General features: G+C 75.0%; 46 protein-coding genes (1 of these 46 running past the window's edge). 24 read left to right on the top strand and 22 right to left on the bottom strand.

Annotated elements, in window-relative coordinates; all coding sequences use genetic code 11:
• Positions 1–280 precede the first annotated feature (280 nt).
• The 3 genes from ACI795_RS11575 to ACI795_RS11565 form a co-directional block, all read right to left on the bottom strand.
• Complete coding sequence (locus ACI795_RS11575) at positions 281–841, bottom strand: quercetin 2,3-dioxygenase (protein ID WP_457075648.1); 561 nt, start codon at positions 839–841, stop codon at positions 281–283.
• Positions 842–935: 94 nt separating this feature from the next.
• Entirely contained in the window at positions 936–2,159 is a 1,224-nt protein-coding gene (locus ACI795_RS11570) for a glycoside hydrolase family 1 protein (protein ID WP_457075647.1), read from the bottom strand.
• Between the two features lie 90 nt (positions 2,160–2,249).
• Positions 2,250–3,056 carry an IclR family transcriptional regulator gene (locus ACI795_RS11565; RefSeq protein WP_457075646.1) on the bottom strand — a complete coding sequence of 269 codons (807 nt, stop codon included), beginning with the start codon at positions 3,054–3,056 and terminating at the stop codon, positions 2,250–2,252.
• Positions 3,057–3,236: 180 nt separating this feature from the next.
• On the opposite strand from ACI795_RS11565, the gene ACI795_RS11560 reads away from it, so the two are divergent.
• The 11 genes from ACI795_RS11560 (at position 3,237) to ACI795_RS11510 (ending at position 20,948) form a co-directional block, all read left to right on the top strand.
• Positions 3,237–4,826, top strand: coding sequence for an ABC transporter substrate-binding protein (locus tag ACI795_RS11560; RefSeq protein WP_457075645.1), 1,590 nt, complete (start codon positions 3,237–3,239; stop codon positions 4,824–4,826).
• Positions 4,827–4,926: 100 nt separating this feature from the next.
• A complete protein-coding gene (locus ACI795_RS11555; RefSeq protein ID WP_457075644.1) occupies positions 4,927–5,868 on the top strand; it encodes an ABC transporter permease in 942 nt (313 codons plus the stop codon).
• Positions 5,865–7,871, top strand: coding sequence for a dipeptide/oligopeptide/nickel ABC transporter permease/ATP-binding protein (locus ACI795_RS11550; RefSeq protein WP_457075643.1), 2,007 nt, complete (start codon positions 5,865–5,867; stop codon positions 7,869–7,871). Before ACI795_RS11555 ends, ACI795_RS11550 begins: the two co-directional genes overlap by 4 nt.
• Positions 7,868–8,890 (top strand): oligopeptide/dipeptide ABC transporter ATP-binding protein, encoded by a 1,023-nt coding sequence (locus ACI795_RS11545; protein ID WP_457075642.1) that lies wholly within the window; start codon positions 7,868–7,870, stop codon positions 8,888–8,890. The genes ACI795_RS11550 and ACI795_RS11545 overlap by 4 nt, the downstream gene beginning before the upstream one ends.
• Complete coding sequence (locus ACI795_RS11540) at positions 8,887–11,610, top strand: family 78 glycoside hydrolase catalytic domain (RefSeq protein WP_457075641.1); 2,724 nt, start codon at positions 8,887–8,889, stop codon at positions 11,608–11,610. Before ACI795_RS11545 ends, ACI795_RS11540 begins: the two co-directional genes overlap by 4 nt.
• Positions 11,607–14,243 carry a glycoside hydrolase family 78 protein gene (locus ACI795_RS11535; RefSeq protein WP_457075640.1) on the top strand — a complete coding sequence of 879 codons (2,637 nt, stop codon included), beginning with the start codon at positions 11,607–11,609 and terminating at the stop codon, positions 14,241–14,243. Before ACI795_RS11540 ends, ACI795_RS11535 begins: the two co-directional genes overlap by 4 nt.
• A complete protein-coding gene (locus tag ACI795_RS11530; protein WP_457075639.1) occupies positions 14,240–15,745 on the top strand; it encodes a family 43 glycosylhydrolase in 1,506 nt (501 codons plus the stop codon). Before ACI795_RS11535 ends, ACI795_RS11530 begins: the two co-directional genes overlap by 4 nt.
• Positions 15,742–16,602 carry a nucleoside hydrolase gene (locus ACI795_RS11525; RefSeq protein WP_457075638.1) on the top strand — a complete coding sequence of 287 codons (861 nt, stop codon included), beginning with the start codon at positions 15,742–15,744 and terminating at the stop codon, positions 16,600–16,602. The genes ACI795_RS11530 and ACI795_RS11525 overlap by 4 nt, the downstream gene beginning before the upstream one ends.
• Positions 16,603–16,841: 239 nt before the next feature.
• Positions 16,842–19,070, top strand: coding sequence for a glycoside hydrolase family 3 C-terminal domain-containing protein (locus ACI795_RS11520; RefSeq protein ID WP_457075637.1), 2,229 nt, complete (start codon positions 16,842–16,844; stop codon positions 19,068–19,070).
• Positions 19,067–19,858, top strand: coding sequence for an SGNH/GDSL hydrolase family protein (locus ACI795_RS11515; protein ID WP_457075636.1), 792 nt, complete (start codon positions 19,067–19,069; stop codon positions 19,856–19,858). Before ACI795_RS11520 ends, ACI795_RS11515 begins: the two co-directional genes overlap by 4 nt.
• Before the next feature lie 73 nt (positions 19,859–19,931).
• A complete protein-coding gene (locus ACI795_RS11510) occupies positions 19,932–20,948 on the top strand; it encodes a zinc-dependent alcohol dehydrogenase family protein (RefSeq protein WP_457075635.1) in 1,017 nt (338 codons plus the stop codon).
• Positions 20,949–20,985: 37 nt separating this feature from the next.
• Here ACI795_RS11510 and ACI795_RS11505 read toward each other — a convergent pair whose 3' ends face one another.
• The 3 genes from ACI795_RS11505 to ACI795_RS11495 all read right to left on the bottom strand — a co-directional run bounded on the left by ACI795_RS11505 (position 20,986) and on the right by ACI795_RS11495 (position 24,775).
• A complete protein-coding gene (locus tag ACI795_RS11505) occupies positions 20,986–22,668 on the bottom strand; it encodes an MDR family MFS transporter (RefSeq protein ID WP_457075634.1) in 1,683 nt (560 codons plus the stop codon).
• A gap of 94 nt (positions 22,669–22,762) precedes the next feature.
• Positions 22,763–23,362: an acyl-CoA-like ligand-binding transcription factor gene (locus tag ACI795_RS11500; RefSeq protein WP_457075633.1), complete on the bottom strand. Its 600-nt coding sequence runs from the start codon at positions 23,360–23,362 to the stop codon at positions 22,763–22,765.
• A 93-nt stretch (positions 23,363–23,455) separates the two neighbouring features.
• Positions 23,456–24,775 carry a cytochrome P450 gene (locus tag ACI795_RS11495; protein WP_457075632.1) on the bottom strand — a complete coding sequence of 440 codons (1,320 nt, stop codon included), beginning with the start codon at positions 24,773–24,775 and terminating at the stop codon, positions 23,456–23,458.
• A 134-nt stretch (positions 24,776–24,909) separates the two neighbouring features.
• Here ACI795_RS11495 and ACI795_RS11490 point away from each other — a divergent pair, with 134 nt between their 5' ends.
• Positions 24,910–25,491, top strand: a complete 582-nt coding sequence (locus ACI795_RS11490; RefSeq protein ID WP_457075631.1) for a DUF1349 domain-containing protein — start codon at positions 24,910–24,912, stop codon at positions 25,489–25,491.
• Between the two features lie 26 nt (positions 25,492–25,517).
• Here the strand turns inward: ACI795_RS11490 and ACI795_RS11485 are convergent, their stop codons facing one another.
• Entirely contained in the window at positions 25,518–26,603 is a 1,086-nt protein-coding gene (locus ACI795_RS11485; RefSeq protein ID WP_457075630.1) for a Gfo/Idh/MocA family protein, read from the bottom strand.
• Positions 26,604–26,807: 204 nt separating this feature from the next.
• Between ACI795_RS11485 and ACI795_RS11480 the strand changes: the two genes are divergently transcribed.
• Positions 26,808–27,968: a cold-shock protein gene (locus tag ACI795_RS11480; RefSeq protein ID WP_457075629.1), complete on the top strand. Its 1,161-nt coding sequence runs from the start codon at positions 26,808–26,810 to the stop codon at positions 27,966–27,968.
• An 81-nt stretch (positions 27,969–28,049) separates the two neighbouring features.
• On the opposite strand, the gene ACI795_RS11475 is transcribed toward ACI795_RS11480, so the two are convergent.
• A complete protein-coding gene (locus ACI795_RS11475; RefSeq protein ID WP_457075628.1) occupies positions 28,050–28,709 on the bottom strand; it encodes a hypothetical protein in 660 nt (219 codons plus the stop codon).
• Between the two features lie 151 nt (positions 28,710–28,860).
• On the opposite strand from ACI795_RS11475, the gene ACI795_RS11470 reads away from it, so the two are divergent.
• Positions 28,861–30,543, top strand: coding sequence for a long-chain-fatty-acid--CoA ligase (locus tag ACI795_RS11470; RefSeq protein ID WP_457075627.1), 1,683 nt, complete (start codon positions 28,861–28,863; stop codon positions 30,541–30,543).
• 4 nt (positions 30,544–30,547) lie between these two features.
• On the opposite strand, the gene ACI795_RS11465 is transcribed toward ACI795_RS11470, so the two are convergent.
• Genes ACI795_RS11465 through ACI795_RS11455 form a run of 3 tightly spaced genes read right to left on the bottom strand, consistent with a single transcriptional unit; the run spans position 30,548 to position 32,861 of the window.
• The gene (locus ACI795_RS11465; RefSeq protein WP_457075626.1) at positions 30,548–31,735 is read right to left on the bottom strand and encodes an MFS transporter; all 1,188 of its coding nucleotides are present in this window, start codon (positions 31,733–31,735) and stop codon (positions 30,548–30,550) included.
• Positions 31,732–32,298: a TetR/AcrR family transcriptional regulator gene (locus ACI795_RS11460; RefSeq protein WP_457075625.1), complete on the bottom strand. Its 567-nt coding sequence runs from the start codon at positions 32,296–32,298 to the stop codon at positions 31,732–31,734. The genes ACI795_RS11465 and ACI795_RS11460 overlap by 4 nt, the downstream gene beginning before the upstream one ends.
• Positions 32,295–32,861: a sugar O-acetyltransferase gene (locus ACI795_RS11455; protein ID WP_457075624.1), complete on the bottom strand. Its 567-nt coding sequence runs from the start codon at positions 32,859–32,861 to the stop codon at positions 32,295–32,297. Before ACI795_RS11455 ends, ACI795_RS11460 begins: the two co-directional genes overlap by 4 nt.
• A 74-nt stretch (positions 32,862–32,935) precedes the next feature.
• On the opposite strand from ACI795_RS11455, the gene ACI795_RS11450 reads away from it, so the two are divergent.
• The 3 genes from ACI795_RS11450 to ACI795_RS11440 all read left to right on the top strand — a co-directional run bounded on the left by ACI795_RS11450 (position 32,936) and on the right by ACI795_RS11440 (position 36,181).
• Positions 32,936–33,787: an alpha/beta fold hydrolase gene (locus ACI795_RS11450; protein WP_457075623.1), complete on the top strand. Its 852-nt coding sequence runs from the start codon at positions 32,936–32,938 to the stop codon at positions 33,785–33,787.
• Complete coding sequence (locus ACI795_RS11445; RefSeq protein ID WP_457075622.1) at positions 33,784–34,566, top strand: alpha/beta hydrolase; 783 nt, start codon at positions 33,784–33,786, stop codon at positions 34,564–34,566. Before ACI795_RS11450 ends, ACI795_RS11445 begins: the two co-directional genes overlap by 4 nt.
• Positions 34,567–34,666: 100 nt before the next feature.
• Positions 34,667–36,181 carry a DUF222 domain-containing protein gene (locus tag ACI795_RS11440; protein WP_457075621.1) on the top strand — a complete coding sequence of 505 codons (1,515 nt, stop codon included), beginning with the start codon at positions 34,667–34,669 and terminating at the stop codon, positions 36,179–36,181.
• A 180-nt stretch (positions 36,182–36,361) separates the two neighbouring features.
• On the opposite strand, the gene nirD is transcribed toward ACI795_RS11440, so the two are convergent.
• The 5 genes from nirD to ACI795_RS11415 form a co-directional block, all read right to left on the bottom strand.
• The gene (nirD, locus tag ACI795_RS11435; RefSeq protein WP_457075620.1) at positions 36,362–36,748 is read right to left on the bottom strand and encodes a nitrite reductase small subunit NirD; all 387 of its coding nucleotides are present in this window, start codon (positions 36,746–36,748) and stop codon (positions 36,362–36,364) included.
• The gene (gene nirB / locus ACI795_RS11430) at positions 36,745–39,366 is read right to left on the bottom strand and encodes a nitrite reductase large subunit NirB (RefSeq protein WP_457075619.1); all 2,622 of its coding nucleotides are present in this window, start codon (positions 39,364–39,366) and stop codon (positions 36,745–36,747) included. Before nirB ends, nirD begins: the two co-directional genes overlap by 4 nt.
• A 109-nt stretch (positions 39,367–39,475) precedes the next feature.
• Positions 39,476–40,480, bottom strand: coding sequence for an NAD-dependent epimerase/dehydratase family protein (locus ACI795_RS11425; RefSeq protein ID WP_457075618.1), 1,005 nt, complete (start codon positions 40,478–40,480; stop codon positions 39,476–39,478).
• 7 nt (positions 40,481–40,487) lie between these two features.
• Positions 40,488–43,079: an alpha/beta fold hydrolase gene (locus ACI795_RS11420; protein WP_457075617.1), complete on the bottom strand. Its 2,592-nt coding sequence runs from the start codon at positions 43,077–43,079 to the stop codon at positions 40,488–40,490.
• Complete coding sequence (locus ACI795_RS11415; protein ID WP_457075616.1) at positions 43,076–44,101, bottom strand: 3-oxoacyl-ACP synthase III; 1,026 nt, start codon at positions 44,099–44,101, stop codon at positions 43,076–43,078. The genes ACI795_RS11420 and ACI795_RS11415 overlap by 4 nt, the downstream gene beginning before the upstream one ends.
• A gap of 168 nt (positions 44,102–44,269) precedes the next feature.
• On the opposite strand from ACI795_RS11415, the gene ACI795_RS11410 reads away from it, so the two are divergent.
• From ACI795_RS11410 to ACI795_RS11400, 3 genes are all read left to right on the top strand, one after another.
• Positions 44,270–44,887, top strand: a complete 618-nt coding sequence (locus tag ACI795_RS11410) for a hypothetical protein (protein WP_457075615.1) — start codon at positions 44,270–44,272, stop codon at positions 44,885–44,887.
• A 97-nt stretch (positions 44,888–44,984) separates the two neighbouring features.
• Positions 44,985–46,559, top strand: coding sequence for an MFS transporter (locus tag ACI795_RS11405; protein ID WP_457075614.1), 1,575 nt, complete (start codon positions 44,985–44,987; stop codon positions 46,557–46,559).
• A 210-nt stretch (positions 46,560–46,769) separates the two neighbouring features.
• A complete protein-coding gene (locus ACI795_RS11400) occupies positions 46,770–49,004 on the top strand; it encodes a PhoX family protein (protein WP_457075613.1) in 2,235 nt (744 codons plus the stop codon).
• 66 nt (positions 49,005–49,070) lie between these two features.
• Here ACI795_RS11400 and ACI795_RS11395 read toward each other — a convergent pair whose 3' ends face one another.
• From ACI795_RS11395 to ACI795_RS11385, 3 genes are read right to left on the bottom strand one after another with little or no spacing between them, the layout of a single operon-like run.
• Entirely contained in the window at positions 49,071–49,799 is a 729-nt protein-coding gene (locus ACI795_RS11395; RefSeq protein ID WP_457075612.1) for a DivIVA domain-containing protein, read from the bottom strand.
• Positions 49,796–50,935, bottom strand: a complete 1,140-nt coding sequence (locus ACI795_RS11390) for a globin domain-containing protein (protein WP_457075611.1) — start codon at positions 50,933–50,935, stop codon at positions 49,796–49,798. The genes ACI795_RS11395 and ACI795_RS11390 overlap by 4 nt, the downstream gene beginning before the upstream one ends.
• A gap of 23 nt (positions 50,936–50,958) precedes the next feature.
• Entirely contained in the window at positions 50,959–51,327 is a 369-nt protein-coding gene (locus ACI795_RS11385; protein WP_457075610.1) for a group I truncated hemoglobin, read from the bottom strand.
• Positions 51,328–51,597: 270 nt separating this feature from the next.
• Between ACI795_RS11385 and ACI795_RS11380 the strand changes: the two genes are divergently transcribed.
• Positions 51,598–52,737, top strand: coding sequence for a zinc-dependent alcohol dehydrogenase (locus ACI795_RS11380; protein WP_457075609.1), 1,140 nt, complete (start codon positions 51,598–51,600; stop codon positions 52,735–52,737).
• A 13-nt stretch (positions 52,738–52,750) separates the two neighbouring features.
• Entirely contained in the window at positions 52,751–53,365 is a 615-nt protein-coding gene (locus tag ACI795_RS11375; protein WP_457075608.1) for a hypothetical protein, read from the top strand.
• A gap of 6 nt (positions 53,366–53,371) precedes the next feature.
• On the opposite strand, the gene ACI795_RS11370 is transcribed toward ACI795_RS11375, so the two are convergent.
• The gene (locus ACI795_RS11370) at positions 53,372–54,208 is read right to left on the bottom strand and encodes a helix-turn-helix domain-containing protein (protein WP_457075607.1); all 837 of its coding nucleotides are present in this window, start codon (positions 54,206–54,208) and stop codon (positions 53,372–53,374) included.
• 37 nt (positions 54,209–54,245) lie between these two features.
• Between ACI795_RS11370 and ACI795_RS11365 the strand changes: the two genes are divergently transcribed.
• Positions 54,246–54,854 (top strand): TIGR03086 family metal-binding protein, encoded by a 609-nt coding sequence (locus tag ACI795_RS11365; protein WP_457075606.1) that lies wholly within the window; start codon positions 54,246–54,248, stop codon positions 54,852–54,854.
• A 21-nt stretch (positions 54,855–54,875) separates the two neighbouring features.
• Here ACI795_RS11365 and ACI795_RS11360 read toward each other — a convergent pair whose 3' ends face one another.
• A complete protein-coding gene (locus tag ACI795_RS11360; protein ID WP_457075605.1) occupies positions 54,876–55,343 on the bottom strand; it encodes a hypothetical protein in 468 nt (155 codons plus the stop codon).
• A 12-nt stretch (positions 55,344–55,355) separates the two neighbouring features.
• Positions 55,356–56,579, bottom strand: a complete 1,224-nt coding sequence (locus tag ACI795_RS11355) for a PucR family transcriptional regulator (protein WP_457075604.1) — start codon at positions 56,577–56,579, stop codon at positions 55,356–55,358.
• Positions 56,580–56,675: 96 nt separating this feature from the next.
• Between ACI795_RS11355 and ACI795_RS11350 the strand changes: the two genes are divergently transcribed.
• Positions 56,676–57,084: the start of a ferredoxin reductase gene (locus ACI795_RS11350; RefSeq protein ID WP_457075603.1), read on the top strand. The gene runs 695 nt beyond the window's last position; the window shows 409 of its 1,104 coding nt (coding positions 1–409); the start codon lies at positions 56,676–56,678; its stop codon lies beyond the right edge, outside the window.

Here is a 57,084-nt window from a genome sequence, read left to right as displayed (position 1 = left end):
GTCACCGGCTGGGTGTTCGGCGACCTGCTGGGCGGTGGGGTGGCGCCCTACCACCCGAACGAGGCCGGCATGGGCCCCGTCGCCCACCAGCAGGTCCCCCCCCTGTGGGGCCCCCCCGCGCCCGGAACCGCGGTTAGTCCCCGGGGGGGGGGGCGGGGGGGGGGGGGGGGGGGGGGGGGGGGGGGGGGGGGGGCCCCCCGCCCCCCCCCCCCCCCCCCCCCCCCCCCCCCCCCCCCCCCCCCCCCCCCCCCCGGAGCGGACGGCGGTGGGTGAGCGCAGGTCAGGCGGTGGGCTCAGGCCACTCGAAGTCGGGCATGAACTGCATGTTGTGCTGCTGCGCGGCGGCCTGCATGCGCGGGAAGTCCGGGATGAACGGCGGCTGGTCGGGGCTGGTGGAGTCGGTCGGAGCGCCCATGTGCTGGAAGAACCGCTCGAAGCCGCCGGAGAGGGTGCCCATCATCCGGGCGTGCTCGACGACCTGGTAGGCGTGCGCGAACCCGGCCGGCACGTAGCCGAAGTCGCCGGGGGTGAGCAGCTGGGACTGCTTGGCGCCCTCGCCGTCCTCGAAGAACAGCCGGACCTTGCCCTCGAGCACGTAGAAGGTCTCGTGGGTTCCGTTGTGCGAGTGGGTCGGGATGACGTCGCCGGCCGGCGAGTCCGCGGTGATGATGCCGAACTGACCCTGTGTCTCGTCACCGGACAGCAGCACGGTGAACACGTCGCCGAAGAGCTTGGCGTGCTCGCCCTCGCCCTTACGGAGGACGTAGGGCTGCGGCTTGCCGGGCAGCAGGCCCTGCCACTGCGGGCCCTTCGCGGGGTCGATCAGGTACTCGAAGCTCATGGGGTGCTCCCGGGTCGGTGTCGGCGTTGACGGTGCTGAGCCTCGGTGACCGGGGTCACCGGGCCCAGCGGGGTGCCATTGGACGGCAGGTGGATCAGGCGAGTCCGTTGCGCTTCGCGACCTGGCCCAGCCAGGCCAGGCTCGGCTTCGGCGTGCGCGCGAAGGTCTGCCGGTCGACGGCGACCAGCCCGAAGGTGGGCGCGAAGCCGAGCATCCACTCGAAGTTGTCCAGCAGGCTCCAGTGCACGTAGCCCCGGACGTCGGCGCCCGCGTCGATCGCCTCGGCCAGGCCGCGCAGCGCGTCGGTGGTGAAGGCGATCCGGTCTGCGTCGTCCGCGGTGGCGATGCCGTTCTCGGTGACCAGCAGCGGGGTCTCCGGCAGCACGGAGGCGGCGTGCCGGATCGCGGCGCCGAGGGCCTCCGGGCGGCGCTCCATGCCGTGGGCCAGCGTCTGCCGGTCGGCCGGCGGGGCGATCAGCCCGTCGGCCCCGAACCGCTGGGCGGTGTAGACCTGCAGCCCCAGGACGTCGTCACCGGCGGCGGCCCGCAGGAACTGGTCCATCATCGCCGCGCGCGCGGCCTGCAGGTGTTCCTGGCCACCGCCCTGGTCGATGTACTCGAGGCCGACCAGGGACATGCCGGACGGGGGAGCGCCGGCGCCCCGCAGCACCTGCGCGCTGCGGGCGTGCAGCCCGAGCAGCGCCTCGGCGACGCCCTGGTCGGGCACGGGCAGGCCGTGGATCGGCTCGCCCCGGCGCGCCATCGCGCCGATCACCGGCTGGACCGCCATCAGGTTCGGCTCGTTGAGCGTGAGCACGTACTCGGCGTGCTCGACCGCCGGCAGCGCCAGCTCGGTGAACCGGGCGATCCGGTCACCGGCCTTCGGCCCGGTCCAGCCGCCGTCGTGCATCATCCAGCGCGGCATCGTGAAGTGGACCAGGGTGACGATCGGGGTCAGCCCGCGGTCGCGGCAGCCGTCGACGATGCGCCGGTAGTGGTCCAGCGCGGCCCGGGAGACCTCGCCCTCCTCGGGCTCGATCCGGCTCCACTCCAGGCTGAACCGGTAGGTGTCCAGTCCCGCGCCGGCCACCAGGTCGAGGTCGGCCTCCCAGCGGTGCCAGGAGTCGCACGCGTCACCGCTGGGCTCGACGAAGGGGGAGTGCGGGGCGTGCTCCATCTCCCAGTGGTCGTTGTTGACGTTGCCGCCCTCGACCTGGTGCGCGGCGGTGGCGGTGCCCCACAGGAAGCCGTCCGGGAACTGGGTCATGCGGTGGGCCTCCAGCGTGTCCGGGAGGCCGTACCGCACGGGTACGGGCACGGCGCTCCTCGTTGATCGACGTCCTCCGAGCATGCGTGACGTCGCTCACCGTGAGCAGTGCCGCTGCCGGTCAATGGCAGAGGAGTGTGATCAGGCCGTATCCGGCGCTCGCCGGGCCCCGAGGCCGCGGGAGATCCCCCGTGCGGCCGTGCGCACCGCGGGGCCGAGCAGCCGGGGTTCGGCGTTCTCCGCCGGGACGACCACCGACAGCGCGGCGACCACCGCGCCCTGGGCATCGAGGACCGGCGCCGCCACCGACACGATCGGCCCGGGTGCGCCGCGGCGGAAGGTGGCGAGTCCGTCCCGGCGGATCTCGGCCAGCGTGCGCCGCAGCGCGGCGGAGGAGACCGGGACCTTCTCCGGCTGGTGCATCAGCGGCTGGGCGAGCACCTGCTCCTGGAACGAGGAGTCGGCGAAGGCCAGCAGCACCAGGCCGACCCCGGTCGAGTGCAGCGGCATCCGGCCGCCGGGCCGGTAGAGGGCGGCCACCGCGCCGTGCGAGGACAGGCGCTCGACCAGCAGCGCCTCTTCACCCTCCCGGACGGCGAGCAGCACGTGCTGCCGGGTGACCTCCTCCAGGTCGCCCATGAACGGCAGGGCGACCTGCCGCAGGCCGTGGCCGCGCGGGGTCAACGAGGCGACCTCCCAGAGCCGGAGGCCGATGGAGAATCGGCCGTCGGCGTCCCGCTCCAGCGCCCCCCACTCCAGCAGCCGGCCGGCCAGCCGCAGCGCCGAGCTCGGCGGGATTCCGGTGCGGCGGCTCAGTTCACTGAGGGTGAGCTGCACGTGACCGGCGTCGAAGGCCCCGAGCAGCGCGAGGGCCCGGTCGACCACGGGCTCGCCCTGCGGCGGGCGTCGGCCCCGCACCCGGGCCTGTGCTGGTCGTTCCTCGGTCACGCGCTGTTCTCCTGCTGGCAACGGGTGAGGCCCACACCACAGTTGTGTTCCATTGATCGGCATTGTGCCTGACGTCACCGAAGAGCCGCACGCATCGTTGCCGCCAACGCCGGACCCCCGGCGCGGCCGAGTCCCGGCCGACATGACCCCTCCGTAACGAAGCGAAGGAGCCAGACCGGAATGAAGCCGTTCAGGACTCGCGACCCCCTGGTGCCCCGCCGTCCCGCCCTGATGCGCACCGGGGTGGCCGTGCTGGCCGCCGGGACGCTCACCTCACTCGCCGCGTGCGGTGGTGGCAGCGGCGGCGGCACGAGCAGCCAGAGCCCCAGTGACACGCTGACCTTCGCCTACGACGCGGACGCCGCACCGACCGGCTACGACCCGCTCGAGTACTCGCAGGGGCAGTTCACCTTCTTCAGCACCCTCTACGATTCGCTGTTCGTCACCCAGCCCGACGGCACCGTGGCGCCGAGCCTGGTCACCGAGTTCAGCAACAACGAGGACGACACCCAGACGACGCTGACCCTCCGCGAGGGCGTGACCTTCGCCGACGGCTCGGAGCTGACCGCCGAGGTGGTCAAGGCCAACCTGGACCGGCGCAACGACCCCGACCTGGAGGCCTACGGGGCGCTCGCCACCGGCGGGGCCAGTGAGATCGTCGACGTGGCGGCGCCCGACCCGCAGACCGTCGTCATCACCTGGGCCCAGCCGCAGGCCAGCCCGGAGAACAACCTCACCGACACCGCAGGGGTCATCGTCGGGCCCGACGGCCTCGCCGATCCCGCCTCCCTGGAAACCACCCCGGACGGCTCCGGGGCCTACACCCTCAACGCGGGGGAGACGACACGGGCCAGCACCTACACGCTGGACAAGAACGAGTCGGCGTGGAACGCCGACGAGTGGGCCTACGACAGCGTCGTCTTCAACGTGATCACCGACCCGCAGGCGCTGGCCAACGCGGTCGTCTCCGGGCAGGCCGACATCGCCACGATCCTCGACCCGACCACCATCGACATGGTCGAGCAGCGCTCCAGCCTGGCCAAGGTCGGCGGCACGATCGTCGGCTTCCCGATCATCGACAAGACCGGTGCCAACAACCCGGCCTTCGCCGACGAGCGGGTCCGGCAGGCGATCAGCTACGCCATCGACCGCGAGTCGCTCGTCGAGCAGCTGCACCCGGGCGCCCAGGCGACGGCCCAGCTGTTCCCCGCCGAGGCGGAGGGCTACGACCCGGCGCTCAACGAGGAGTACGGCTACGACCCCGAGCGGGCCCGGGAGCTGCTCGCCGAGGCCGGGTACGCCGACGGCTTCGCCTTCGACATCACCGTGCTGGGGCAGCCGGACGAGGACCTGGTCGCGATCCAGCAGCAGTTGGCCGACATCGGCATCACGATGAACTTCGTGACCGCCACCTCGACCGACCAGGCGTTCGCCGCGGTCCGCACCGACCCGGTGATCTGGGGGCCGATGGCCATCGGGAACAACCCGGCCGGCTGGGTCGCCGGTGTCCTCTACGGCGGCTTCATGAACATGCAGGGTGCGCAGGAGCCGGAGATCCAGGAGGCGCTGGGCGCCGCCCTCGGCACGACCGGTGAGGCCAAGGAGCAGGCGCTGGCCGAGCTCAACCGGGCGATCACCGAGAACGGCTGGTACGTCCCGGTCTACGAGGACTACGCCTACACCGGCTACGACGCCGAGAAGGTGGCCGAGCCCTCCTACGCGGGGACGAACAACTACCTGGTCCTCTCCGAGGTCGAGCCGGCCACCTGAGCCACCCGGCGCAGACCGGTGGCCGCGGGACGTCCCGCGGCCACCGGCCACTGCCGCACCGTCCCCTCGCCCACGGACCCGTACGCCGAAGGACCCCGAGATGCTCCCTTTCCTCGCACGGCGGATGGCCATGGCCATCGGCACGGTGCTCGCCGCGGTGGTGATCAGCTTCCTGTTGGTGCACGCCACCGACACCTCCCCGGGCGCGGTCCGGCTGGGCACCAACGCGACCCCGGAGCGCATCGTTGCGGAGAACGAGGCACTGGGCTGGAACCGCCCCCTGCCCACCCAGTTCTTCGACTACCTAGGTGACCTGGTGCGCGGTGACCTGGGCACCTCGCTCATCGACGGCCGCTCGATCGCCGCGGACCTCGCCGACCGGGTGCCCGTGACGGCCTCGATCGCGCTGTTCGCCACGCTCCTCTCCGGTGTCCTCGGCATCGTCCTGGGGGTCACCGCGGCGGTCCGTGGCGGCCGGCTGGCCCGCCTGATCACCACCGGCAGCGGGGTGGCGCTGTCGCTGCCGGTCTTCTGGGTCGGCATCCTGCTGGTCTACGTGCTCGCGCTCCAGCTGGGCTGGCTGCCGGCCACCGGGTACGTCCCCTTCACCACTGACCCGGCCGGGTGGTTCACCAGCCTGCTCATCCCCGTGCTCACGCTGACCATCGGCGGGGCCGCGATCGTCGCGCGGACGGCGAACGCCGGCCTGCGGCAGGCGCTGGACCAGGAGCACGTCCGGACGCTGCGCGCGATGGGCACGCCGGAGTGGCGGATCCGCTACGTGCACGCGCTGCGCTTCGCCAGCCTCCCCGTGGTCTCGGTGCTCGGCATCCAGTTCATCGCGCTGTTCGGTGGCTCGGTGATCATCGAGAACCTCTTCGCGCTGCCCGGGCTGGGGCAGGCCGGCCAGGCGGCCGCGGCCTCCAGCGACTTCCCGGCCCTGGTCGGGGTCGTGGTGGTGGCCACCGTCGTCGTCGTGATCATCAACCTGCTGCTCGACCTGTTCGTGGCGGCACTGGACCCGAAGGTGCGTGCATCGTGAGCGTGCTCCCGCTGGACGCGGCCGACGAGGTCACCGCGCAGCCCGGCCCGCCGGCCCGCCGACGGGTGCCCGCCGTGCTCCGCCGGCCCGGTGGGCTGCTGGCCGCCGGCTGGCTGCTCTTCATCGTGGTGGCGTCGCTGACCGCACCGTGGTGGCGGCCCTACGGTGTCGCCGAGCAGGACCTCGCCAACCGGCTGGCGCTGCCGTCGGCCGAGCACTGGCTGGGCACCGACCCGCTCGGCCGGGACCTGCTCAGCCGGATCTTCACCGCCGGTACCGAGCCGCTGCTCTCCTCCGCGGTGACCGTGCTGGTCGCCTTCGGGGTCGGCCTGCCGCTGGCGCTGATCGCCGCCGAGCGCGGGCCACGCGTGGAGCGGGTCATCAGCCGGGTGACCGAGGTGTTCCTGGCGCTGCCCTCGACGATCCTGCTGCTGGCCGTCATCGGGGTGATCGGGGTCCGAACGTTCATCATCATGGCCGTCCTGGGCGTGCTGATCTCCGCCGCGGTCTACCGGGTGCTGCTCGGCGTGGCCCAGTCGGTCCGCACCCGGCTCTACGTCGACGCCGCCCGGGTCAACGGCCTCGGCTCACTGCGGGTGAACGTGGTGCACGTGCTGCCGTCGATGGCCACCGTCATCGCCGTCCAGGCCGCCCAGCTCTACGGCATCGGCCTGCTCATCGTCGCGGGCCTGGCCTTCCTCGGCTTCGGGCCGGCCGAGCCGGACCCCAGCTGGGGCTTCATGATCCAGGACGCGTCGTCCTACGTGTTCAACGCGCCGTGGCTCATGGTGCCCACCGGGCTGGTCCTCGCGCTCACCGTGATCGCCGCGAACGAGCTGGCCGACGCGATCGCCGGCAAGGCCGCGGGGGAGGCCGCACCGGTCCGCCGGCGGCGCCGGTCGCCGGCGCGGACCGCCCCGCTCGACGGCCCGGCGGAGCTCGTCCCGGCCGACCCGGCCGCCGCCCTGGAGGTCCGGGACCTCACCATCGCCGTCGACGACGGCGCGGACCTGGTCACCGGGGTCTCGTTCGCGTTGCGGCCGGGCCGCGTGCTCGGGCTGGTCGGGGAGTCCGGGTGCGGCAAGACGATGACCGCGCGGTCCCTCCTGGGCCTGCTGCCCGACGGGGTGTCGGTGCGCGGCGGGGCGATCCACTGGCGGGGCCGGGACCTGGTCGGGCTGTCGGAGAAGGAGCTGAGCACCGTCCGCGGGCGGGAGGTCGCGATGATCTCCCAGGAGCCGATGGTGGCGCTGGACCCGATGTTCTCCATCGCCTACCAGCTCACCCAGCCGATCCGCCGGTTCCGTGGCGTCGGCCGGGGCGAGGCCCGGCGGATCGCCGCGGAGCTGCTGCGCAACGTGGGCATCGTCGACGCCGAGCGGGTGCTGAAGAGCTACCCGCACCAGCTGTCCGGCGGGATGGCCCAGCGCGTCTGCATCGCCCTGGCGCTGACCGGGGAGCCGGAGCTGCTGGTCGCCGACGAGCCGACGACCGCGCTGGACGTGACCGTGCAGGCGGAGATCCTCACCCTGCTGCGGGCACTGGTCCGGGACACCGGGCTGTCGGTGGTGATCGTCAGCCACGACCTCGGGGTCGTCGCCGACATCTGCGACGACGTGGCCGTGATGTACGCCGGCACGGTGGTCGAGTCCGGCACCGCAGCCGCGGTCCTCGACGCGCCGACGCACCCGTACACCCAGGCGCTGCTGGCGGCCAACCCGCACGTGCCCGACGGCGTCGCGGTGCCGGTGCGGCTGGCGTCGATCCCCGGGACGGTGCCGCCGCCCGGCTCGTGGCCGACGGGCTGCCGGTTCGCCACCCGCTGCCAGTTCGCCCAGGACCAGTGCCGGTCACCGTTCCCGGCCCGGCCCGCCCACGACACCGGGTCGGTGCTCTGCGTCCGGGCCGACGAGCTCGCCGGCGCCCACCTCAGCTGGGACGCCGACCCCGTCGGCGCGGCGCAGGCCCCCGCCACCACCCCGACCGCAGGAGCGTCCCGATGACCGCGCTGGCCGACCCCACCCGCGAGGTCCACCCGGCGGAGCAGGCACCCGCGCTCCGGGTCCGCGACCTGGTGGTCCGCTACGGCTCGGGCCGCCGGGCGCGCAGCACCCCGCCGGCGGTGGACGGCGTCAGCTTCGACATCGCACCCGGGGAGACGCTCGGCCTGGTCGGGGAGTCCGGGTCGGGCAAGTCCACGATCGGCAAGGCGGTCCTGGGCCTGCAACGGCCGACCGCCGGCACGGTGGAGGTGGCCGGGCAGGACGTCACCGCGATGTCGCTCAAGCAGCGCAGCCGCCAGGTGGCCGACCTGCGGGTGGTCTTCCAGGACCCGTACTCCTCGCTGAACCCCGCCCGCACCATCGGCCAGACCTTGGTGGAGCCGCTGCGGCTGATGGGCGTGACCGGCGCCGAGGCGCTGGGCCGGGCGCGGTCCGGGCTGGAGTCCGTGGGTCTCCCCGGGGACGCCATCGACCGCCGCCCGGCGCAGTTCTCCGGCGGTCAGCGGCAGCGCATCGCCATCGCGCGGGCGCTGGTCTGCGACCCGAAGGTGGTCGTGCTGGACGAGCCGGTGTCCGCCCTCGACCTCTCCACCCAGGCGCAGGTGCTCAACCTGCTGGCCGACCTGCGGGACCAGCGCGGCCTGTCCTTCCTCTTCATCGCCCACGACCTGGGCGTGGTGCGCTTCCTGTCCCAGCGCACCGTCGTCCTCTACCGCGGCCAGGTCATGGAGACCGGACCGGCCGAGTCGGTCGCCCAGCGGCCCCGGCACCCCTACACCCTGGCGCTGACCGCGGCGGCCCCGGTGCCGCGCCCTGCCGAGCAGGCCGCGCGCCGCGCGGCCCGGGAGGCCGCCGGCTTCGGCACCGCGGGCGCCGCCTCGCCGTCGGCCACCGGCTGCCCCTTCGTGCCGCGCTGCCCGTTCTCCACCGACGTCTGCGTGGAGCAGCGGCCACCGCTCCGCTCGCTCGACGGCTCGCTCACCGCCTGCCATCACGCCGAGCGGGTCCCGGGACCGTGACGGAGGACCCCCCCCACCACTCGCAGGCCCGTGTCGGGCCCGTGCACCGGGGCCGGCAGGGCTCACCAGCAGCGGAGGACGCGCCGCACCATCTGCGGGTCGAGCACCTCGACGAGCCACTCGGCATCCGGAGCACCACGCCCCGGCTGTCCTGGCAGCTGCCGGCCGACGCCCGGGAGCAGCTGGCCGCCCGCATCACCACCGACACCGGCTGGGACACCGGCTGGGTGGAGAGCGACCGGAGCCTCCTGGTGCCCTACGCCGGCCCACCGCTGGCGTCGTCCCAGCGGGTGCAGTGGCGGGTGGCCGTCCGCACCGACCTGGGCGAGAGCGCCGTGTCGGGGCCGTCGTGGTTCGAGACGGGCCTGCTGTGGGCGGAGGACTGGCAGGCGTGGTGGGTGGAGCCCGGGCGGCTGCCGGTCGGACCGCCCGGGGAGCGGCCGGCCGCGCTGCTCCGGTACGAGTTCGACCTCGACCGGCCGGTCGTCGCCGCGCGGCTGCACGCCACGGCCCAGGGGCTGTACGAGGCCTTCCTCAACGGCGCGCGTGCCGGGACCGCGGAGCTGACGCCCGGCTTCACCCAGTACGACGTGCGGCTCCAGGTGCAGACCATCGACGTGACCGCCGCCGTCCGGCCCGGCCGCAACGCGCTGGCCGTGGTGCTCGCCGACGGCTGGTTCCGCGGCCAGATCGGCATCCTCCGCGCCGCCGACCAGTGGGGCGACCGGCTCGCGCTGCTCGCCCAGCTGCACCTGGTGCACGACGACGGCAGCGTCACGGTCATCGGCACCGGACCGGGCTGGCGCAGCGCCGAGGGCCACGTGGTGGCCGCCGACCTGATCGCGGGCGAGCGGGTCGACCTGCGGCGGCTGCCGCGGGGCTGGGACGCCCCTGGGTTCGACGACGCCGGCTGGTCGCCGGTGGGCGTCGTCCAGCACGGCTACGCCGGCCTCGTCGACTCACCGGCGCCGCCGGTGCGCCGGGTCGAGGAGCTCACCCCCGTGTCGGTCACCCGGCTGGCGAGCGGGGCGCACGTCGTCGACCTGGGCCAGAACGTCAACGGCTGGGTGCGGCTGACCGACCTGGGGCCGGCGAACACCACCCTCACGCTGACCCACGGCGAGGCGCTCGGCCCGGACGGCGACGTCACCACCGACCACCTCCGCCCGGCCGTGCCGTTCCTGCCCGAGCCGCTGCCGGCCGGCCAGGTCGACCAGGTTGTGTCGGCCGGCGTGCCGGGTGAGGTGTTCGAGCCGCGGCGGACGACGCACGGCTTCCGGTACGTGCGGATCGAGGGCCACCCCGGTGACCTGACCACCGAGGACGTCCGCGGCGTGGTCGTGCACACCGACTTGCGCCGCACCGGCTGGTTCTCCTGCAGCGACGAGCGGATCACCCGCCTCCACGAGGCGGCCGTGTGGAGCCTGCGGGGCAACGCCTGCGACATCCCCACCGACTGCCCGCACCGCGAGCGCGCCGGCTGGACCGGCGACTGGCAGCTCTTCGTGCCGACCGCCGCGTTCCTCTACGACGTGGCCGGCTTCTCTACCAAGTGGCTGCGCGACGTCGCCGCCGACCAGTGGCCCGACGGCACGATCGCCAACATCAGCCCCTCGTCCCGCAGCGAGGGGCGGGCGGGCCCGGTCGCCGCGATGAACGGCTCCGCCGGCTGGGGCGACGCCGCGGTCGTCGTCCCCTGGGAGCTGTACCGCGCCTACGGCGACGAGCAGGTGCTCGCGGAGCTCTGGCCGACGATGGTCGGCTGGCTGGACCGCGTGGAGCGAATGGCCCGGGACCAGCGACACCCGGCTCGGGCCGCCCGCCGGCCCGAGCCCGCCCCGCACGAGCGGTTCCTGTGGGACACCGGCTTCCACTGGGGCGAGTGGCTGGTGCCCGGGGAGGAGATCGACGACTTCGGCGCCTTCGCCGCAGCCGACAAGGGCCAGGTGGCCACGGCGTACTACGCGCACAGCGCCACACTGATGAGCCGGATCGCCAGGGTCCTGGGCCGGAGCGACGACGCCTTCCGGTACGCAGGCCTGGCCGCGGAGGTGCGCGCCGCCTGGCAGGCGGAGTACCTGGACGACGAGGGACGGCTGGTGCCGGACAGCCAGGCCGACCACGTGCGCGCGCTCGCCTTCGACCTGGTCCCCGCGGAGCTGCGGCCCGCGGTGGCCGAGCGGCTGGTCGAGCTGGTCCGCAAGGCGGACACCCACCTGGGCACCGGCTTCTTGTCCACCCCCTTCCTGCTGCCGGTGCTCGCCGACGCCGGGCACCTCGACGTCGCCTACGAACTGCTGTTCTCCGACACCGAGCCGTCCTGGTTGACCATGATCGACCGCGGCGCGACCACGGTGTGGGAGCGGTGGGACGGCGTGGACGCCGACGGCGTGCCGCACGAGTCGCTCAACCACTACAGCAAGGGCGCGGTCGTCTCCTTCCTGCACCGGTACACCGCCGGCATCGAGCCGCTGGAGCCTGCGTACCGGCGGTTCCGCGTCCAGCCCCGGCCCGGCGGGGGGATCACCGCGGCCGAGGCGGCGCACGAGTCGCCGTACGGCCGGATCGAGTCCGCGTGGGCGATCACGGACGGCGTCTTCTCCCTGCGCGTCGCCGTCCCCGCCGGCACCGAAGCAACGGTCGTCCTGCCGAACGGCACCACGTCATCCGCCGGACCCGGCGAGCACACGTTCACGACCACCCTGGAGCAGCCCGCATGAGCGACCTCACCGTCCTCCCCGTCACCGTCGAGCACCACCGCGAGCCGTTCGGCATCGGCGAGCCCGCGCCGCGGCTGTCCTGGGTCGCCCGCACCGAGCTGCCCGGCTGGCGTCAGGCGGCCTACGAGCTGGAGATCGAGCCGGCGGACGGCCCGACCTGGCGCTCCGGCCGGGTCGACTCCGCCGAGTCAGTGCTCGTGCGTTGGGGCGCGCCGGAGCTGACCAGCCGGGAGCGACGCTCGGTCCGCGTGCGGGTCTGGGGGGAGGGCGTGGACGAGCCGTCGGCATGGAGCGAGGACACCGTCGTCGAAGCCGGGCTCCTCGCGCCGGCCGACTGGACCGCCACGCTGGTCCACCCGGTGCTCCCGGCCGGGGCCGGCGACGAGCCCGCCGCGCTGCTGCGCCGGGAGTTCACCCTCGACCGGCCGGTCGCCCGGGCCCGGCTGTACGCCACCGCGCAGGGGGTCTACGAGGCCGAGCTGAACGGGACGGCCGTCGGCGACCACGTGCTCGCGCCCGGCTGGACCAGCTACCACCACCGGCTGCGCTACCAGACCCACGACGTGACGGCGCTGCTCACCGAGGGCGCCAACGCGCTCGGTGTGCACCTCGCGCAGGGCTGGTTCGCCGGCCCGCTGGGCTTCACCGGCAAGCGGGCCTTCTACGGCGACCGGACCGGCGCCTTCGTGCAGCTGGAGGTGGAGCACCCCGACGGCGGCCGCACCGTGCTGACCACCGACGGCTCCTGGCGGTCGGCGCCCAGCCCGCTCACCCGGGCCGGGCTCTACGCCGGCGAGACGTTCGATGCCCGTCGGGAGCTCCCCGGCTGGTCGCGGCCGGCCTTCGACGACCGCGGCTGGGCACCGGTGGAGACGGGCTCCCTCGACGTCGCCACCCTCGTCGCCCCGACCGGCCCGCCGGTGCGCCGCACAGAGGTCGTGCCCGTGCGGGAGATCAGCACCTCGCCGTCGGGGAGGACGCTGATCGACTTCGGCCAGAACCTGGTCGGCCGGCTGCGCCTCTCGCTGCCGGACGCCCCGGCCGGGACCGAGGTCACGGTGCGGCACGCGGAGGTCCTCGAGCACGGCGAGCTGGGCACCCGCCCGCTCCGCGCTGCCGACGCCACCGACGTCGTCGTGCTCGACGGGCAGGGCCCGCGCACCTGGGAGCCGCGGTTCACCTTCCACGGCTTCCGGTACGCCGAGGTGAGCGGCTGGCCGGGGGAGCTGACGCCGGCCGACCTCGAGGCCGTCGTGGTGCACACCGACCTGCGCCGGACCGGCACCTTCGCCTGCTCCGACCCGGACGTCAGCCGGTTGCACGAGAACGTCGTGTGGGGGATGCGCGGCAACTTCCTCGACGTCCCCACCGACTGCCCGCAGCGCGACGAGCGTCTGGGCTGGACCGGCGACCTGCAGGTCTTCGCCCCGACCGCCTCCTTCCTCTACGACACCGCCGGCATGCTGCGCTCCTGGCTGGCCGACCTCGCGGTCGAGCAGCTGGTCGACCACGACGGCATCGTCCCGATGTACGTGCCGTTCCTCCCGCTGCTGCCCTTCCCGCAGCAGGCGGAGGTGGGCTGGGGCGACGCCGCCGTCGTCGTCCCCTGGGTGCTCTACCAGCGCACCGGGGACGCCGGACTGCTCGCCGACCAGTGGCCGTCCATGACCGCCTGGATCGACGCCTTCGCTGCACGGGCCGGCGCCGAGCTGGACTTCCCCGAGGGCGGGTTCTCCTTCGGCGACTGGCTGGACACCGCGGCCCCGCCGGACAACCCCGCCGCGGCGCGGACCCCCTGGCAGTGCGTCGCCACCGCCTACCTCGCCCGGTCGGCCCGCACGGTCGCCCAGGCCGCCGAGGTGCTGGGCCGGGACGGCGCCCGGTTCGCCGACCTCGCCGAGCGGGCGGCCGAGCGGTTCCGCGCCGAGTACGTCTCCCCGAGCGGCCGGGTGGCCTACCCGTCGCAGACGGCCTACGCCCTCGCCCTGGAGTTCGACCTGCTCACCGCCGACCAGCGGGCGCACGCCGGCCGGCTGCTGGCCGAGCAGGTGTTCAAGGACGGGTTCCACATCGCCAGCGGGTTCCTCGGCACGCCGCTGGTGACCGACGCGCTGACCAACGCCGGCGAACTGGCCACGGCCTACGAGCTGCTGTTGCAGCGGGAGAACCCGTCGTGGCTGTACCCGGTGACCATGGGGGCGACGACGATCTGGGAGCGCTGGGACTCGATGCTCCCCGACGGGTCGATCAACCCCGGCGACATGACGTCGTTCAACCACTACGCCCTCGGTGCGGTGGCCGACTGGCTGCACCGCACCGTCGCCGGCCTGGCCCCGGCCGAGCCCGGCTACCGCCGGCTGCGGGTGGCCCCGCGGCCGGGTCCCGGCCTCACCTCCGCCGCGGCGACCCACGAGACGCCGTACGGGACGGCGGCGGTCTCGTGGACCCTGGACGGCGCGGAGCTGGCGCTGGAGCTGACCGTGCCGCCGGGCACGACCGCCGAGGTGTCGCTGCCCGACGGCAGCGCGCCGGTCGAGGTGGCCTCGGGCCGGCACTCGTTCACCCGCGCGGTCACCGTGCCGCCGCCGGTGGAGAAGCCCGCGCTCTTCTTCGACCCGGAGGCGCACCAGTGACGCCGGCGCCCGTGACCCCGGCACCCGTCGTCCCCGGCTTTCACCCCGACCCGAGCATCTGCCGGGTGGGCGACACGTACTGGATGGTCGTCTCCAGCTTCGAGTACGCCCCGGGCGTGCCGCTGTTCCGCTCGACCGACCTGGTCTCCTGGGAGCAGGTCGGGCACGTGCTGTCCCGGCCGGACCAGCTGGACGTCTCGGCGGCGCCCGGGTCCGGCGGCATCACCGCGCCGACGCTGCGCCACCACGACGGCCGGTTCTGGATGATCACCACGAACCTCGCCGACGGCGGCTGGCAGACCCTGGTCACCGCTGAGGACCCGCTGGGCGAGTGGTCGGCGCCGGTGCGGCTGACCGAGGTGCGCGGCATCGACCCCGACCTGGCCTGGGCCGACGACGGCACGCTGCTGGTCAGCTACGCGGGCTTCGGCGCGGGCGGCCCGGCCGGGCTGGTCCAGCAGGCGGTCGACCCGGTCACCGGCGCCGCGCTCACCGAGCGGCGGCTGCTGTGGCAGGGCACCGGCGGCCGGTTCCCGGAGGGCCCGCACCTGTACCGGGTCGGGGACCTCTGGTACCTGCTGATCGCCGAGGGCGGCACCGAGCGCGGGCACGCGGTGACCATCGCGCGTGGGCCGTCGCCGTCCGGGCCGTGGGAGGCGTGCCCGCACAACCCGCTGCTCACCCACCGGGGCGTCGAGCACCCGGTGCAGAACACCGGACACGCCGACCTGGTGCAGCGGCCCGACGGCAGCTGGGCGATCGTCTTCCACGGCGTCCGGCCGCGCGGCGCCAGCCCGCAGTTCCACGTGCTCGGCCGGGAGACCTACGCGGCCGACGTGGAGTGGGTCGACGGCTGGCCGACGCTGGGGGAGTGGCTGACGCCGCCCGCCGGCCCGGTCGAGGTCGAGGAGCTGGCCGGCGCCGAACTGCCGGTCTCCTGGGTGTCGCCGCGCCGCTTCCCCGGCGAGGTGCTCACCCGGGGCGAGGGCGGCTGGCGGCTGTCCGCCGGGGACGCCGACCTGGCGTCGGAGGACGTCGCCTTCGCCGGCCGGCGGCAGGAGCACCTGTACTGCCGCGTCCGTGCGGTCGTGACGGCGGACGGGGACGGCGTCGGCGGGCTGTCGGTGCGGATGGACGCCCGCCACCACCTCGACCTCCAGGTCGCCGGGGACGTGGTGCGGGCGGTGGTCCAGGTCGGTGCGCTCCGGCAGCTGCTGGGCGAGGTCGCCGTCCCGGCCGGGGACGTCGTGCTGGAGATCCGGGCCGTCCCGTCCGAGGGCCACTTCTCCTCCACGGCGCTGGGCCCGGACCAGCTGGTGGCCGGGATCCTGGACGCCGAGGGCGGGTTCACCGAGCTCGGCCGGATCGACGGCCGCTACGTCTCCACCGAGGTGGCCGGCGGGATGACCGGCCGGATGATCGGCGTCTGGTGCTCTTCCGCTCCGGTCGTCGTCCGCTCCTTCAGCTACGCCGGCAGCGACGAGCCGGCAGAGCTGCCATGACCGGTTCCCTGCGCATCGCCGAACGCTGCCGGGTCGTGGTCGACAACGACTGGAACGGTGACCCCGACGGCCTGGTCGCCCTGGCCCACCACCTGCTCAGCTCCGCCAACCGGGTGGTGGCGGTGACCAGCACGCACCTGAGCCCGATGTTCGGCCCGCCCGAGGGCACGGCCGCGGCCGGTGCCCGGCTCGCTCAGGAGCTGGTCGCGCTGGTGGGCACCCAGCGGCCGGTGGTGGCCGCCGGGTGCGACGTGCCGATGGGCGGCGGCGACACCTCCTCGGCGGCCGCGGACGTCATCGTCGCGGAGGCACGGCGCGAGGACCCGCTGCCGCTCTTCGTGGTCTGCGGGGGGCCGCTGACCAACGCGGCCCAGGCGCTGCGGCAGGCGCCGGACATCGCCGCCGGGCTGACCCTGGTCTGGGTCGGCGGCGGGCTGGACGCCGACGCGTACGAGTACAACCGGGACACCGACGCCGAGGCCGCCCGCGAGGTGCTCGGCCGCACCGAGCTCTCGGTCTGGCAGTTCCCGCTGGAGACCTACCGGCGCTGCACGTACTCGGTGGCGGAGCTGGAGCAGGACGTGGGCGGCGCCGGGCGGCTGGGTGCCTGGCTGTGGCGGAAGTACCTGGAGCTGCCGATCCCCGACTTCATCGAGCTCGGTGAGCTGTGGCCGCTCGGCGACAGCCCGCCGGTGCTGGTCACCGCCCTCGACGACGTGGCCTGCCCGTGGACGGAGTCCCCGGCCGGGCCGGGCGGCGCAGCCCGCCGGGTCTGCACCGACGTCGACTTCCGCCTGCTGGTCGCCGACCTCCTGGCCCGGCTCCGCCTGCACGAGCGCCGGACCCGGGTGGCCTGAGCCCGACTCGGAGCGTGGCATGCCTGCCTTCGATGACGCGTAGGCGGTGAAGTCCGCGCCCTCGCCGCGGACCGCGGTGGGGCTGCCGGTCAGCACGATCGAGCCGCCGCCGACGATCAGCATCCCCCGAACGGCGTGCTCGGACCGCAACGGGACCGCGCCGCACGGACGGAACGGCCGCGCTCCCGGTGAATGGCATCCGCGGCGACGCGGGGACCAGCCCGCGGCAGGATCGGGGAGTGACTGCCACCACCCCGTCCGACCCGACCGCGCTGCCGCTGGAGCAGAAGGCCCGGCTCCTCTCCGGCCAGGACTTCTGGTCCACCCCGCCGGTCGAGGCGGCCGGCCTGCCGTCGGTGGTGCTCACCGACGGCCCGCACGGCGTGCGCCGGCAGCAGGGCGACTTCGACCGGGCCGGTCTGCTGCAGAGCCTGCCCGCCACCTGCTTCCCGCCGGCGGTCGCCGTCGGGTCGAGCTGGGACCCCGACGTCGCCGAGCGGGTCGGTGCGGCGGTCGGTCGGGAGGCCCGTGCGCTCGGCGTGCCGGTAGTCCTCGGGCCGGGAGTGAACATCAAGCGGTCGCCGCTGTGCGGACGCAACTTCGAGTACTACTCCGAGGACCCGCTGCTGGCCGGGGTGCTCGGCGCCGCGCACGTCCGCGGCCAGCAGGGCGAGGGCGTGGGTGCCTCGGTCAAGCACTTCGCGGCCAACAACCAGGAGACGCAGCGCATGCAGGTCAGCGCCGACGTCGACGAGCGCACGCTGCGGGAGATCTACCTGCCGGCCTTCGAGCGGGTCGTCACCGAGGCGCAGCCGGCCACCGTCATGTGCGCCTACAACAAGGTGAACGGGGTCTACGCCTCCCAGCACCACTGGCTGCTCACCGAGGTGTTGCGCGAGGAGTGGGGCTTCGCCGGCGCCGTCGTCTCCGACTGGGGTGCGGTCGACGACCGGGTCGCCGCCCTGGAGGCCGGCCTGGACCTGCAGATGCCCGGTGACCACGGGGCCGGCAACGCCCTGGTGGTGGACGCCGTGCGCAGCGGCCGGCTGGACGAGGCCGTCGTAGACCGCAGCGTCCGCCGGGTGGCCGCGCTGGCCGGGTACGTCGGCGAGCCGACCGACGGCTTCGACGCCGACGCCCACCACGCGCTGGCCCGCGAGCTCGCGGCCGGCTGCGCGGTCCTGCTCAAGAACGACGGCGGTGCGCTGCCGCTGGCGTCCGGGCAGCGGCTCGCCGTGGTCGGCGAGTTCGCCCGCACGCCGCGCTTCCAGGGCGGCGGCAGCTCGCACGTCAACGCCACCCGGGTCGACGACGCGCTCACCGCGCTGCAGGCGACCCGCCCGGTCGTGTTCGCCCCCGGCTTCACCCTCGACGGCTCGGGGGACGCCGCCGAGTTGCGGGAGGAGGCCGTCGGCCTGGCCCGGGACGCCGACGTCGCCGTGGTGTTCGCCGGGCTGGCCGAGAGCGACGAGTCCGAGGGCTTCGACCGCACGCACATCGACCTGCCCGCCGCCCAGGTGGAGCTGATCCGCGCCGTCGCTGCGGTCAGCCCGCGGACGGTCGTCGTCCTCTCCTCGGGGGGCGTGGTCTCCCTGGAGGGCTGGCACGACGACGTCGACGCCGTGCTCGCCGGCTTCCTGCTCGGCCAGGCCGGCGGCAGCGCGCTGGCCGACCTGCTCACCGGCGCCGTCGACCCCTCGGGCCGGCTGGCCGAGACCATCCCGCTGCGGCTGGCGGACACCCCCAGCCATCTCAACTTCCCGGGGGAACAGGGCCACGTCCGGTACGGCGAGGGCGTGATGGTCGGCTACCGGCACTTCGTGACCGTCGACCGCCCGGTGCGGTACCCGTTCGGGCACGGGCTGAGCTACACGACGGTCGAGACCAGTGACCTACAGGTCACGACCACCGGGGCCGACAGCGCGGAGGCCGCCGTCACGGTCACCAACACCGGGAGCCGTGCCGGCCGGCACGTCGTCCAGGTGTACGTGGCGACCACCGCCGGGCCGGTCCGCCGGCCCGCCCGCGAGCTGCGCGCCTTCCGGAAGGTGGCGCTGGCGCCAGGGCAGTCGGAGACGGTGACCTTCGCGCTGGACCGTCGGGCGTTCGCCTACTGGGACGTCCGGGAGCACGCCTGGATCGTGGCACCGGGGGAGCACACCGTGCAGATCGGCCGCAGCGCCACCGACATCGTGGCCGAGGCGACCGTGACCCTGGCCGGCGACGAGATCGTCCCGGAGCTCACCCTGCAGTCCTCGGTCGCCGAGTGGTTCGAGCACCCGGTCGCCGGCCCGCAGCTGCTCGAAGGGTTCCTGGCGACGATGCCCGAGGGCGCCGCGGAGACGCACGCGGGGATGCTGCAGATGATCGGGTCCATGCCGATGCGCCGGTTCGTCGCGGACTTCGGCGCCGCCATCCCCGGCGAGGAGCTCGAGCGGCTCATGGCGGCGGCCCGGGCCGCCCGGTGACCAGCTACGTCGCCCTGGGCAGCTCCTTCGCCGCCGGCCCGGGCATCGAGCCGATCCTGGATCCCGGGTGCGCCCGGTCGGGCCGCAACTACGCGCACCTGGTCGCCGAGCGCCTCGGCCACGACCTGGTCGACGTCACCTCGGGCGGAGCGACGATCGACGACGTCCTCACCCGGCCGCAGGCGTTGCTGGCCGGCGGTACCGTCCCGCCGCAGATCGACGCGGTCGGTGCGGACGCCGACCTGGTGACCGTGACCGTCGGCGGCAACGACGTCGAGTACCTGCTCACCCTGCTGCGCTGCTCGTTCCAGGCCGACCCGGAGGGCACGCCGCTGCCCGCCCGGGCGTTCTTCGGCACCCCGATCGACCCCACTGCGGTGCACGCGGCGCTGGCGGTCCTGTCGGACCGGCTGGCCCAGCTGGTCGGCGAGGTCCGCCGGCGGGCGCCCCGGGCGAGGGTGGTGCTGGTCGACTACCTCACCGTGGTGCCGGAGCAGTCCACGCCTGCCTTCCCGATGAGCGAGGAGCACCGCCGGCTCTGCGCCGACGTCGGCCGGCGGCTCGAGGCGGCCACCGCGGCGGCCGCCCGCGACACCGGGGCGCAGCTGGTGGCGGCCTCGGCCGTCTCCCGGGACCACGCCGTCGGCTCAGCTGAGCCGTGGGTCACCGGCTGGGTGTTCGGCGACCTGCTGGGCGGTGGGGTGGCGCCCTACCACCCGAACGAGGCCGGCATGCGCGCCGTCGCCGACCTGCTGGTCGCCCAGCTGTCGGCCGACCGGGCGCGCTGACCGGCGGTTCGTCCCGGCGGGGGTGGGCAAGGAGGACGGGTCCGACCCGAATCCCCGAGAGGAACACCACCCCATGCGCGGAGCAGTCCTGCACGCCCCCGGCGACGTCCGCGTCGAGCAGCTCGACGACCCGCGGGTCGTCGAGCCCACCGACGCCGTGGTCCGGGCCTCCGCCACCTGCGTGTGCGGCTCGGACCTGTGGCCCTACCGAGGCATCAACGAGGTGACCGAGCCGTCCCCGATCGGCCACGAGTACTGCGGGATCGTCGAGGAGGTCGGCAGCGACGTCACGACGGTCCGGCCGGGCCAGTTCGTCATCGTGCCGTTCATCGCCTCCGACGGCACCTGCGCGCACTGCCGGGCCGGCTACCAGAGCGCCTGCGCGCACCGGGTGGGCATCACCGGCGCCCAGGCCGAACTGCTGCGGGTGCCGCACGCCGACGGCACCCTCGTCGCCACGCCCGAGGTCCCCGCCCCCGAGTTGCTGCCCAGCCTGCTCACCCTGTCCGACGTCATGGCCACCGGCTGGTTCGCCGCCGTCGCCGCCGGGGTGCAGCCGGGGATGACCGTCGCAGTGGTGGGCGACGGCGCCGTCGGCCTGCTCGGCGTGCTGTCGGCCGCTCAGCTGGGGGCCGAGCGGATCATCGCCATGAGCCGGCACGAACCGCGGCAGCGGCTGGCCACCGGGTTCGGCGCGACCGACATCGTGACCGAGCGCGGGGACGAGGGCGTCGCGCGGATCCGGGACCTCACGGACGGGGTCGGCGCGGACGCCGTCCTCGAGTGCGTGGGCACCGGGGAGTCGATGGACCAGGCCATCCGCTCCACCCGCCCCGGTGGCGGCGTCGGGTTCGTCGGCGTCCCGCACGGCGTGGAGATCACCGGGCGACAGCTGTTCTCCACGATGGTGCGGCTGCACGGCGGGCCGGCCCCGGTGCGCCGCTTCCTGCCCGACCTGATCGACCGCGTCTGGTCCGGGGCCATCGACCCCGGCCGGGTGTTCGACCTGACCCTGCCGCTGGACCAGGCCGCCGAGGGCTACCGCGCCATGGACGAGCGCCGGGCGGTCAAGGCGCTGCTGACGCCGTGACGGGGCGGCGCCCGGGAAGGGTCCCGGGCGCCGCCCGCTATGCGCGGACGTTCGCGTCGTCGTCCCGCTCGTCGCCGACCGGCTCGACCAGGACGGGCTCCTCGACGCCCGGGTCTGCGCGCAGCGCCGCGAGGTCTGCCTCGGACGCCACCGCCTCGCCGCGGGCGACCATCCCGGCGACGTCGGACAGTGGCACCTCGCGCAGCGCCAGGGCCAGCAGCAGCGCGACGACCAGGATCGGCACCAGGTACCAGAACACCGGCGCCAGGGCGTTCGCGTAGGCGTCGACGATCGCAGTCCGCAGTGGCTCGCCGGCGGCCTCGACCGCCGTGGGCACCAGGGTGTCCGGTGAGGTGATCCCCGCCTGCACCGCCTGCTCGGGGTTGCCGGTCAGGGCCTCGCCGAGCCGGTCGGCCAGCCGGCTGGTGAACAGCGTGCCGAAGACGGCGACGCCCAGCACCGCACCCACCTCGCGGAAGTAGTTGTTCGTCGAGGTGGCGGTGCCGATCTGCGCGGCCGGGACGGCGTTCTGCGCGGCGAGGACGACGTTCTGCATGATCAGCCCGAGGCCGGCGCCGAGCAGGAAGAACATCGCGCCGACGGTCCACAGCGCGGTGTCCCCGGCCAGCGTGGTCATCCAGACCATCGCCGCCAGGATCAGCGCGACCCCGGCGACGGTGAACACCTTGTAGCGCCCGGTGCGCATGATGACCGCGGCCGAGCTCTGGATGGTCAGGATGATCCCGGCGGTCATCGGCAGCATCAGCAGCCCCGAGTTCGCCGCCGACAGGCCCGAGCTCATCTGCAGGTAGGTGGGCATGAAGGCGATCGCGGAGAACATGCCCAGGCCCACGGCCATGCCCAGCGCGGTGGCCACCACGAAGGTGGGGTTGCCGAACAGCGACAACGGGACGATCGGCTCGACCGCCCGCCGCTCCACCAGCACGAACGCCCCGATCGAGCAGGCGAGCACGGCCAGCAGCGCCAGCACCTGCCAGGAGGCCCAGCCCTCGCTGCCGCCGATGTCGGTGGCCAGCACCAGCGACGTGGTGGCGACCGACAGGGTGAGGATGCCGGCCAGGTCCAGCGGCGTGGTGCTCCGCTTGCGCGGCAGGGTGAGGGCGGCCCAGCCGACGGCGAAGGCGGCCAGCCCGATCGGGACGTTGACCCAGAAGCACCAGCGCCAGCCCAGTGCCGCCGAGTCGGTGAAGAACCCGCCGACCAGCGGCCCGGCGACGGCGGAGAGCCCGAACAGCGCCCCGATCGGGCCCATGTACTTCGCCCGCTCCCGGGCCGGGACGATGTCGGCGATGATCGCCTGCGACAGGATCATCAGCCCGCCGCCGCCGAGGCCCTGCACGCCGCGCCAGATGACCAGCCAGGTGAAGTCCGGTGACAGCGCGGCGCCCAGGCTCGCGGCGGTGAACAGCCCGATGGCCACCAGGAACAGCGTGCGCCGGCCGAACAGGTCGCCGAACTTGCCGTAGACCGGCATGACCAGGGTGGTCGCCAGCAGGTAGGCGGTCGTCATCCAGGCCATGTGCGAGACGCCGCCGAGCTCACCGACGATCGTGGGCATCGCGGTCGACACGATGGTCTGGTCCAGGGCGGCCATCAGCATCCCCGCCAGCAGCGCGCCGAAGATGGTGTTGACCCGTCGCCGGGTGAGCACGATCGGCGGGGGTCCGCTCGGCTGGGCGTCGGTCGGTGCGGCGTGCACGGGTGCTCCTCGGTCGTTCGTCGGTGCCGCGGGCGCGCGGCACCGCGGGAGCGGACGGCGCCGGCCGCTCGGGTGGTGGAGTGGGGGGCGCGGGTCAGCGGGGCGGTGCCGGCAGCCCCGCGGTGAGCAGCTCCCAGGCCTCGTCGACGAGTGCGGGGAGCGAGGCGGTGAAGTCACTGGCCAGCCAACGGTGCAGCGAGGCCCGCATGACCGCGGCCTGCACCGCGGCCAGCAGCGTGGGGAGGACGTCGACGTCGACCGTGGTGCCGGTCCGCTCGGCGATGGCCTGGGCCAGCACCCGCTCGGACTCGGCGAAGGCAGCGGTGAGCCGGAGGGCCAGGGACGGGTTGCCGTCGACGACCTGGAGCCGCAGGGGCCACACCTGCGGTTCGGCGGCCATCTCCGTGGCCTCGGCGGCGAGCACGGCGCGCAGGGCCTGCACCGGGGACTCGCCGGTGGGACGGGCGGCCAGGGCGGTGGCGAGCCGCTGCGGGTGCAGGGGATCCAGCCCGATGACCGCGTCGTCCTTGGTCGGGAAGTAGTTGAAGAAGGTGCGCGGGGAGACGCCTGCGCGCTCGGCGATCTCGTCGACCGACACCCGGTCGAGCCCCCGCTCGGCGACCAGGCGCAGCGCCGCCTCGTGCAGCGCCGCCCGGGTGGCCAGCTTCTTCCGTTCCCGCAGGGTCGCCGTCACAGGGGCAGCGTGGCACACATCTTGCAGACAGTGCAAACATGCAGTCACTGCACATCCGGCTGTGTCGTCACCGCACCCGGACGTGCGCCGGTGTCAGAAGGTGACCGGGAGCTCCTCGACGCCGTGCACGAAGGAGAGCCGGCGCCAGCGGAGCTCGTCCTCCGGCACGGCGAGCGCCAGGTCGGGGAAGCGCCGGAACAGCGCCGGGAAGACCTTCCGCAGCTCCATCCGGGCCAGCTCGGCCCCGACGCACCGGTGGACCCCGTGCCCGAACGCCAGGTGGCTGCCGGTGACCGACCGCGCCGGGTCGAACCGGTCGGGGTCGCTGCCGGCCCAGGCCGGGTCGCGGTCGGCCCCGCTGAGCGAGACGGCGACGGCGTCGCCCTGGCGGACCGGGCAGCCGGCCACCTCCAGGTCCCGCTTGGCGAACCGCGGGAAGGCCACCTGGACCACCGACAGGTAGCGCAGCAGCTCCTCCACCAGCCGGTCGACGTCGGCGGGTGACCCGTCGCGGACGAGCGCAGCGTGGGCGGGGTCCCGCAGCAGCACCAGCGTGCCCAGGGAGATGGAGCTGGCGGTGGTCTCGTAGCCGCCGGTGACGATCCCGTCGACCAGCCCGGCGAGGTCGTCGTCGGAGAGGGCGTCGCCCTCCGCCTGGAGGATCCGGCCGATCAGGCCCGGTCCCGGCGCGCTGCGCTGCCGGGCCACGACGTCGAGGAGGATCTCCTTCTGCTCCGACACCGCGCCGAGCGCCACGGCCACGCCCCCCGTGGCGTCGAACCGCTGGGCGCCCAGCCGGAGGAAGGCCTCGTGGTCGGCGTCGTCGAGCCCGAGCAGCCCGCAGATCACGTCCATCGGCACCCGCCAGGACACCAGCTCGGCCAGGTCCGCGGGTGAGCCGGCGGCCGCCAGCTCGTCGAGCCGGGAGGCCACGATCGCGTCGATCTCGGGCTCCAGCCGAGCCAGCCGCTGCCGGGTGAACTCCGGAGCCACCAGCTTGCGCAGCCGGGTGTGCAGCGGCGGGTCGCTGAAGCCCAGGCCACCGACGTCCGCGGTCGACCCGGGGCCCTCGTCGGAGAACAGGTGCCGGATGTCGTTGCTGTAGGAGTCCCGGTCGGCCAGCACCGTGCGGGCCTGCTCGTACCCGGTCACGAGGTGGACGGCGAACCCCAGGGGCAGGTCGAGCCGCTCCACCGGGCACCGGGCACGCAGCTCGGCGAGCTCGGGCACCGGGTCGGTGCCCTGCCGCAGCAGGGGCAGCTGCGCGGCCTCCGGGAGGAACGTCAGCTCGGCGAGGTCGATGCCCTTCGTCCGGATCCGCCGGGCCACCAGGCGGCCCAGCCACGACTGGACCAGTGCCCGTGGACCACGGCGACGCCGGGGCCGGTCTGCGGACTCGTCGATCGTGCGCATGCTCCCTCGTCCAACTCGACCGTGCCCGTCCGGGCGCCCCCCGGGAGGGGAGGTCGTACCCGACCATCCCACGCCCGCGAGCGCAGGTGGTCGACGGCCCGCCCGGGTGCGGGTCGACGTGGTCCACTGACCCGGTGACCACCACACAGTCCTGGTCGGCCGGCAGCTGGAGCACCGCGCCGGCGGCCGTGACCACCGACGGCCCGGACCTGCTGGTGACCGCCGTCGAGGGCAGCGACGCCTGGCGGCACACCGCCTACGGCTTCGTGCACGACGACGCCCACGCCCTGCTCGCCCCGCTGGACGACCCGGGCGCGGTGGAGGTGACCGTCGACGTCGACTACGACCAGCAGTTCGACCAGGCCGGCCTGGTGCTCCGTGCCGACGCCGAGACCTGGCTGAAGACCGGCGTGGAGTTCTCCGACGGGGCGCCGCAGCTGGGTGCCGTGGTCACCCTGGGCCGCTCCGACTGGTCGGTGGCGCCGGTGCCGGAGTGGGCCGGCCGCCGGGTGACCGTGCGCGCCAGCCGGGACGGCGACGCGGTGACCGTCCGCGCCCGGGTCGACGACGAGCCGTTCCGGCTGGTCCGGGTGGCCGCCTTCCCGTCGGGCGTGCCGGTGACCGCGGGCCCCTACTGCTGCGCGCCGACCCGTGCGGGGCTGGTCGTCCGGTTCCGTCGCTGGGCCACCGGCCCGGCAGACGCCGGGCTGCACTGACTGCGACGCCGGTCGGGCCGCGGGGCTCAGGCGCGGTCGTCGGCGAGGTCGTTGGGGTAGACGACGCCGAGCTGACGGCGCACGTCGTCGAGCAGGTCCATCGTCGCCAGGGTGTCGGCGACCGGCATGGTCGGGCTCTCGGTCAGCCCGGCCTGGATGCAGCGGGTGGCCTCGCGGAGCTCCCACACGTACCCCGCGCCGATGAGCGGGAACTCCTCGGTGCGCAGCGGGCCCGCGCCGGCCTGCACGTCCAGCCGGGTGGGCCGGTAGACCGCGTGCTCACCGGTGGTGCGGATCCAGCCGTCGCTGCCGCAGACCAGCGCGGTGTGCGGGGAGCGGGCCAGCAGCGAGGTGGTCAGCTGGGCCTGCGCGCCGGAGGACCACTGCAGCGACAGCGCGCTCTGCGCGTCGACCCCCTCGGCGTTGAGCGTGCCCACGGCGGTCACCGAGTCGGGCCGGCCGAGCGTGCCCCAGGCCCACAGCAGCGGGTAGACGGCGAGGTCCAGCAGCGACCCGCCGCCGTCGGCCCGCGCCCAGATCCGGGCGGTGGGGTCGGCCGGTGCCGGGAAGCCGACCTCGGCGGCCACCCACTGCACGGTGCCGATCTCGCCGGAGGCGGCGATCGCCATCGCCCGCTGGAAGGCCGGGAGGTAGCGGGTCCACACCGCCTCCATCAAGAACAGCCCGCGGTCACGTGCCAGCTCGGCGACCTCGGCGGCCTCTCGGGCGTTGATCGTCAGCGGCTTCTCGCAGAGCACGGACTTGCCCGCGGCGAGCGCGGCGCGCACCACCGCGGCGTGCTGGGCGTGCGGGGTGGCCACGTAGACCGCCTCCACCTCCGGGTCGGCCAGCAGCTGGTCCAGGCCCGTGCGGCCGTCGGTGTCGCCGTACCAGGAGGCGAAGCCGAACTGCTCGGCGAACGCCCGCGCGCGCCCGGCCTCCCGGGAGCTGACCGCCTGCAGCACTGCGTCGGGCAGCAGCGCGAGGTCCGCGGTCACGGTGGCCGCGATCGAGCCGGTGGCGACCACTCCCCACCGCACCGGACGGCCGGTGGGCTCCTGCGGGTCGGCGTCGGCGGGCAGTGCGGGCAGGGCGATGAACGGCGAGGTCACGCCGGGAACGCTAGAGCAGCGCTCGCGGGCGGGGCGGGCGTCCCTGCGGGTGCCCCGTCCCGGTCCGTGCCGCCGTCCGCGCTCCCACCTGTCACAGTGGAGGGGGACCGGTGCCGCCCCTCGACCACGAGCGGGCGAGGTGCACCGGTGGATGGACCGGCCCGGAGACGGGGCCGGGGGATGTCGAGAGCAGGGAAGAGACGGATGCCCCAGGGCACGGTGAAGTGGTTCAACGCGGAGAAGGGATTCGGTTTCATCGAGTCCGACGAGGGCGGCGAGGACGTCTTCGTGCACTTCTCCGCCATCGCGGACGACGGTGGCTTCCGCAGCCTGGACGAGGGGCAGCGGGTCGAGTTCTCCGCCAGCCCGGGCCAGCGCGGCCTGCAGGCCGACGCGGTGCAGCCGCTCGGCGGCGGTGCGCCCCGGCGCGGCCGTGAGCAGCAGCCGCGCGAGGAGCACGGCCGCCGGCCGGAGCGCGCGCCGCGTCGCAGCGGTGGCGGTGGCAGCGAGGGCACGGTCCGCTGGTTCAACGCGGAGAAGGGGTTCGGGTTCATCGAGCCCGACGACGGCGGCGAGGACGTGTTCGTGCACTTCTCGGCGATCGCCGACCACGGCGGGTACCGCAGCCTGGACGAGGGTCAGCGGGTCGCCTTCACCGCCAGCCCCGGACAGCGCGGGATGCAGGCCGACTCGGTCGAGCTGCTGGGCCGCGGCCCGGCCCGTGAGCAGTACGACCGGCGCGATGACCGGCGCGATGACCGACGGCGGGACGAGCGCCCCGCGCGCGGGCGCGCCGGCGCCGGCGCCGAGGGCACGGTGAAGTGGTTCAACGCCGAGAAGGGCTTCGGGTTCATCGAGCCCGACGACGGCGGCCAGGACGTCTTCGTGCACTTCTCCGTGATCGCCGACGACGGTGGTTACCGCAGCCTGGACGAGGGCCAGCGGGTCGCCTTCACCGCCAGCCCGGGCGACCGCGGCCCGCAGGCCGACTCGGTCGAGCCGCTCGGCGGCGGGCGTCCGCAGCGCGGCGGCCGGGACTCCTACGGCGGCGACTCCCGTGGCCGGGACTCCTACGGTGGCGACTCCCGTGGCCGGGACTCCTACGGGCGTGACGACCGCCAGCGGGAGTCCCGCCCGGCCCGCCGCGGTGGCGGGGGTGGCAGCCAGGGCACGGTGAAGTGGTTCAACGCCGAGAAGGGGTTCGGGTTCATCGAGCCCGACGACGGCGGCCAGGACGTCTTCGTGCACTTCTCGGCGATCGCCGACCAGGGTGGGTACCGCAGCCTGGACGAGGGCCAGCGCGTGGAGTTCTCCGCCAGCCCGGGTGACCGGGGCCTGCAGGCGGACGACGTCCAGCCGTTGTGACCCTGCCGCGGTGACCGGGCCGTGGCCCGCCGGAGCCCCGGTGGTCCACGGCCCGGCCCGCGGACGCCCTCGGGGGCCCGGTCAGACGGGCGTGCCGCCGTCCCGGTGGTGTCCGGTCGCCGGCGCACCCTCCTCGAGCCAGCGCGCAGTCGCCTCCGGCTCCCGGCGGAACAGCTCCTCCAGCAGGTCCGAGCGCAGTTCGGCCAGCTCCGCCCGGATCGCCGGCGACACCGGTCGGCGCAGGCGCTCGCCTGTGGTCGACCACACGGCGAACAGCTGCTCGGTGGTCAGCTGGTCCACCGGACGGCGCAGCGGATCGGGGAGCGCCCCGTCCGGTGACCGGTCGGCGCCGGAGCCGAGGTCGGCGCCGGTGTCCAGGTCGGCGAGCCAGCGGGCGGCCGACACGGCGCAGAGCACCAGCAGCAGCGGCACGACCAGCGCCCCCGCGTGGCCCAGCAGGCCGACCCCGGTCGCGAAGGGCAGCAGGAGCACCCCGACCCCGGCGGCGTAGAGCGCCCGGCGGCGGGCCTTCGTCGACTCCGGGAAGCCGGGGTCGGCCAGGGCGACCGTGACCCCGATGGCGGCGCCGGCCAGCAGCCCGATGAGCAGCAGCGACGACACCGGCGTGGCGGTGGCGCCCAACAGGGCGGTCGCCACGTAGATCGCGGGTGCGGCCAGCCGGCTGGCCCGGGTCACCCCGCGCCAGAGCCGCGCCGGCAGGCGGGACGAGGGGGTCGGCATCTCGGGCCTCCTGGGGTCGGCGGGGAGGGCTGACCTGGGTGTGCTCGCCCACGCGCGCGGCAGCACCTCCGCGGACCGATCGTCACGAGATCTCCACCTCCGGGTGGGGACTGACCTGCGGGCCGCGATCGCTGCGTGGTTCGCTGTCGGGGTGACGAGCGAGCCGGTGCCGCACTGGACCCGCAGCTATGCCCCCGGGGTGCCCGCCCACGTGGAGGTGCCCGAGCAGACCGTGGGCGACCTGCTGGCTGAGGCCGCAGCGCGCTTCCCCGACCGAACGGCGCTGGACTTCTCCGGTGCCGGCACCACCTACGCCGAGCTGCGCGACCAGGTGGCCACCGCCGCCGAGGCGCTGCGCCGGCTGGGCGTGGGCCCCGGCGACCGGGTCGCGCTCGTGCTGCCCAACTGCCCCCAGCACGTGGTCGCCTTCTACGCGGTCCTGCGGCTGGGCGCGGTCGTGGTGGAGCACAACCCGCTCTACACCGCCGAGGAGCTGAGGACCCAGTTCCGCGACCACGGGGCGACCGTCGCCGTCGTCTGGGACAAGGTGGCCCCGCTCGTGCAGGGGCTGGACCTCCCCGGCCGGCGCACCGTCGTCGCCGTCGACCTGACCCGGGCGCTGCCGTGGACCAAGCGGCTGGCGCTGCGTCTGCCGGTGCCGAAGGCGCGGGCCACCCGCTCGGCCATCACCGGACCGGCACCCGGCGCGCTCGGCTGGGAGCACCTCGTCGCCGAGGCGCCCGCGCTCGACCCGGGCCACCCGGGTCCGGCGCACACCGACGTCGCGCTGCTGCAGTACACCGGCGGCACCACCGGCACCCCCAAGGGCGCGGTGCTCACCCACCGCAACCTGCTCGCCAACGTCACCCAGTCCGTCGCCTGGGTGCCCGGCCTGCGGGAGGGGGAGGAGGTCTTCTACGGCGTCCTGCCGCTGTTCCACGCCTACGGGATGCTGCTGGGCCTGGTGGCCGCCGTCCGGCTGGGCGCGACCCTGGTGCTGTTCCCGCGCTTCGACGTCGACCAGGTGCTCAGCGCCGCCCGCCGGCTGCCGCCGACCTTCCTGCCGGCGGTGCCGCCGGTGTACGACCGGCTGGCCACCGCCGCCGCCGAGCGCGGCGCCGACCTGTCCAGCACCCGGTTCGCCCTCTCCGGGGCCATGCCGCTGCCGGCCGCGACGGCGCAGCGGTGGGAGGAGGTCACCGGCGGCCTGGTCGTGGAGGGCTACGGGATGACCGAGACCTCCCCGATCGTGCTGGGCAACCCGGTCGGCCCGACCCGCCGGCCGGGCACCGTCGGGCTGCCCTTCCCGTCGACCGAGATGCGGATCGTCGACCCCGAGGACCCGGCCGTGGAGCGGGCACCGGGGGAACGGGGCGAGCTGCTGGTCCGCGGCCCGCAGGTCTTCTCCGGTTACTGGAACCGGCCCGAGGAGACCGCCGAGGTGCTGCTGGCCGACGGCTGGCTGCGCACCGGCGACATCGTGGTGGCCGACGACGACGGGTTCGTCACCGTGGTCGACCGGATCAAGGAGCTGGTCATCACCGGCGGGTTCAACGTGCACCCGTCGGAGGTGGAGGAGGTGCTCAAGGCGGTGCCGGGGATCCAGGACGCCGCCGTGGTCGGGCTGCCCGGTGCGGACGGCGGGGAGGAGGTCGTGGCCGCCGTCGTGCTCGACGACCCGGACCTGGACCTGGACGCGGTGCGGGCCCGGGCCCGGGAGCAGCTGGCCGGCTACAAGGTGCCGCGGCGGCTGGTGCCGGTCGAGGACCTGCCCCGCTCGCAGATCGGCAAGGTGCTGCGCCGCCAGGTGCGCGACCAGCTGCTCGCCGACTGACCGGTCAGCGCCCGGGCTCCCGCAGCGCGCCGGCGATCGCGGTGGCGACGGCGAGCAGCACGGCCACCACGGTCAGCGCGCGCAGCACCGACAGCTCGTGCCCGAGGAAACCGATCAGCGGCGGGCCGGCCAGGAACGCGCAGTAGCCGATCGAGGCGACCACGCTGACCCGGGTTGCTGCGTGCGCCGGGTCGTCAGCGGCGGCGCTCATGCCGACCGGGAAGCCCAGCGAGGTGCCGGCGCCCCACAGCAGCGCCCCGGCGAAGGCGACGCCGGGGTTCGGGCCGAAGACGAACAGCAGCAGCCCGACCACCGCCAGCCCGGCCAGCGCCCGCACCAGCGGGACGCGGCCGAACCGGTCCAGCAGCGGCGGGCCCACCCAGCGGGCCGCGGTCATCGCGGTGAGGAACACCGCGAACCCCAGGGTCCCCAGCGCCGGGCTGAGGCCGTAGCCGTCGATGAGCGCGATGCTGATCCAGTCGTTCGCCGTCCCCTCGGCGAAGGCGAAGGCGAGCACGAAGAGGCCGATCAGCAGGGTCCGCGGCTCCCGCCACCGGGCGAGCGCCCCGCCGGCCTCGGTCGGCCGCTCCCCGTCCGGGGTGTCCTCGACGTCGGGCACGAACGCGCGCACCGCCGCCGGGACCACCGCGGCGACCAGGGCGGCGACGCCGAGCAGGTGCACGGTGACCGACACGTCCAGGGCGACCATCGCCGCCCCGCCCAGCGCGCCGACCACGGTGCCGAGGCTGAAGCCGGCGTGGAAGCGGCTCATCACCGCCTGGCCCAGGTGCCGCTCGACCACGGCGCCCTGCACGTTCATGCCGACGTCCCACGCGCCGTTCGCGAACCCCATGACGAACAGCCCGATCACCAGCGGGAGCACGCCGAACAGCGGCGCCACGGCGACGACGACCAGCGCGACGGTGAGCAGCCCGGCCATCAGCGCCACCGTGCGCCGGGAACCCAGCCGGGCGATGACCGGCCCGGACAGCGGCAGCGCGATCACCGACCCGGCGGCGATCGCCAGCAGCACCAGGCCGAGCGCGGCGGGGTCGAGGTCGAGCCGGGTGCGCACCTGCGGGATGCGGGCGGCCCAGCTGGCGAAGGCGAAGCCGGCCCCGATGAACGCGACGTAGGTGGCCCGGGTGGCGGCCCGCACCTGCGTGGCCGATGGCCCGGTGGTGGTGGTCATGCCTGCTCCTGGGGGGTGGTGCCCGGCCGCACGACGCGGGCGATGATCTCGGTGGTGTGGGCCCGGTCGACCGGGGTGGTGGCCAGCACCTTGTGCATGACCAGCCCCTCGATCAGGGCGTCGACCCCGCGGGCGGTGACCGGGTCGACGAACCGCTCCAGCACGCTGCGGCTGCGGCGCATCCACGATTCGGTGACCGCGCGCAGTGACGGGTCGCGCAGCGCCGCCAGGTAGAGCTCGTAGGCCACCGCCCAGTCCCGGTCGTCGGCGCCGGCGTCCCCGTGCACCAGGTCGGTGACCGCCGCGACGACGTCGGCCCGGCTGTGCACCTGGTGGAAGTGCGCCTCGTAGGTGGCCGCCATCCGCTCCGCGTGCCGGGCGAACGCCTGGGTGAGCAGGTCGTCGAGGCCGGTGAAGTGGTAGGTGAGCGACCCCAGCGGGACGTCGGCCGCCGCGGCGATGAGCCGGTGGGTGGTGTTCGCGACGCCGTGCTCGGCGATCACGTCGAGGGCCGCGTCGACGATCCGGTCGGCCCGCTGCGGGTCGTGCCGGCGGGTGCTCACCCGAGCTGGCGGACGACCCGGGCCGGGTTGCCGACCGCCACCACGTCCGCCGGCAGGTCGCGGGTGACCACGGCTCCGGCACCCACGACGGTGTTCTCCCCGATCGTCACCCCGGGGCAGACGATGACGCCGCCGCCGAGCCAGACGTTGTCGGCGATGGTGATGGGCGCCGACCCCTCCCACTTGTCGCGGCGGGGACCGGGCTCGACCGGGTGGGTGGCGGTCAGCAGCTGGACGTTCGGGCCCATCTGCACGTCGTCGCCGATGGTCACCCGGGCGACGTCGAGGACGACCAGGCCGAAGTTGGCGAAGGTCCGCGCGCCCACCGAGGTGCGGTACCCGTAGTCGCAGCGGAACGGCGGGCGCAGCTCGCTGCCCGGGCCGAACGCCGCCAGCAGCTGTTCGAGCACCTCGCGGCGGGCGGCGCCGTCGGTGGGGTCCATCGTGTTGTAGCGGTGGCTGAGCTGCTGGGCGCGGGTGCTCTCGGCGGCCAGCTCCGGGTCGTCGGCGATGTAGAGGTCACCGGCGAGCATCCGCTCGCGCATGGTGCGCGCGTCGTCCATGTGTACAAGCGTACACATCGGGCGTGACGACGGGAACGGTGTGGTCGCGGGATGCGCTGGGCACCCGACCGTGCATGGCTGAAGACGACATCGACCAGCTGCCGACGGGGCGGACCCGACTCGTCGACGTGGGCGGCGTGCGCCTCAACGTCTGGACGGCGGGGGAGTCCGGGCCGCCGGTGCTGCTGGTGCACGGCATCCCCACCAACCACCGGCTGTGGTGGGACGTCGTCCCGCCGGTCGCCGCCCGCGCGCGGGTGTTCGCCGTCGACATGCTGGGCTACGGCGAGTCCGTGGCCCCGGACGGGCACCCGGTCGACCTGGCCACCCAGGCCTCGCTGCTGCTCCGGCTGCTGGACGCCCTGGAGCTGGACCGGGTCGTCGTCGTCGGGCACGACCTCGGCGGCGGGGTGGCGCAGATCCTGACCACGATCGCGCCCGACCGGGTCGCCGGCCTGGGTGTGGTCGACGGGGTCAGCTACGACGGCTGGCCGGTGCCGTTGGTGCGCGCCATGAAGGCCGCCTGGCCGCTGGTGCGGCAGTTGCCTCCGCCGGCGGTGGCCACCGCACTGCGCCCGGCGCTGCGCACCCTCTTCGCCGACCAGGACCGCGCCGCACCCTTCATCGACCGCTTCGTGGCGCCATGGGCCCGCCCCGGTGGCCCGCACCTGCTGGCCCGGCACCTGCGGTCGCTGGACTCGGTGTACACCCAGACGGTGGCGCCGTTCCTGCCCCGGCTGACCATGCCCGCCGAGATCGTCTGGGGCCGGCTGGACCACCAGATGAAGCCCCGCTACGGGGAGCGGCTGGCCGAGGACCTGCCCGACGCCCGGTTCACCCTGGTCGACGGCGCCAGCCACTTCGTGCCCGCCGACCGGCCCGAGGTCGTCGCCGAGGCCATCGGGCGGCTGCTCGACCGCACATGACCCGCGCACTCCGTGAGGTGTCCCGCCGGCAGGTGCTCGCCCTGGCCGGCGGGCTCGCCCTGGCGGGCTGCGGCGGGCAGGTGCTCACCTCGCGGAACGGCTCCGGTGGGGACGACGACGCAGCGACCCTGACCGCCCGGCCGGGGGAGCCGTCGGCCGGCCCGGCGTCGGATGGCACCCGCCCACTCGGGGTGGCGGACGAGCGGGACGCGCTGCTGCACGTGCCAGCTGGCCTCGACCCGGGCCGGCCGGCGCCGCTGGTCGTCTCGCTGCACGGCGCCGGCGGCGACGCGGCGGCCGGCCTCGGGCTGCTCCAGTCCCTCGCCGACGAGCGCGGCCTGGTGCTGCTCGCCCCGGCATCGCGCGGCTCCACCTGGGACGCCGTCCGCGGCGGGTTCGGTGCCGACGTCGCCGTCATCGACCGGGCGCTCGGTGCGGTGTTCTCCCGGCTGACCGTCGACCCGGAGCGGGTGGCGGTGGCCGGCTTCTCCGACGGTGCGACGTACGCCCTGGGGCTGGGGCTGGCCAACGGTTCGCTCTTCCGCCGCGTGGTGGCGTTCTCGCCCGGCTTCGTGCCGCCCGGTCCGCGGGCCGGGCAGCCGGCGGTGTTCGTCTCGCACGGCACCGCCGACGACGTGCTGCCGATCGACCGGACCAGTCGGGTGCTCGTCCCGGAGCTGCAGGACGACGGGTACGACGTGAACTACCGCGAGTTCGACGGCCCGCACGTGGTGCCGCCGGAGATCGCGCAGGAGGCGGTCGACTGGCTCGGCTGGTGAGGGGCCGGCCGCTGTCTGCTCCTGGTGTGGATCGGCTGGGCCGCGAGGCTGCGACTCCGACCTGTCGGAACTGTCGTACCTCGTACGTATGTTCGAGGGCGTGACGGAGACCGCGGCCCTGCCCCCGCCGTCGGTCCCGTCTGCCCGGTCGGCCAACGTGGTGCTCGAGCTGCACTACCCGGAGTCCCGGGAGTCGTCGCCGGCGTCGGAGTGGCCCGATGAGCTGCTCGCGGCCCGGCTGCAGGGCATCCAGCGCCAGCGGGCGAGAGCCACCGCGGAGGAAGCCGAACTGATCCTGGCCCTCGCCGGTCAGCGGCCCTCCGCCGCCGATCCTGCGCCGGATCGTCCCGGTGCCCGGCGGCAGGGGTGGACCGCCCAGCCGGCCGACGGCGAGGTGAGTGAGTTCTTCACCGCCGAGCTGGCCACGGTGCTCAACGTCGGCCGGGGGACGGCGGCGATCCGGCTCACCAGGGCGCTGGTGTGGCGGGACAAGCTCCCGGCCACCTTCGCCGCGCTGCGGGCCGGGGACCTGGATGAGCGGCGGGCGCAGCAGTTGGCCGACGCGTTGAGGTCCGTTCCCGCGGAGGTTGCCGCCCGCGTGGAAGCGACGTTGCTGGGTGAGGCCGGTGATCTGTCGGTGACCGGGGTGGGCAAGCGGGCGACGGAGTTGGTGCTGCGGTTCGATGCCGACGCCGCGGAGGAAGCGCGGGTGGAGGCGGAGAAGGCCGCTGACGTGCACGTGTACCCGTCGGCTGGTGACGGTCGTGCCGTGCTGGCGGTGGACCTGCCCGCGGACGTGGCCGCCGAGGCCCACGACCTGATCGACCAGCTGGCCCGGATGCTCAAGGCCGACGGGGACCCCCGGCCGATCGGTCAGCTGCGCACCCTCGTGGCCGCGGCGCTGATCCTCCGCCCCGCCGACAACGGCCTGCCGCTGCTCACCGCGAACCTGACGGTCACCGCGGCGCTGGAGGCCCTGGAAGGCGGGGTCACGCCGGGTGAGGTGAACGGGCTGCCGATCACCGCCGCCCACCTGCGCGACCTGCTCGCCCGGGTCGGCGCGCTGGGCCTCACCGCTCCCGAGGGCGGGACGCTGAGCTTTGCGATCACCGGACCGGACGGGGAGCTGCTGGCCACCGTCACCCCCGCGGAGCTCACCCGCTCGGCGAAGCGTGGCTGCCCGCACCATCCAGGGGGTGAGTGCGGCTGCGCGCTGCTGGGACCGCCGCCCGCGACGGCGAACTACCGGCCCACCGAGCGCCAGCGCGCCTTCCTCACCACCCGGGATCGCCGCTGCCGCTTCCCCAACTGCGGCCAACGCGTCGGCTGGGCCGACCTCGACCACGTCATCCCGCACTCCTGCGGTGGCGTGACCGACTGCGCCAACCTCTGCTGCCTGTGCCGCTCCCACCACCGGCTCAAGACCCACGCCCCCGGCTGGCGGTTCGCGATGACCCCCGACGGCACCCTGCGGGTGACCACCCCCAGCGGTGTCACCCGCACCACCCGACCACCCGGCCGCCGACCACCCGATCCCGAACCACCCGAGTGCCGTTCAGCCGCCGGACCGGAACCGCCGCCCCCCGGGCCGGACCACGACCCCCCGCCGTTCTGAGTCGACACCCGGAGTGGCCCATGTCGCCGTGCCGACGTGTCGACGAGCGGGTTCCGTGTCGTGTCGACACGTCGTCTCGTCGACACGACACGGCATCAGCTGGGGCGCGAGGCTGGATCGGGCGGGGAGTGGGACGGGCGGAGAGTGGGACGGGCGGAGAGGGACCGGGCGGTTGGTGACTCAGCCGGTGGCGACCTCGACCCGGCCGTCCCGCAGCCGCACCGGGTACACCGGGACCGCCACCGCGGGGTCATCGAGACAGACCCCGGTGCGCAGGTCGAACACCTGCTTGTACATCGGCGAGGCCACCGTGGGGGCGTCGCCGCGGGTGCCGACGAGGCCCCGGGCCAGCACGAACGCGCCGCTGAACGGGTCGCGGTGGCCCACCGCGTGCAGGCTGCCGTCGAACAGCCGGAAGACGGCCACCTGCACCCCGTCCACCAGCGCCGCGACGCCGCGCTCCGGGAGCAGGTCGTCGAACGCGCAGATGGTCGTCCAACCGGGCGCGGTCCCAGTGGTGGTCGCAGTCGCAGTCGCCGGCGACGGGGTGTCGAGTGTTGCGGTCATCGGGGGAGCACCTCCAGGCGGGGGCCGGCCACCAGCACGGCGCCGGGGCGGTCGGTGTCGGCGTCGGTCGCCGGGCGCGGCTGCCCGCGCTCGACCACGTACGCCAGCGACGGGTCGGGGGAGTCGGGTGCGTTGACGAAGGCGGCGAACCGGCGCAGCTTCTCCGGGTCCTCCAGCGTCGCCCGCCACTCGTCGGTGTAGCCCTCGACGTGCGAGGCCATCGCGGCGTCCAGGTCGGCGGCGATGCCCAGCGAGTCCTCGAGCACGACGGCGCGCACGTGCTCCAGCCCGCCCTCGATCTCCTCCAGCCAGGGCGCGGTGCGCTGCAGCCGGTCGGCGGTGCGCACGTAGTAGACGAGGAACCGGTCGATGGTGCGCACCAGCGTCTCGGTGTCCAGGTCCTCGGCCAGCAGCTGCGCGTGCCGCGGGGTGAACCCGCCGTTGCCGCCGACGTAGACGTTCCACCCCTTGTCGGTGGCGATCACCCCGACGTCCTTGCCGCGCGCCTCCGCGCACTCCCGCGCGCAGCCGGAGACACCGAGCTTGATCTTGTGCGGTGACCGGAGGCCGCGGTAGCGCAGCTCCAGGGCGACGGCGAGCCCGACGGAGTCCTGCACCCCGTAGCGGCACCACGTCGACCCGACGCACGACTTCACCGTGCGCAGCGACTTGCCGTAGGCGTGCCCGGACTCGAACCCGGCGTCCACCAGCCGCTGCCAGATCGCCGGCAGCAGCTCCATCCGCGCACCGAACAGGTCGATCCGCTGGCCGCCGGTGATCTTCGTGTACAGCCCGAAGTCGCGGGCCACCTCGCCGATGGCGATCAGCCCCTCCGGGGTGATCTCCCCGCCGGGCACCCGCGGCACCACCGAGTAGGTGCCGTCCTTCTGGATGTTGGCCATCACGTGGTCGTTGGTGTCCTGCAGCGCGGCTCGCTCGCCGTCCAGGACGTGCCGGCCGTCCAGGCTCGCCAGGATCGAGGCGACCACCGGCCGGCAGATGTCGCACCCGCGGCCGCGGCCGTGCCGCTCGACCAGCTCGCTGAAGCTGGCGATCCCGGTGACCCGCACGATGTCGAACAGCTGCGCGCGGCTGACGTCGAAGTGCTCGCACAGCGCCCGGCTGACGCTGACCCCGGCGGCCTCCAGCTCGGTGGTCACCAGCTTCTTCACCAGCGGCAGGCACGACCCGCAGCTGGTGCCCGCCTTCGTGCACCCCTTCACCGCGCCCAGGTCGGTGCAGCCCTCGCAGCGGACCGCGTCCCGGATCGTCCCGGCCGTCACGTTGTTGCAGGAGCAGACCGCGGCGTCGTCGGGCAGCTCGGCCGACGCCGGCCCGCCCTCCGCGCCCTCGGGGAGCAGCCAGGCTGCCGGGTCACCGCCCAGCTCACGGCCCACCAGCGGGCGCAGCCCGGCGTAGGCGGTGGCGTCACCGACCAGGATCCCGCCGAGCAGCGTGCGCGCGTCGTCGGAGAGGACCAGCTTCTTGTAGACCCCGGCCACCGGGTCGCCGTAGACCACCGACAGCGCCCCGGGCGTGGTGCCGAACGCGTCGCCGAAGCTGGCCACGTCCACCCCGAGCAGCTTCAGCTTCGTCGACAGATCCGCGCCCGGGAACTCCGCGGCACCGCCGAGCAGCCGGTCGGCGACCACCTCGGCCATCGTGTAGCCCGGCGCGACCAGGCCGTAGGTGCGCCCGTCGACGGCGGCGACCTCGCCGATCGCGTACACCGCCGGGTCCTCGCTGCGGCAGCTCGCGTCGACCAGCACCCCGCCGCGCGGCCCCACCGGCAGCCCGGCGGCGCGGGCCAGCTCGTCGCGGGGGCGCACACCGGCGGCGAACACCACCACGTCGACGTCCAGCTGCTCGAGCCCGGTGGCCGAGCCCTCCGCGGCGTGCATCCGCCCGACCCGGCCGTCGCGCCCCGCGGTGAGCTTCGCCGTCGCCGTCCCGGCGTGGATCCGCACGCCCAGCGCGCCGACCAGCCGGGCCAGCGCCTCGCCGCCGCCGTCGTCGACCTGCAGCGGCATCAGCCGGGGCGCGAACTCGACCACGGAGGTGTCGACGCCGAGCGCGGTCAGCGCGCCGGCGGCCTCCAGGCCGAGCAGCCCGCCGCCGACGACCGCACCGGTGACCGGCCGGGGCAGCTCCCGCTGCCGGTCGGTCACGTACCGCCGCAGCGCGGCGACGTCGTCGATGGTCCGGTATACGAAGCAGCCGGTGAGGTCGCGCCCCTCCACCGGCGGCACGAACGCCGACGAGCCGGTGGCCAGCACCAGCGCGTCGTAGGGCAGCTCCCGGCCGGTGGCCGTCGTGACCCGCTGCGCCGCGCGGTCGACCGCGGTCACCTGCTCGCCGCGGCGCAGCGTCACCCCGGGTGTCTCCCACAGTTCGGGCTGGCCCAGGGACAGGTCCTCGGGGTCGCGCCCGGAGAAGTAGGAGGTCAGCGCCACCCGGTCGTAGGGAGCCCGGGGCTCCTCCGCGAGGACGGTGACCTGCCAGCCGCCCCCGTCCACGTCGCCCGTGTCGACCGCGCCCCGGTCGACGAGCGCCTCCACCAGCCGGTGGGCGACCATGCCGCCGCCGACGACGACCAGCTGCCTGGGGGAGAGAGGCATGGGGCGGGTGCTCCTTCGCGGCGGTGCGGGCGCCGGGAGGCGCCTCGGGGTGCCAGGCGAAGGTATGGACGGCGTGTTTCCCGGAGCCGCCGCGAGCGTTACGCGTCGGCTAGCTCGGCTGCACAGCCATGACGGCCGCGCTGTGAGATGCCGGCCGCATCGCCGCGGCGAGCCGGGTGAAGCCGTCCTCCAGCGACACCGCGGGCGCCCAGCGCAGCGCCTCGCGGGTGCGCCGCTGATCGAACCAGTGCGCGGTGGCCAGCTGCTCGGCGAGGAAGCGGGTGAGCGGGGGAGTGTCCCGGCGCCCGGTCGCCCGCCAGACGCCCTCGACGACGGCGCCGGCGGCCCAGGCCAGCGCGAAGGGGACGCGCCGGGAGGGGCCGGGCACCCCGGCGGCCCGGCACAGCCGGTCGAGCACCTCGGCGACCGGCCGGGGCTCGCCGTTGGAGACCACCAGCGCCTCGCCGTGCACCGGCCCGCAGGCGTCGACCGCGGCGACCAGCGCCGCTGCGGCGTTGTCCACGTAGGTCGTGTCGATCAGCCCGGCGCCCGTGCCGATCACCGGCAGCCGGCCGGCCCGCGCCCGGGCGACGATCCGCTCCACCAGCTGCGGGTCGCCCGGCCCCCACACCAGGTGCGGGCGGACGGCGAGCACGGCCAGCGACGCGGAGTCCGCCGCGAGCGCCTCCTGCTCGGCCAGCGCCTTGGAGCGGGCGTAGGCGCCGCGGGCCCGCACCGGGTCGGCCGGCCCGGCGCCCGCGCCGGCCAGCGCCGCACCCGCGTGCGCCACCGACGGCGAGGAGACGTGCACCAGCCGGGCGACCCCGCCGGCGCGGCAGGCGTCGACGACCGAGCGGGTGCCCTCGACGTTGGCCCGCCGGTACTCCGCCCAGGGGCCGACGACGTCGACCTTCGCGGCCAGGTGCACGACCGCGTCCTGCCCGGCGACCGCGCGCGCCACGGCATCCCGGTCAGCGACGTCGGCCAGCACCTCCGCGCACGGCAGCCCCGCCGGACGCCGCTGCAGCACGGTCACCTCGTCGCCGCGCTCGATCAGCGCGGTGGCGGTGGCCCGGCCGAGCATCCCGCTGGCCCCGGTGACCAGCACCCTCACGGGACCCTCACGCCCCGGGCCGGCGCACGCCCGTGCGGGAGCCGGCGAGCAGCCGGTCGGCCTGCCGGGCGACGGCGGCCCGGTCGACCTTGGACTGGTGGCGGATGTCGACCGGCAGCCGGTCGGCGGTGAGCACGGCCGCCACCGGCACCACCGCCCGCGCGCGGACGGCGTCGGCCAGCTCCGTGTCGGCGGGCTGCAGCCGCCCGCGCCGGGCGCCGCCGCCTTCGGGCACCACGACGACCACCAGGGCCTGGGTGCCGGCCGGGCCGACCCCGACGGCGGCGGCCGCGGCGATCCCGGGCAGCTGCTCCACCCGCTGCTCGACGCCGACCGGGGTGACCGGGCCGGCGGGCGTGGTGACCACGTGCGGCAGCCGGCCCTCCACCCACAGCCGGCCATCGGCGTCCAGGTGCCCGACGTCGCCGGTGCGGTGCCAGCCGGCATCGCGGGAGGAGAGCCGCTCGGTGATCCACAGCGCGTCGTAGCGGTCCTTGACGTGCGCGCCGCGCACGCAGACCTCGCCGGTCACGCCGGGTGCGGTGCTCAGCGGACCGGTGGCGGCGCCGGTGCCGTCCAGCGGGCTGACCCGCACCTCCACCCCGGGCAGCGGGCGCCCGACGCAGACGCCGTCCGGCGTCCCGCCCGCCTCCTGCTCGGCGGCCTCGATCTCGGCCAGCGAGACGTCGGTGACCGGCAGCGCCTCGGTCATCCCGTACGGGGTGTGCGCCTCGGCGGCGGGGAGCACCTCGCGCAGCGCGCGCAGCAGGGACGCCGGCACCGGCGCGCCGGCCGACATCACGAGCCGGACGCCGGCCAGCGCGGACCGCTGCGCGGCGGTGAGCTCGCCGGCAGTGGCCACCACCCGGCGCAGCGCCGCGGGCGCGGCGAACAGCACGGTGGCGTCGACGGCGGAGACGGCGTCGGCCAGCGCCGCGGCGGTCAGCGTCCCCGGGGCGGTGACGTCGATGTCGGGCACCGCGGAGCCAATGCCCAGCGCCGGGCCGAGGATGGCGAAGGGCGCGAAGGCGGCGACGAACCGGTCGTCCGCGGTCAGGCCGTAGGCCTCGCGGACCAGCGCGATCTGCGCGACCACCTGCGCCTGCGTGTAGACCACGCCCTTGGCGGGGCCGGTGGCGCCGGAGGTGAACAGCACCGCCCGGTCGTCGTCGGCGGTGGACTCGTCGGCGACGGGACCGCCCGCCCGGCCGAGCTGCTCGAGCTCGGCGAGGTCGTGCGCCACCCCGAGCGCGCGGCGGGCGGCGGTGGGCAGCCGGCCGGCGGCGAACCGCAGCCCCGGCAGCCCCATGGCGCGCGCGGCGGCCAGCCCCTGCGCGCTGCCGATGACCGCGTCGACCGACGCGCCGCGCAGCGCCCGGCGCATGCCGGCCAGGCCCAGCCCGCGGTCGACGACGACGATCGCGCCCCCGGCCCGCCACACCGCGTAGACCGACGCGGTCAGGTCGGCGGAGGGCTCCACCAGCAGCGCGACCCGCTGCCCCGGGCGCAGTCCGGCGGCGCGCAGCCCTGCGGCCAGCTCCTCGACCCGGCGGTGCAGCGCGGACCAGCTGACCGTGCCGCCGCCGACCTCGACCACGGCGGGGGAGTCGTCGCCGGCGCGCGCGGCCAGCGCCGACCACGGCCGTCGGTCGGCGGGGACGGCCGGACGCGGCGGCGCGGACGCCGGAGGAGCGTCGAGGTCGGCGACGAACTGGGCGACTGCGGCGGCGTACCGGGGGGCGTCCTCCGGCAGCAGGTGGGAGGCGCCCTCGAACCGGTGCACCTGCGCGTGTGGCAGCCGGGACCGCAGGTCGGTGAGGTAGCGCTCGCCGAAGACGGGGTCGCGCGGGCCCCACATGAGCAGGGCGGGCACGTCGAGCTCCCGGATGCCCTCGGCGATCGCCTCCTGGTCCGGGCGGGAGGGGTGCCCGTCGGCGAACGGGATGTCGGCCACGAAGTCACCGACCGAGCCGCGGCGCCGCGCGTCCCGGTAGGGGGCGGCGAAGGCGTTGCGGACGGCGGCGGGCAGCGGCGGCCAGGACAGCGCCGTCGTCGCCCGGACGAACAGCGGCGTCCCGACGGTGGCCGTGCCGCGCACCCCGGGCAGGTGCGCCAGCCGGATCAGCGCCGGCCCGGCGTCGCCCTCGGGCATCGCCACCGCCGTGTTGGTCAGCACCACACCGCGCAGCTGGTCGCGGTGGGCCAGCGCCCAGCCGAGGGAGAGGATGCCGCCCCAGTCGTGGCCGACGGTCACCACCGGGCCGGTGATGCCCAGCGCGGCGGTGAGGTCGCCCAGGTCGGCGACCCGCTCGGCCAGGGTCCGGGGCGAGGCGAGCCGCTCGGAGAACCCCATGCCCAGGTGATCGGGGGCGACCACCCGCCAGCCGGGTGGCGCGGCGGCCAGCAGCCGGCGCCAGAGGTAGGACCAGGTCGGGTTGCCGTGGACGCACAGCAGGGTGCCCACCGGCTCCCGGACGCCGTTGTCCAGCAGGTGCCACTCGCGCTTCACGCCGGCGGCGTCGGCGACGGTGACCCAGCGGGACCAGGCGGGGTCGAGCCCGGGCAGGCCGGGCGGCAGGCCCTCGGTGCGGTCGCTCACCAGGCGATCTCCATGCACGAGGCGTTCAGCCCCGAGCCGATGCCCATCAGCAGCACCCGGTCGCCGTCGACCAGCCCGTCCGCGTCCGAGGCCAGGGTGAACGGCACCGAGGCGGGGCCGAGGTTGCCGCGGGTCGGGAAGGTCTGCGGGACGCGGGCCGGGTCGACCCCGAAGCGCTCGCACATCGCCGCGGTGTGCACCTTGGAGACCTGGTGCATGACGTAGCGGTCCATGCCCTGCTGCCAGTCGAACTCCCCGGCCGCCTCGTCCCACATGTCGGCCGAGAGCGCGATGCCGGCGTCCAGCAGGCCCTTGAGGTCGGTGTCCATCTGGTCGTTGTCGCCGGTGCAGAGCTCGTGGTGCTCGGTGCCGGCCCGGCTCACCGAGCCGACCACGCGGTGCCCCTCCGGGTGCCGGTCACTGCGCCCCAGCACCATCGCCGCCGCCCCGGACCCGAGGGTCAGGGTGGCGAACTGGTCGATGACGTCGCGGGAGCGGGTCTCGGGCCGCTGCAACCGCTCGATGGTGCGCTCCTGCACCTTCTGGGAGTCCTCGCCGTTGACGATCAGCGCGTACTCGATGAACCCGGAGTCGATCATCGCCGCGGCCAGCTCGATGCCGTTGACGAAGCCGAGGCAGGCGTTGGTGATGTCGAAGTTCTTGCACGAGCGGGGCAGGTCCAGCGCGTGGTGGACGGCGACCGCGGTGGAGGGCTCCAGGTGCTGGCGGCTCACCGACGTGTTCACCATCAGCCCGATGGCCGCCGGGTCGACGCCGCTCTCGCTGATCGCCTTGGCGCCGGCCATCGCCGCGCCGTCGACGAAGGTCACGCCGTCGGCCCACCACCGGCGCTCCCGGATCCCGGCCAGCCGCTCGAGCAGGCCCGGTCGCAGCCGCACCCGCTGGTAGGTCTCCAGCAGCTGCTCGTCGATCGCGTCGGAGGTGATCACCTGGGTCGCGTCCGCCGTCTGGACGGTCAGCACGCTGGTGTTGCTGAAGCGGTGGGTGGCATTGCCGCTCATGGGCGGGCTCCAGTCCTGAGGAGGGCTGACTCCTGGTGTCTCTCCGCCCTGTTCGGCTCCAGTTCTACCCCCGTCCGTCCGCGGTATTCGCTGCCGCCCCCCGAGTGGCTCAGGACACGGACCGCCTCCGGCGCGTGTGGCGCGGGGGCCGCCGGGAACCGCAGGGCAGTGCGCACCACACGCGGCGAGCGGCTGCGCTTCGACGGCTGGATCCTCGGCACCGGCACCGCGTCCGGCACCCGGCTGGTGGTGGGCCACTGGCCCCGCTCGCCGCTGGGACCGGTCTCCGACGTGATGGTCCAGCGGCCCGACGGCCACCGGGTGCTGCTGGCGCAGTCCGCCGAGCTGGCCGAGTTCGTCGCGGCCACGTACACCTTCGACGAGGTGCGGGTGGTCGACGTCACCGTGCGCCGGCCGGACGCCGTCACCTGGGCGGTCCACGCCGGCCCGCTGGCGCTGCAGCTGCGCACCGGCCGCCGTCCCGCCCTGGGCCGGTTGCTGCGCGCGGTGCCCGCACCGCTGGCCCGCGCCCCCGGCTGGGTCCGGCTGCTCGACCTGCCGGCCCGCGTGCTGACCGGGCTGCGGACCACCGGCTCCGCCGGCAACGGCCGCACCGAGTGGTACGGCGTCCAGGACCTGCACGCCGTCACCGAGGTGCGGGCCACCTGGGACGGCGAGCCGCTGGGCGCGGTCGCCCCGGTGCGGCCGCCGGTCACCTTCGGTTTCGGCTCGGTGCCCCCGGACCCCTCGGTGGTCCGGGTGACGACGACGGTCGCCCTCCCGTGAGGCGCGTCCCCCGGGGAGCGGACCGGAGCGCGCCGGGAGACGATCACCCGGGGGGAGCCGGGACCGGCGTCCGCAGTCGAGCAGGAGAGGAACGCCGGTGACCGACGCAGCCGTCGACCGTGCCGGGCAGCGCCCCGCCGAGCCGCCGGAGGGCGCCGACCCGAAGCGCTGGCGGGCGCTGTGGGTGACCCTCGTCGTCGGCTTCATGACCCTGCTGGACGTCAGCATCGTCTCGGTCGCCCTGCCCTCGCTGCAGGAGGATTTGGGCGCCACCGCCTCGACCGTGCAGTGGGTGGTCTCCGGCTACGCGCTCACCTTCGGGCTGGCGCTGGTCCCGGCCGGCCGGCTGGGCGACGCGTTCGGCCGGCGGCGGATGTTCCTCATCGGCCTGGTCGCCTTCGTGCTGTGCAGCGCGGCGGCCGGTGCGGCGCCCAACGCCGAGCTGCTGATCGCCGCCCGGCTGCTGCAGGGGGTCGCCGCCGGCTGCCTGGCGCCGCAGAACTCCGCGCTGATCCAGCAGCTGTTCCGCGGCGCGGAGCGGGGCCGGGCGTTCGGCTTCTTCGGCGCCACCGTGGGCATCTCCACCGCGGTCGGCCCGGTGGTCGGCGGGCTGCTGCTGGCGCTGGCGTCCGGCCCCGGCGGCTGGCGGTGGATCTTCTACGTCAACGTGCCCATCGGCGTGGTCGCCCTCGTGCTCGCCGTCCGGCTGCTGCCCCGGCCCACCAGTCGTGGCCACGGGCGGATCGACGTCGTCGGCGTGGGCCTGCTCGGAGCCGGTGCCCTGGCCCTGCTGCTGCCGCTGGTCGAGGCGGAGTCCGGGGGGCTGACCCGGCTGTGGTGGCTCTTCCCGATCGGGCTGGTGCTGCTCGCGGTCTTCGTGCTGTGGGAGCGCCGGGTGGTGCGCGGCGGCGGTGAGCCGGTCTTCGACCCCCGGCTGGTCACCGCCACCCGCGGCTACGCCCCGGGAGTCGCGCTGGGCACGGTCTACTTCGTCGGCTTCAGCGGCATCTGGCTGGTCTTCGCCCTGTTCTTCCAGACCGGGCTGGGCTGGACGCCGCTGCAGTCCGGCCTGGCGGTGACGCCGTTCGCGATCGGCTCGGCGTCCGCCGCTGTGGTGGCCGGGCGGCTGGTGGAGCGCTACGGCCGGGCGCTGACGGTCTTCGGGCTCAGCGGCGTCGCCCTCGGGCTCACCGGGACGGCGGGGGTGCTGCTGCTCGCGCCGTCCGGGGTGAGCGGCTGGGCGACCGCCCCGACGCTGCTGCTGGCCGGCATCGGCGGCGGGTTCGTGATCTCGCCCAACGTCACCCTCACCCTCCGCGACGTCCCCGTGCGGATGGCCGGCTCGGCCGGCGGCGGGTTGCAGACCTTCCAGCGCTTCGGTGGTGCGATCGGCACCGCGGCGCTGCCCGGCCTGTTCTACCTGGTGCTCAGCGACGGCCGACAGGACTACGCCCGGGCCGCGGCGACGGCGCTGTCGGTCGCGGTCGTGGGCGCGCTCGCCGCGCTGGTGATCGGCGTCGTGGACTGGCGGCACGACCGGCGCGACGAGGGCCGGGAGGCGGCGCGGGCCGCCGCCGGACGACGGCCGGACCAGGCACCCGACGGCGACGGCCCCGACGCGGTCGACGAGTACGGCCGGGTGCACGCCCACGGCCACGCGACCCACGGCTGAGCCACCCACGGCTGCTCGACCCGCGCCGGCCGATGTGCCGGCGGACGTGACTCGGTGCGGTTCCCGGGCTCCGCTGCGCGTGGACCACGCACGGCTCCGGCGTGTCCCAGCTCACACCTCATCCGGAGTTCACCCCGACTCCACCCCGACCCCCGTGGCCGCTTCCTAGCGTCCGGACCGATCCGTCCGCCACCAGATCGGGGAACCACCGTGACCCACATCGAGCGGCCCCGTGGCCGTCGCCTGCTGCCCTTTCTCGACGAGGTCCGGCACGGCAGCCGCAGCCACACGACGTGCCACTACAAGTGCGGCAACGCCTGCGATGCGCCGGTGCCCAACCAGACGGACAACCCGACGTTCGCCGACGTCGCCCGGTCCGCGTTCAGCCGCCGCACGATGCTCAAGGGCGCGGGGGCCGGCGCGCTGCTGGTGGTCGCCTCCCCGCTCCAGCCGGCGCTGGCCGGGGGCCGGCGCGTTCCCGGATCCGGTGGCTGGCAGCCGCCGGCCGACGGGGCGCTGACGTTCGAGCCGGTCCAGCAGAACCTGCTCGACGAGCTGGTCACCGCCGCCGGCTACGAGTACTCGGTGGTCATGCGGTGGGGCGACCCGGTGGTGTGGGACGCCCCGGACTTCGACGTCGACGCCCAGACGCCCGAGGCCCAGGCCAAGCAGTTCGGCTACAACTGCGACTACATCGGCTGGCTGCCCCTCGGCCGGGACGAGCGCCGGGCGCTGCTCGTGGTCAACCACGAGTACACCGACGAGCAGCTGATGTTCGCCGGCGTGGCGGACGAGGAGGCACCGACCACCGACGAGCAGAAGCGCATCGCGATGATGGCGCACGGCATCTCGGTGGTGGAGGTGGCCCGGGACGGCGACTCGGGCAACTGGCTGCCCGACCGGTGGGGCAAGCGCAACCGCCGCATCACGGCGATGACCCCGATCGAGCTGACCGGGCCGGTCGCCGGCTCGGAGTACGTGCGGACCACCGCGGACCCAGAAGGACGCACCGTCCTGGGGACGCTGAACAACTGCGCGGGCGGGGAGACCCCCTGGGGCACGACCCTGCACGGCGAGGAGAACTTCAACCAGTACTTCGGCACCTCGTCGCCGATCGTGGAGGACCCACGGGAACTCCAGCTGGGCCGCTACGGCGTCAGCGCCGAGGACGCGCCCGTCCGCGGATGGGAGAAGGTCGAGCCGCGGTTCGACCTGGCCCAGGAGCCGAACGAGGTGCACCGCTTCGGCTGGGTGGTCGAGCTCGACCCCTACGACCCGACCTCGACCCCGAAGAAGCGCACGGCGATGGGCCGGTTCAAGCACGAGGGGGCCAACGTCCAGATCGCCGAGGACGGGCGCGTGGTCGCCTACTCCGGCGACGACGAGCGGTTCGACTACATCTACAAGTTCGTCTCCCGGAAGACCTTCGACCCCGGCAGGAGCAAGGCCGCCCGGGAGCACAACCTGACCCTGCTCGAGGAGGGCGACCTCTACGTCGCGCGGTTCACCGGCGACTCGCCGCCAGAGCAGATCGACGGCCTCGCCTCGGTGCCGGCCGACGGCGAGTTCGACGGCACCGGCCAGTGGGTGCCGCTGGTCAAGGACGGGCAGTCGATGATCCCGGGCAAGTCGGTGCCCTGGGTGCTCACCTTCACCCGCCTGGCCGCCGACCGGCTGGGCAAGGAGCTCGACGCCAACGGCGACTTCCCCGACCCGGCGGCGCCCGTCGTCGTCGACCCGGCGAAGGTGCCCACCCGGATGGACCGGCCGGAGGACATCCAGGTCAACCCGGTCAACGGCCGCGTCTACGCCGCGCTGACCAACAACTCGCGGCGGGAGGAGGCTGACGAGCCGAACCCGGTGGCCCGGTCCTTCGCCTTCGACCTCCAGGACGGGACCTACGAGGAGCGCGCCGGCAACCGCAACGGCCACGTGCTGGAGTGGCTGGAGACCGACGGGATCGCCGGGGACGACTTCTACTGGCGGGTGTTCCTCGTGGCCGGCGACCCGGAGACCCCGGGCACCTACTTCGCCGGCTACGACCCGTCGGCGGTCAGCGCGATCTCGTGCCCGGACAACCTGGAGTTCGACCCGGCCGGGAACCTGTGGATCTCCACCGACGGGAACGTGCTGTCCACGCGGAACCGCGAGGCAGGCACCTTCGCCGGGACGAACGACGGGCTGTTCGCGGTGCCGACCGCAGGACCCGAGCGCGGGCACCTGAAGGCGTTCCTCACCGTGCCGATCGGCGCGGAGTGCAGCGGACCGCAGATCCCGCCGGACGGGCGGTCGGTGTTCGTCTCGGTGCAGCACCCGGGGGAGACCACCGGCTCGACCCGGGAGTCGCCGTCGAGCACCTGGCCGGACCTGCTGCCCGAGCGGGGCTACCCGCGGCCCAGCGTCGCGGTGGTCTACCGGACCGACGGCGGCCGGCTCGGCAGCTGATCGCTGGGGCACCTGACCGCGACGACCCGGGGCGCGCCGACCGCAGCTCACCCCGGGTCGTCGCGGTCAGCCCTCCCGCTCGCCGGGCGCCGCGCCGGCCGCGTTGGCCACGAACGTCGCCGGCTGGACATCGGCCCGCGGGCCCGGCGACGGCCGGGGCACCGGCGGCAGCCCGGCCGGGTGGGCGGCGCCCCACTCCTTCTCCACGTCGACGAGCAACGCCTCCAGGTAGGCGCGCAGCTGCGTGCGGGTCGCCTGCCCGAAGGCGCGCAGGTAGGCGATCTGCTCCTGCAGCTGCTCGGTCTGCGGCTGGTCGGCCGACGGGCGCGGGGCCTCGCCGACGGCCCGGGTCGCGGCCTCCTGCGCGGCCTGGATGATCGCCCCGGCCTTGTCCCGGGCCTGGCCGAGCTGCTCCTCGTACTGGGCGCGCGCCTCGGCGGTCATCTGCCGGCTGAACTCCTCGGCCTCGGCGACGTAGGCGTCGGCGGTCTGCTGCGCGGTCGCCAGGATGCCGACGGCCTGGTCGCTGGGGGAGGGGCGGACCGACGCCTCGGCCAGCTGGGCCTCCAGCTGGGCCAGCTGGGCGCGCAGCTGCTCGTTCTCCCCGCTGAGCCGGGACACCTCCTCGGCGACCAGGTCGACGAAGCCGTCGACCTCCGCCTCGGTGTACCCCGGGTGCAGCAGGGAGCCGTGCGAGAACCGCGCGCTGCGCACGTCGTCCGGGGTCAGCCGGTGGTCCGGGCCGGGGCGGGGGCGGCCGGCGGGGGAACCGGGAGCCTGCTCGCTGGTGGTCATTCGGTCACCTTCCCATCGAGGGTCGGGCTCGGTCTGCTGGCTGCGAAGACCTCGGTGCGGATCCGGCTCATCGCCAGGCCGGAGGTGTGCAGCCGGGTCACGGTGTCCTCGACCATCGCCGGGTTGCCCGCCACGTAGGCGTCCCGCCCGGTCCACGGGCCGTGCCGCAGCACGACGTCGCCGACGTCGCCGTGCTCGAGGGTCGAGGTCTTGTCGTGCGAGACGGTCTCGGTCACCGTCAGCCAGGGGTTCTCCCGGGTCATGCGGTGGAGGTCGGCGCGGTCGTAGAGGTCGTCCTCGGTACGGGCGCCCACGAAGAGGTCGACCCGTCGGGCCGGCCCGGAGCGGGCGACCTGGTCGACGATCGCCTTCAGCGGCGCCAGCCCGGTGCCCCCCGCCACCAGCAGCAGGTCCCGGTCGGAGTCGGTGTCCAGGGTCAGCTGCCCGACCGGCGGCCCGAGCCGCACCACCTCTCCCACCCGGGCCGACCGCACCAGCGCGGTGCTCACCGGGCCGCCGGCGCGCGCCTTGACGTGCAGCTCCAGGGAGCCGTCGGGGCGCGGCGCGTTCGCGGGGGAGTACCAGCGCCACAGCCGGGGACGCAGGTCGGACTCGACCGAGACCGCCTGCCCGGGGAGGTGGTCCAGCCGCTGGCGCGGGGCCAGGGTCAGCACGGCGACGTCGATCGTGCGGCGCTCGTGGGCCACGACCTCCGCCTCCCACCAGGGCGGCTGGTCGTCCGCGGCGTCCGCGGCCTCGAGCATCACCTGGGCGATCAGCTGGTAGGCCGCCGTCCAGTCCGCGGCCAGGGCGTCGTCCCACTCGTCGTCGAAGTGCTCCAGCGTGGCGAGCAGGCTCGCCCCGACCGCCGGGTAGTGCGCGGCGACGGCGCCGAACTTGCGGTGGTCACGGCCCAGCTGCTGCAGGATCGGCACCAGCGAGTCCAGGTCGTCGACCCGCGCCACGACCTCCCCCAGGGCGGCGAAGAGCCGGTCGCGCTGGTGCGCCATGGAGACCGGGAACATCTCCCGGGTCTCGGGGTGGGTCAGGAACAGGTGGGAGTAGAACCACAGCGGCACCTCGTCGCCGTGCGCGGCGGCCTTGGCGAAGCTGGCCCGCATCGCGGGGATGTCCACGGGCGTCTCCTCGGGGCGCCGGCTCAGCCGGCCGGCGCGGGCTCGGTGACGATCTCGTCGCGGTGGGCGCCCAGCGCCGCCCCGACCTGGCCGATGTCCTCACCGGAGACCCCGAGCTCGGTGAGGGTGTCGACCAGGTGGCCGACCACCCGGTCGAAGGCGTCCCCGGTGATGTCCAGCCCCTCGTGCCCGGCGGCCAGCTCCCGGCCGGAGTACTCGACCGGGCCACCGGTGACCTGCACCAGCAGCGCGGTCTGGTGGCGGCGGAGCTGGGGCATGTCGACGCCCTCGAACCACCCGGCGAGTTCCGGGTCGGCCACCACCCGGCGGTAGAAGTCGTCGACCGCCGTGCGGATGCCGACGTCCTGCCCGAGACGCTCGTAGAGCGACATGAGAGTCCTCCGTTCTCCCCCGTGAACGGACACAGCCGACGCCGACCCGGAGCCGGCGCCGCCCGGTCGGTGACCGACGGTGGCCGGCCCGGCACGGACGTCCCGCAGTCTGTCGTCGTCCGCGGGCACGTGCCACTCGGAGCGGTGGGCGCCGGATGGTTGGCGGACCCGCGAACTGGACAGTCCCAGCCCGGGCACCCGGCGCGGGGGGCGCGGGCCGACCGGGCCCGGCCGCGGACGGCGCAGGAAACAGGAGGACCGATGCGGGCGATGACCTATCGAGGGCCGTACAAGCTGCGGGTCGAGGAGAAGGAGATGCCTCGCATCGAGCACCCCAACGACGCGATCGTCCGGGTGACCCTGGCCGCGATCTGCGGTTCGGACCTGCACCTGTACCACGGCCTGATGCCGGACACCCGGATCGGGCACACCTTCGGCCACGAGTTCATCGGGGTGGTCGAGCAGGTGGGCTCCTCGGTGGAGAACCTGCAGGTCGGCGACCGGGTGATGGTGCCGTTCAACATCTTCTGCGGGTCGTGCTGGTACTGCTCCCGCGGGCTGTACTCCAACTGCCACAACGTCAACCCCAACGCCACGGCCGTCGGCGGCATCTACGGCTACTCGCACACCACCGGTGGCTACGACGGCGGCCAGGCCGAGTACGTGCGGGTGCCCTTCGCCGACGTCGGGCCGGTGCGGATCCCGGACTGGATGCACGACGAGGACGCCGTGCTGCTCACCGACGCCGCCGCGACCGGCTACTTCGGCGCCCAGCTCGGTGAGATCGCCGAAGGGGACACGGTCGTCGTCCTGGGCGCCGGGCCGGTGGGCCTGGTCGCCGCCCAGTCCTCGTGGCTGATGGGCGCCGGCCGGGTCATCGTCGTCGACCACCTGGCCGAGCGGCTGGCGAAGGCCCAGGAGATGGCCTACGCCGAGACGCTGGACTACGACCAGTACGACGACGTCGTGGTCGAGCTGAAGAAGCAGACCGACTTCCTCGGCGCCGACGTGGTCATCGACGCGGTCGGCGCGGAGGCCGACGGCAACCTCGCCCAGCAGCTCACCGGCCCCAAGCTCAAGCTGCAGGGCGGCTCGCCGACCGCGCTGAACTGGGCGATCGACTCCGCCCGCAAGGGCGGCACCATCTCGGTGGTGGGCGCCTACGGGCCGGTGCCCAACGCGGTGAAGTTCGGCGACGCGATGAACAAGGGCCTCACCCTGCGGATGAACCAGACGCCGGTGAAGCGGCAGTGGCCCCGGATGTTCGAGCACGTGCGCAACGGTCACCTCACCCCGCGGCAGATGGTCACCCACCGCTTCCCGCTGGAGGAGATCCCGGAGGCCTACCACGTCTTCTCCGCCAAGCTCGACGGCTGCATCAAGCCCCTGATCGTGCCGAACGCCGCCTGAGGGAAGGGCACCGATGACCGAGAGCAGCACGAACCCCGCCGAGCTCCCCGGCCCCGACGTCCCCAGCGCCTACGTGCCGGACAAGCGCACCGCACCGCCGAGCCGGGAGGAGCTGCGCGCGCGCATCCCCGGCTGGGGCGTCGACCTCGACCCGGCGGACCGGCCGTCGCACCCGAAGCTGCACTACGCCCCGGAGACGACCGGCGCGCACTGGCGCTTCCCCGAGCGGCAGCCGGGCGGGGAGGGGCGGGAACGCTCGATCGAGCACGCCTTCGTCACCCCGGTGTTCGGCACCGCCCAGCCGCTGCACGGCCTCTCCGGGTCGATCCGGCGGCTGGCCTACGACCGGTTCGGCGAGGGCCGGCTGGCGCACTGGCTGCTGCTGATCGCCGGTGACCGGGTCGACGCCTGGGAGAGCCACCTGCGCTCGTTCGCCTCCACCCGCCCCGACGTGCCGGCGACCGGGGTCCGCACGGAGCTGACGCACGGCGGGCTGCGGTCCCGGGCCGGCCGCTCGGACAAGCGCCACCAGCTGCTCGACCCGCTGCTCGTCGCCGGGCCGTGGGTCGCCGGTGCGGCGGGGGCCGTCCTCGGCGTCCGGAAGGTCACCCGGGCGCTGCGCGGCTGACCGCGCTCAGGCCCGGTGGCCGGCGGCGAACCGGCCGGGGGTGGTGCCGGTGACCCGGGAGAAGTCGCGCACGAAGTGCGCCTGGTCGGCGTAGCCGAGCACCGCGGCCGTCTCGGCCAGGGTCGTCCCGCCGGCGCGCAGCCGTTCGGCGGCCTCCTGCAAGCGGCGACGCTGGATCAGCCACTTGGGGGTCAGGCCGAGGCGGCGGTGGACCAGCCGTTGCAGGGCCCGCTCGGACAGCCCGAACTCCGCGTGCACCTGGGCCACCCGGAGCACGTCGGAGCGCTCCTCGACGAAGGCGACGACCCGGTCGACCAGCTCGCCCTCGGCGTCCACCGGCAGACGGGGGCGCACCGTGTCGGTGAACGCGGCCATCGCGGTCGCGTGGGCGCGTCCGGCGTGCGGGTCCGCGGCCATCGCCGTCCGGACCCGGTCGACCAGCGCGACACCTCCCGGACCGAGGACGTCGGGCAGGTCGACGTACCGGTCGGTGAACTCGGCCATCGACGTGCCGCTGAGGAGCGTGCCGGCGGCGGGCGTGCACATCACGCCGACCGCCCAGCCGTCGCCGGCCAGCGTGGTGGTCGACAGCCCGGTGGTGACCCCGTAGAACCGGGCGTACCCGTCGGCGACGACCAGCAGGGACACCGGGTACTGCAGCACCCGCTGCACCGCCTCCCGGCCGGGCGGCACCGACCAGACCGGGATCCAGAACCGGCGCAGCAGGCCACGCACGACCGGGTCCGGCTCGTACCGGTACATGGCGTGCGACGCGTCGCCGGGCTCCCTGAGGTGCGCCCGCTCGACCAGGTCCAGCCGCGTCGGTCCGCTGTCGGCTTTCATCAAGACGCAGCCTGCCGCACCCGGCCAGGCTGCGGCCATGGACACCACCGCGCCGAACCCGACCGCGCCGAACCCGACCGCCGCGAACCCCACCGCCCCGAACCCCACCGCCCGCGCCCACGAGGCCGCCGCGGCACCGCTGTCCGCCCTGCTCGCCGACGTCCCCGCGGAGGCGTGGGCCAGCCCCTCGCCGTGCGCGGGGTGGACGGCGAGGGACGTCGTCGCGCACCTGGTCGACACGCAACGCGAGCTCTTCGCCGGCCACGGGCTGGACGTCGGCCCGGCGCCGGACCTGGCCGGGGACCCGGCCGTCGCCTGGGCCGCCCACACGCGGCGGGTGGCCGAGCTGGTCGCCGACGACGAGGTGGTCGGCCGCGGGTACGACGGCTTCTTCGGCCCGACCACCATCGGCGCGACCTTCGAGCAGTTCTACGTGTGGGACATGGTCGTGCACCGCTGGGACGTCGCCCGGGCCACCGGCCTGGACGCGGCGCTCACCGAGGCGGAGCTGGACCGCGTCGAGCAGGGCGCGGACGGATTCGGCGAGGCGCTGTACCTGGACGGCATCTGCGCCCCCGCCGTCGAGCCGCCGCCGGGCGCGGACCGGACGACCCGGGTGCTGGCCCGCCTGGGCCGAGCCGCGTGACCCGGCCTCCGGGCAGTCGCCTCAGAGCAGGGACACGACCCGGTCGGCGACGTCGTCGAGCGGCCCGAGGTGCAGCACCGTGGTGGTCTCCGCCAGCCCGGCCGCCGGCCAGCCGACGGTGAGGGTCAGCCGGCCGTCCCGCGGCAGTGCACCGGCCCAGTAGGACGCCTCCGAGCGGAACGCGTCGCGGCCGCCGGTCGAGGTCGGTCCGACCGGGTCGGCCGGCGCGCTGACGCCGTCCGCGGTGAGGGTCACCAGCAGGCCGGACCAGGGCCGCCGTTCCGCCCCCGGCCGGGGGAAGGTGCGCCGCCCGGCTGCCTCGGCCTGCACCCCCACCGCGTGCACCACCACCGGCAGGTGCAGTCCGCCGGGATGGGCGAACACGCAGCGCAGGCCGGCGGCGATGCCGGGGGAGCGGGCGAGGAGCACCGGCCCGTGCACCACGGCGCCGAGCGCATCGGGCGCGGGGGTCGCGGGCCAGCGGGTCACCGGCCCAGCCTGTCAGCTGTCGGGCTCCTCCGGTGCGCAGCCGAGCGCCAGCGTCAGCTGCAGCACCGTCGCCGGGTCCTCCAGCCGGTCGCCGAACAGCTGGCGCAGTTGCCCCATCCGGTAGCGGACGGTCTGCGGGTGCACGAACAGCTCCGCGGCGATCCGCTCCCGGCGGCCGTGGTGCAGCAGCCAGGACCGCAGGGTGGCGACGAGCTTCTCCCGGGTCGCCGCCGTCACCTCCTCCAGCGGAGCCAGCACGGCGGCGCGCAGGTCGGTCAGCGCCTCCTCGTCGGCGCGCAGCACCAGCTCGACCAGGCGCGCCTCGGTGTCCAGGGGTGCCTTTCCCCGTGGCGGCGGCCCCAGGCGCAGCGCACGCAGCACCCGCCGGTGGGACGCCGCGACGTCCTGCCAGGGCCGAGCTGGGCCGACGGCGGCCTCGTGCCCCTCCAGCAGGCGGAGCAGGCCCGGGCGGGCCCGGCCTCCGGCGTCGGGCACCAGCAGGACGGCGCGCTCCTCCTCACCCCCCGGTCCGGCCGCCTCCTCGGTGACCTGCAGCGTGCGGCCGTCCAGCAGCGCGAGGGCACCGCGGGCCCGGGGCTCGGGCAGCACGACGGCGGTGAGGGTCCGCGGCGGTGACCAGTCGGCCCGCTCGGCGGCCGCGGTCAGGTCGTGCATCGGACGGCCGGCCAGGAGCACCGCACCGAGCCGCTCCAGGTGGTGCTGGCGCACCCGCCCGCTGGTGGCCAGCTCGTCGGCGTGGCCGGCCACGCTGGCGGCCGAGAGCTGGTCGATGTAGGCGAACACCAGCTCGGCGAAGCGCGCCAGCGAGGCGACGTCGAGGCCGGCGGCCACCGCGGTCTCGCTCATGTGCCGCCAGGAGACCCGGGCACCCACCCGGTAGGCCGACAGCAGCGCGTCCATCGACCGGCCGCTGCGTGCCTCTCCCCGGCCCAGTGCGTAGGCCCCGGCCAACGCCGGCGCGATCGGCCGGCTGGGGTCGACGCCGCCGCCGTCGTTGGCCAGCTCCAGGAACCCGCCCAGGGCGACCTGGACAGCCCGCTGGATCGCCTGGCCCATCTCCCCGGCGAACGCCCCGGCGTAGCTGGGCACCTCCACCACGATGCTGGCCACGGTGCGCTCGGCGACCGACGGCAGCTCGGCACGCATCGCCGCCGCGACGGCCGGTGGGAAGGTCATCGGGTCGGCGATCGGCGGGGCCGGTGGGTCAGCGGTCATTCCCGGGGCTCCTTTGTTCTGGGCGAACAGAAGCTACCGCTCGATTCACGTCCGATTGACAGGTGATTGATCGCGAGGCTGGGAAAGACTCAGTTCATGACCGCCACCGTCCCGCGCCCGGGCACCGCCCGTCCGGTCCTGACGACGCTGCGTGACCGCGCACTCAAGCTGGCCGAGCTGGTCACGACGCCGCTGCTGCCCAGCGACTACCTCGACCTCGTGGACCCGCTGCGCTCGGGGGCCGCCCTGCGCGGCCGCATCGAGGCGGTGCACCGCGAGACCCGCGACGCCGCGACCCTGGTGATCCGCCCCGGGCGGGACTGGCTGCCGCACACCCCCGGCCAGTACGTCCGGCTCGGTGTCGACGTCGAGGGCGTGCGGCTGTGGCGGGCCTACTCGATCACCTCGGTGCTCGGCCGGGCCGACGGCTGCTTCACCGTGACGGTCAAGGCGATCCCGGACGGCAAGGTCAGCAACCACCTGGTGCACCGCACCGAGCCCGGCA

The organism is Modestobacter sp. SYSU DS0290, from assembly GCF_054050955.1.
The sequence above is the reverse complement of the archived record's forward strand: the minus strand, read 5'-3'. Positions and strand labels throughout refer to the sequence as shown.

Excerpts from the sequence above, each read along its gene's own strand:
- ACI795_RS11415 (WP_457075616.1), bottom strand. The coding sequence starts at position 44,101 with ATGAGCGGCAATGCCACCCACCGCTTCAGCAACACCAGCGTGCTGACC.
- nirD (WP_457075620.1), bottom strand. The coding sequence starts at position 36,748 with ATGACCGCAACACTCGACACCCCGTCGCCGGCGACTGCGACTGCGACC.
- ACI795_RS11370 (WP_457075607.1), bottom strand. The coding sequence starts at position 54,208 with ATGAAAGCCGACAGCGGACCGACGCGGCTGGACCTGGTCGAGCGGGCG.
- nirB (WP_457075619.1), bottom strand. The coding sequence starts at position 39,366 with ATGCCTCTCTCCCCCAGGCAGCTGGTCGTCGTCGGCGGCGGCATGGTC.
- ACI795_RS11380 (WP_457075609.1), top strand. The coding sequence starts at position 51,598 with ATGACCTATCGAGGGCCGTACAAGCTGCGGGTCGAGGAGAAGGAGATG.
- ACI795_RS11535 (WP_457075640.1), top strand. The coding sequence starts at position 11,607 with ATGAGCGACCTCACCGTCCTCCCCGTCACCGTCGAGCACCACCGCGAG.
- ACI795_RS11475 (WP_457075628.1), bottom strand. The coding sequence starts at position 28,709 with ATGCCGACCCCCTCGTCCCGCCTGCCGGCGCGGCTCTGGCGCGGGGTG.
- ACI795_RS11510 (WP_457075635.1), top strand. The coding sequence starts at position 19,932 with ATGCGCGGAGCAGTCCTGCACGCCCCCGGCGACGTCCGCGTCGAGCAG.
- ACI795_RS11450 (WP_457075623.1), top strand. The coding sequence starts at position 32,936 with ATGGCTGAAGACGACATCGACCAGCTGCCGACGGGGCGGACCCGACTC.
- ACI795_RS11575 (WP_457075648.1), bottom strand. The coding sequence starts at position 841 with ATGAGCTTCGAGTACCTGATCGACCCCGCGAAGGGCCCGCAGTGGCAG.
- ACI795_RS11525 (WP_457075638.1), top strand. The coding sequence starts at position 15,742 with ATGACCGGTTCCCTGCGCATCGCCGAACGCTGCCGGGTCGTGGTCGAC.
- ACI795_RS11545 (WP_457075642.1), top strand. The coding sequence starts at position 7,868 with ATGACCGCGCTGGCCGACCCCACCCGCGAGGTCCACCCGGCGGAGCAG.
- ACI795_RS11495 (WP_457075632.1), bottom strand. The coding sequence starts at position 24,775 with ATGCGCACGATCGACGAGTCCGCAGACCGGCCCCGGCGTCGCCGTGGT.
- ACI795_RS11365 (WP_457075606.1), top strand. The coding sequence starts at position 54,246 with ATGGACACCACCGCGCCGAACCCGACCGCGCCGAACCCGACCGCCGCG.
- ACI795_RS11385 (WP_457075610.1), bottom strand. The coding sequence starts at position 51,327 with ATGTCGCTCTACGAGCGTCTCGGGCAGGACGTCGGCATCCGCACGGCG.
- ACI795_RS11395 (WP_457075612.1), bottom strand. The coding sequence starts at position 49,799 with ATGACCACCAGCGAGCAGGCTCCCGGTTCCCCCGCCGGCCGCCCCCGC.
- ACI795_RS11455 (WP_457075624.1), bottom strand. The coding sequence starts at position 32,861 with ATGGACGACGCGCGCACCATGCGCGAGCGGATGCTCGCCGGTGACCTC.
- ACI795_RS11445 (WP_457075622.1), top strand. The coding sequence starts at position 33,784 with ATGACCCGCGCACTCCGTGAGGTGTCCCGCCGGCAGGTGCTCGCCCTG.
- ACI795_RS11480 (WP_457075629.1), top strand. The coding sequence starts at position 26,808 with ATGCCCCAGGGCACGGTGAAGTGGTTCAACGCGGAGAAGGGATTCGGT.
- ACI795_RS11555 (WP_457075644.1), top strand. The coding sequence starts at position 4,927 with ATGCTCCCTTTCCTCGCACGGCGGATGGCCATGGCCATCGGCACGGTG.
- ACI795_RS11355 (WP_457075604.1), bottom strand. The coding sequence starts at position 56,579 with ATGACCGCTGACCCACCGGCCCCGCCGATCGCCGACCCGATGACCTTC.
- ACI795_RS11375 (WP_457075608.1), top strand. The coding sequence starts at position 52,751 with ATGACCGAGAGCAGCACGAACCCCGCCGAGCTCCCCGGCCCCGACGTC.
- ACI795_RS11465 (WP_457075626.1), bottom strand. The coding sequence starts at position 31,735 with ATGACCACCACCACCGGGCCATCGGCCACGCAGGTGCGGGCCGCCACC.
- ACI795_RS11560 (WP_457075645.1), top strand. The coding sequence starts at position 3,237 with ATGAAGCCGTTCAGGACTCGCGACCCCCTGGTGCCCCGCCGTCCCGCC.